The 57,671-nt window shown below is 61.4% G+C and carries 49 protein-coding genes (1 of these 49 running past the window's edge); 26 read left to right on the forward strand and 23 right to left on the reverse strand.

Features of this window, described 5'->3' with window-relative positions; genetic code table 11:
- Positions 1-306 precede the first annotated feature (306 nt).
- The 13 genes from BV106_RS33425 to BV106_RS33485 all read right to left on the reverse strand — a co-directional run bounded on the left by BV106_RS33425 (position 307) and on the right by BV106_RS33485 (position 15,462).
- A complete protein-coding gene (locus tag BV106_RS33425) occupies positions 307-630 on the reverse strand; it encodes a hypothetical protein (protein ID WP_038172300.1) in 324 nt (107 codons plus the stop codon).
- 117 nt (positions 631-747) lie between these two features.
- Entirely contained in the window at positions 748-1,782 is a 1,035-nt protein-coding gene (locus BV106_RS33430) for a peptidyl-prolyl cis-trans isomerase (RefSeq protein ID WP_038172301.1), read from the reverse strand.
- Between the two features lie 2 nt (positions 1,783-1,784).
- Positions 1,785-5,126: a transcription-repair coupling factor gene (mfd, locus tag BV106_RS33435; RefSeq protein ID WP_038172302.1), complete on the reverse strand. Its 3,342-nt coding sequence runs from the start codon at positions 5,124-5,126 to the stop codon at positions 1,785-1,787.
- Positions 5,127-5,242: 116 nt separating this feature from the next.
- Positions 5,243-6,724 carry a sigma-54 dependent transcriptional regulator gene (locus BV106_RS33440; protein ID WP_051946858.1) on the reverse strand — a complete coding sequence of 494 codons (1,482 nt, stop codon included), beginning with the start codon at positions 6,722-6,724 and terminating at the stop codon, positions 5,243-5,245.
- A gap of 133 nt (positions 6,725-6,857) precedes the next feature.
- Entirely contained in the window at positions 6,858-7,571 is a 714-nt protein-coding gene (locus BV106_RS33445) for an isoprenyl transferase (RefSeq protein WP_038172304.1), read from the reverse strand.
- A 144-nt stretch (positions 7,572-7,715) separates the two neighbouring features.
- Positions 7,716-8,990 (reverse strand): adenylosuccinate synthase, encoded by a 1,275-nt coding sequence (locus tag BV106_RS33450; RefSeq protein WP_038172306.1) that lies wholly within the window; start codon positions 8,988-8,990, stop codon positions 7,716-7,718.
- Between the two features lie 120 nt (positions 8,991-9,110).
- Entirely contained in the window at positions 9,111-9,692 is a 582-nt protein-coding gene (locus tag BV106_RS33455) for an FHA domain-containing protein (protein ID WP_038172308.1), read from the reverse strand.
- 160 nt (positions 9,693-9,852) lie between these two features.
- The gene (gene carA / locus BV106_RS33460) at positions 9,853-11,025 is read right to left on the reverse strand and encodes a glutamine-hydrolyzing carbamoyl-phosphate synthase small subunit (protein ID WP_038172309.1); all 1,173 of its coding nucleotides are present in this window, start codon (positions 11,023-11,025) and stop codon (positions 9,853-9,855) included.
- Between the two features lie 154 nt (positions 11,026-11,179).
- Entirely contained in the window at positions 11,180-11,650 is a 471-nt protein-coding gene (locus tag BV106_RS33465; RefSeq protein WP_038172315.1) for a thioredoxin family protein, read from the reverse strand.
- A gap of 81 nt (positions 11,651-11,731) precedes the next feature.
- The gene (locus BV106_RS33470; protein WP_038172318.1) at positions 11,732-12,049 is read right to left on the reverse strand and encodes a cation transporter; all 318 of its coding nucleotides are present in this window, start codon (positions 12,047-12,049) and stop codon (positions 11,732-11,734) included.
- 98 nt (positions 12,050-12,147) lie between these two features.
- Positions 12,148-12,531, reverse strand: coding sequence for a rhodanese-like domain-containing protein (locus BV106_RS33475; protein WP_038172320.1), 384 nt, complete (start codon positions 12,529-12,531; stop codon positions 12,148-12,150).
- A gap of 180 nt (positions 12,532-12,711) precedes the next feature.
- Positions 12,712-14,106 (reverse strand): sigma-54 dependent transcriptional regulator, encoded by a 1,395-nt coding sequence (locus BV106_RS33480; RefSeq protein ID WP_038172322.1) that lies wholly within the window; start codon positions 14,104-14,106, stop codon positions 12,712-12,714.
- A 24-nt stretch (positions 14,107-14,130) separates the two neighbouring features.
- Positions 14,131-15,462 carry a HAMP domain-containing sensor histidine kinase gene (locus BV106_RS33485; protein ID WP_038172324.1) on the reverse strand — a complete coding sequence of 444 codons (1,332 nt, stop codon included), beginning with the start codon at positions 15,460-15,462 and terminating at the stop codon, positions 14,131-14,133.
- A 946-nt stretch (positions 15,463-16,408) separates the two neighbouring features.
- On the opposite strand from BV106_RS33485, the gene BV106_RS33490 reads away from it, so the two are divergent.
- Positions 16,409-17,314, forward strand: a complete 906-nt coding sequence (locus BV106_RS33490) for a transporter (RefSeq protein WP_265596348.1) — start codon at positions 16,409-16,411, stop codon at positions 17,312-17,314.
- Positions 17,315-17,416: 102 nt separating this feature from the next.
- Here the strand turns inward: BV106_RS33490 and BV106_RS33495 are convergent, their stop codons facing one another.
- Positions 17,417-17,662: a hypothetical protein gene (locus tag BV106_RS33495; protein ID WP_051946861.1), complete on the reverse strand. Its 246-nt coding sequence runs from the start codon at positions 17,660-17,662 to the stop codon at positions 17,417-17,419.
- Positions 17,663-17,822: 160 nt separating this feature from the next.
- On the opposite strand from BV106_RS33495, the gene BV106_RS33500 reads away from it, so the two are divergent.
- The 6 genes from BV106_RS33500 (at position 17,823) to BV106_RS33525 (ending at position 23,211) form a co-directional block, all read left to right on the forward strand.
- Complete coding sequence (locus tag BV106_RS33500; RefSeq protein WP_038172326.1) at positions 17,823-18,782, forward strand: phosphoglycerate dehydrogenase; 960 nt, start codon at positions 17,823-17,825, stop codon at positions 18,780-18,782.
- A gap of 74 nt (positions 18,783-18,856) precedes the next feature.
- Entirely contained in the window at positions 18,857-19,975 is a 1,119-nt protein-coding gene (locus BV106_RS33505; protein WP_038172327.1) for an Ldh family oxidoreductase, read from the forward strand.
- 16 nt (positions 19,976-19,991) lie between these two features.
- Positions 19,992-20,486 carry a Uma2 family endonuclease gene (locus tag BV106_RS33510; RefSeq protein WP_038172329.1) on the forward strand — a complete coding sequence of 165 codons (495 nt, stop codon included), beginning with the start codon at positions 19,992-19,994 and terminating at the stop codon, positions 20,484-20,486.
- Between the two features lie 698 nt (positions 20,487-21,184).
- Positions 21,185-21,631, forward strand: coding sequence for a hypothetical protein (locus BV106_RS33515; protein WP_038172331.1), 447 nt, complete (start codon positions 21,185-21,187; stop codon positions 21,629-21,631).
- Positions 21,632-21,654: 23 nt separating this feature from the next.
- Positions 21,655-22,071, forward strand: coding sequence for a hypothetical protein (locus tag BV106_RS33520; RefSeq protein ID WP_038172333.1), 417 nt, complete (start codon positions 21,655-21,657; stop codon positions 22,069-22,071).
- A gap of 57 nt (positions 22,072-22,128) precedes the next feature.
- On the forward strand, positions 22,129-23,211 hold the full coding sequence (locus BV106_RS33525; protein ID WP_038172335.1) for a sugar kinase: 1,083 nt from the start codon (positions 22,129-22,131) through the stop codon (positions 23,209-23,211).
- Positions 23,212-23,245: 34 nt separating this feature from the next.
- Here BV106_RS33525 and BV106_RS33530 read toward each other — a convergent pair whose 3' ends face one another.
- The 3 genes from BV106_RS33530 to BV106_RS33540 form a co-directional block, all read right to left on the reverse strand.
- Positions 23,246-23,866 carry a hypothetical protein gene (locus BV106_RS33530; protein ID WP_038172336.1) on the reverse strand — a complete coding sequence of 207 codons (621 nt, stop codon included), beginning with the start codon at positions 23,864-23,866 and terminating at the stop codon, positions 23,246-23,248.
- Between the two features lie 208 nt (positions 23,867-24,074).
- Positions 24,075-24,668 carry a sigma-70 family RNA polymerase sigma factor gene (locus BV106_RS33535; protein WP_038172337.1) on the reverse strand — a complete coding sequence of 198 codons (594 nt, stop codon included), beginning with the start codon at positions 24,666-24,668 and terminating at the stop codon, positions 24,075-24,077.
- A gap of 8 nt (positions 24,669-24,676) precedes the next feature.
- Positions 24,677-26,482, reverse strand: coding sequence for an ATP-binding protein (locus BV106_RS33540; RefSeq protein WP_265596349.1), 1,806 nt, complete (start codon positions 26,480-26,482; stop codon positions 24,677-24,679).
- 402 nt (positions 26,483-26,884) lie between these two features.
- Between BV106_RS33540 and BV106_RS33545 the strand changes: the two genes are divergently transcribed.
- From BV106_RS33545 to queA, 9 genes are all read left to right on the forward strand, one after another.
- Complete coding sequence (locus BV106_RS33545) at positions 26,885-28,285, forward strand: DUF1254 domain-containing protein (protein WP_038172339.1); 1,401 nt, start codon at positions 26,885-26,887, stop codon at positions 28,283-28,285.
- Positions 28,286-28,299: 14 nt separating this feature from the next.
- Complete coding sequence (locus tag BV106_RS33550) at positions 28,300-29,322, forward strand: DUF1254 domain-containing protein (RefSeq protein WP_081892547.1); 1,023 nt, start codon at positions 28,300-28,302, stop codon at positions 29,320-29,322.
- 36 nt (positions 29,323-29,358) lie between these two features.
- Complete coding sequence (locus BV106_RS33555) at positions 29,359-30,162, forward strand: hypothetical protein (protein WP_038172340.1); 804 nt, start codon at positions 29,359-29,361, stop codon at positions 30,160-30,162.
- Positions 30,163-30,177: 15 nt separating this feature from the next.
- Positions 30,178-30,402, forward strand: coding sequence for a hypothetical protein (locus tag BV106_RS33560; protein ID WP_038172342.1), 225 nt, complete (start codon positions 30,178-30,180; stop codon positions 30,400-30,402).
- Positions 30,403-30,434: 32 nt separating this feature from the next.
- Positions 30,435-31,226 carry a hypothetical protein gene (locus BV106_RS36685; protein ID WP_051946864.1) on the forward strand — a complete coding sequence of 264 codons (792 nt, stop codon included), beginning with the start codon at positions 30,435-30,437 and terminating at the stop codon, positions 31,224-31,226.
- Between the two features lie 80 nt (positions 31,227-31,306).
- Complete coding sequence (locus tag BV106_RS33570) at positions 31,307-32,689, forward strand: nitrilase-related carbon-nitrogen hydrolase (RefSeq protein WP_038172344.1); 1,383 nt, start codon at positions 31,307-31,309, stop codon at positions 32,687-32,689.
- An 84-nt stretch (positions 32,690-32,773) separates the two neighbouring features.
- Positions 32,774-33,547, forward strand: coding sequence for an SDR family oxidoreductase (locus tag BV106_RS33575; protein WP_038172346.1), 774 nt, complete (start codon positions 32,774-32,776; stop codon positions 33,545-33,547).
- A gap of 42 nt (positions 33,548-33,589) precedes the next feature.
- The gene (locus tag BV106_RS33580) at positions 33,590-34,138 is read left to right on the forward strand and encodes a DUF3592 domain-containing protein (protein ID WP_038172347.1); all 549 of its coding nucleotides are present in this window, start codon (positions 33,590-33,592) and stop codon (positions 34,136-34,138) included.
- Between the two features lie 37 nt (positions 34,139-34,175).
- The gene (gene queA / locus BV106_RS33585; protein ID WP_038172348.1) at positions 34,176-35,150 is read left to right on the forward strand and encodes a tRNA preQ1(34) S-adenosylmethionine ribosyltransferase-isomerase QueA; all 975 of its coding nucleotides are present in this window, start codon (positions 34,176-34,178) and stop codon (positions 35,148-35,150) included.
- A 15-nt stretch (positions 35,151-35,165) separates the two neighbouring features.
- Here the strand turns inward: queA and pbpC are convergent, their stop codons facing one another.
- The 3 genes from pbpC to BV106_RS33600 form a co-directional block, all read right to left on the reverse strand.
- Positions 35,166-37,463 carry a penicillin-binding protein 1C gene (gene pbpC, locus BV106_RS33590; RefSeq protein WP_038172350.1) on the reverse strand — a complete coding sequence of 766 codons (2,298 nt, stop codon included), beginning with the start codon at positions 37,461-37,463 and terminating at the stop codon, positions 35,166-35,168.
- Positions 37,464-37,569: 106 nt separating this feature from the next.
- Positions 37,570-38,175, reverse strand: a complete 606-nt coding sequence (locus tag BV106_RS33595; RefSeq protein WP_265596350.1) for a hypothetical protein — start codon at positions 38,173-38,175, stop codon at positions 37,570-37,572.
- A 7-nt stretch (positions 38,176-38,182) separates the two neighbouring features.
- Positions 38,183-43,969 (reverse strand): alpha-2-macroglobulin, encoded by a 5,787-nt coding sequence (locus BV106_RS33600; protein ID WP_265596351.1) that lies wholly within the window; start codon positions 43,967-43,969, stop codon positions 38,183-38,185.
- A 325-nt stretch (positions 43,970-44,294) separates the two neighbouring features.
- On the opposite strand from BV106_RS33600, the gene BV106_RS33605 reads away from it, so the two are divergent.
- A complete protein-coding gene (locus BV106_RS33605) occupies positions 44,295-45,359 on the forward strand; it encodes a galactitol-1-phosphate 5-dehydrogenase (protein ID WP_038172354.1) in 1,065 nt (354 codons plus the stop codon).
- Between the two features lie 4 nt (positions 45,360-45,363).
- On the opposite strand, the gene BV106_RS33610 is transcribed toward BV106_RS33605, so the two are convergent.
- Positions 45,364-45,879, reverse strand: a complete 516-nt coding sequence (locus BV106_RS33610; protein WP_051946886.1) for an SgcJ/EcaC family oxidoreductase — start codon at positions 45,877-45,879, stop codon at positions 45,364-45,366.
- Between the two features lie 259 nt (positions 45,880-46,138).
- Between BV106_RS33610 and BV106_RS33615 the strand changes: the two genes are divergently transcribed.
- From BV106_RS33615 to BV106_RS33655, 9 genes are all read left to right on the forward strand, one after another.
- Entirely contained in the window at positions 46,139-48,460 is a 2,322-nt protein-coding gene (locus tag BV106_RS33615; RefSeq protein WP_051946867.1) for a PAS domain-containing protein, read from the forward strand.
- Positions 48,457-49,101 carry a response regulator transcription factor gene (locus tag BV106_RS33620; RefSeq protein WP_038172355.1) on the forward strand — a complete coding sequence of 215 codons (645 nt, stop codon included), beginning with the start codon at positions 48,457-48,459 and terminating at the stop codon, positions 49,099-49,101. The genes BV106_RS33615 and BV106_RS33620 overlap by 4 nt, the downstream gene beginning before the upstream one ends.
- 64 nt (positions 49,102-49,165) lie before the next feature.
- Positions 49,166-49,564, forward strand: a complete 399-nt coding sequence (locus tag BV106_RS33625; RefSeq protein ID WP_038172356.1) for a response regulator — start codon at positions 49,166-49,168, stop codon at positions 49,562-49,564.
- A gap of 120 nt (positions 49,565-49,684) precedes the next feature.
- The gene (locus tag BV106_RS36690; RefSeq protein ID WP_051946870.1) at positions 49,685-50,215 is read left to right on the forward strand and encodes a response regulator; all 531 of its coding nucleotides are present in this window, start codon (positions 49,685-49,687) and stop codon (positions 50,213-50,215) included.
- A gap of 167 nt (positions 50,216-50,382) precedes the next feature.
- Positions 50,383-51,147: an SDR family oxidoreductase gene (locus tag BV106_RS33635; protein WP_038172357.1), complete on the forward strand. Its 765-nt coding sequence runs from the start codon at positions 50,383-50,385 to the stop codon at positions 51,145-51,147.
- Positions 51,148-51,308: 161 nt separating this feature from the next.
- Positions 51,309-51,617: a cupin domain-containing protein gene (locus BV106_RS33640; RefSeq protein WP_343123389.1), complete on the forward strand. Its 309-nt coding sequence runs from the start codon at positions 51,309-51,311 to the stop codon at positions 51,615-51,617.
- Positions 51,618-51,656: 39 nt separating this feature from the next.
- The gene (locus tag BV106_RS33645) at positions 51,657-52,607 is read left to right on the forward strand and encodes an MBL fold metallo-hydrolase (RefSeq protein WP_051946873.1); all 951 of its coding nucleotides are present in this window, start codon (positions 51,657-51,659) and stop codon (positions 52,605-52,607) included.
- A 143-nt stretch (positions 52,608-52,750) separates the two neighbouring features.
- Entirely contained in the window at positions 52,751-53,734 is a 984-nt protein-coding gene (locus tag BV106_RS33650; protein WP_051946876.1) for an alpha/beta hydrolase, read from the forward strand.
- 51 nt (positions 53,735-53,785) lie between these two features.
- On the forward strand, positions 53,786-54,535 hold the full coding sequence (locus BV106_RS33655) for a glucose 1-dehydrogenase (protein ID WP_038172359.1): 750 nt from the start codon (positions 53,786-53,788) through the stop codon (positions 54,533-54,535).
- Positions 54,536-54,613: 78 nt separating this feature from the next.
- Here the strand turns inward: BV106_RS33655 and BV106_RS33660 are convergent, their stop codons facing one another.
- Together BV106_RS33660 and BV106_RS33665 are read right to left on the reverse strand one after the other, a co-directional pair.
- Complete coding sequence (locus BV106_RS33660; RefSeq protein WP_051946877.1) at positions 54,614-55,843, reverse strand: efflux RND transporter periplasmic adaptor subunit; 1,230 nt, start codon at positions 55,841-55,843, stop codon at positions 54,614-54,616.
- 53 nt (positions 55,844-55,896) lie between these two features.
- Positions 55,897-57,671, reverse strand: the 3' portion of a protein-coding gene (locus BV106_RS33665) for an efflux RND transporter permease subunit (RefSeq protein ID WP_038172360.1). 1,486 nt of this gene lie beyond the right edge of the window; the window shows 1,775 of its 3,261 coding nt (coding positions 1,487-3,261); its start codon lies beyond the right edge, outside the window — the gene reads right to left on this strand; it ends in the stop codon at positions 55,897-55,899.

The raw sequence follows: 57,671 nt of genomic DNA on the forward strand, positions 1-57,671 counted from the left end.
CCAACCATATGTATTCACCCTGGAGGGGTGACAGCAATGTGCGCCTGCGGATGGACGTCGCTGGCATCCACTCCGGGATGCAATACTGAATCTGATCTTCCGGAGGTGTCAGTCGCTACGCTCCTTCAACTTCCGGCTAATGGCTATGATGCCTCCGGCATCGGCTAGCCTGATTGGAACACGATCAGATCATCCGAAGCAACGCCTCGACTTTTCGATGAGATGCAAGTCAGGAGGAACTGGGCAGAGCGATGGACGTTTTGCTTTTCATCCCCCGCTGAAGCCCCCAGGTTGCAGGAGGCTCCTCTACTCATGTGGATAGAAACTCAGATGCAGCAAAAACTCCTCCTGTAGCAGGCTGGCGATGGTTTCCCCATCCGGCAACTGGCTCGCCATGCCAGCCCAATGTTCCGCCACATAGGCAGTCCAAGATTGAGGATCGATTTGTCTCACGGGAATCTGCGGACTGACCAGCACATAACCATCCGCCTCGAGGTCGTGCCGCAACCTCGCCTGCGCTTCCTGTTCAGATCCCGCTCCCACCAGGGCGAACACAGTTGCCACAGCATAGAAAGGATGGGCCCTCCCGGTGGCATCCACCTCGGCGCGAACTTCAAAGAGTTGTTTCATACAGTACTCTCGTGATCGCTCCGGCTCACGTACTCCACCACAAAAAAGAGCCTCGCTCCAAGCGGAACGAGGCTCTGAAAATCGAACTCTGCGCGAGTCGGTGACAGTTTCGTCAGCTTACGGCTGGACCAGATCCGACTGCTTGCTCAGCCAGGCCAGGAAGGCCTTGCGGACGGAGTCGGGCTGGATGATGGCCTTGTTCGCCAGGCCGGACAACCAGCGGTTAACGGCGTTGCGACCCTGCTCGGACTGGATGAATTTTTCGATCTGAGGGCGAACTTTTTCCAGCGGCTCCATGTTGCCGGGCTGTTTGGCTTCGCAGTAGATGATCATGTAGTTGCCACCGATCTCCACGACGCGGCTAACACCGCCGACCTTCAGCGCGAAGGCCACATCAGCGATCTCGCGGCTCAGCGTAGCGCGCTCCTGCAATCCCCAGTCACCACCGGACTCGGCGCGGCTGTCTTGGGAGTAGGTCTTGGCCAGGTTGGCAAAGTCCGAGCCGCCGGTCACCTTGCCACGAATCTCTTCAGCAAGAGTCTTCTGGGACTCAGGGGAGGCACCAACGTTACCGATCGGATACTTGGGGATCGTGATGGTGCTGAACTTGATGTAATCCTTGTCGCGGAACTTGTCGGCGTTCTTCCGGTAGAACTCCTCCACCTGGGCAGGTGTGGGAGGCGCCAGATCCTTGGTCTGGCGGGCCCGCAGCACGGAGACCACCATCATCTTCTGGCGCTGCTCGCGGAACTTCTTTAGCGTCATGCCGGTCTTGGCGAGCTCCACAAGGAACTTCTCGCGGTTGCCCTCAAAGTTGTCGCGCACAATGCCGTTGATGTCGTCATCGATGTACTGGGGCTTGATGGAGCCACCGAGTTTGTCGAATTCTGAGAGCACCAGCTGGCGCTCAATCAGCGCATAGAGCGCCCCTTCACGAAGCTGGGCGAGGCGGGCGGCCTGCTCATTGGGGTCGCGCACCGTCATGCGGATGAGCTGCTCTTGGGCCTCTACGGCCTCCTTCACTTCAGATTTTGTGACGACCTTGCCGTTCACCACCACCGCAATGCCGTTGGAGCTTTGGGCCACGGCGGAGCTCACGGCAGACAGGGAGAGCGCCAGGGTCAGGCTCAATAGGAGGGGACGGTACTTCATGATCAAAAACTTCTCAGCAGGTGGAAAGACTCGCGCAATTGTAGGGTTGGGTCATTCGCTGTCAAACGGGGAAACTTGCCGCTCAGCAGGACATATTGACCATTTCGGGTAAGCATGAGCTTGCCCTCTTTGACCTCCACTGCGGAAATGCTGGCATGCGCAGCAGCAAGCTTGATGCCAGCGCAGAGGAGGAGGTTTTCCACCGCAGGAGGTGGAGGGCCGTACTGGTCACGCCAGTTGCGCTCCAGAGCATCCAGCTCCTTGCGGGTCAGCACCTCCCCCAGCAGGCGATAGGCGGTGATGCGGGAACGGGCATCCTCAATGTAACTCTGGGGAATGAAGCAGGGAATACGCCACTCGTTAGCAGTGACCAGCTTCTGGCGATCAGGAGGACGGTGGGCCGTGGCGGCGGTCACCCGCTTCTGGGGAGCGCCATCTGCCTCCTGCAACCACTGCGCTTCACTCATGCACAGGAAGTCCACGCGCAGACTCACCTCCATGGGCGGAGGGGTGCGTCGGCCCTGCATGCGGGCGGTGGCGGACTTCAACATCTGGCAGTATAGATCAAAGCCGATCGCAAAAATGTGCCCACTTTGCTCAGTTCCGAGCAAGTTCCCCGCGCCGCGGATCTCCAGATCGCGCATGGCAATTTTGAAACCGCTGCCGAGTGCCGTGTACTGCTTGATGGCGGTCACCCGTTTTCGGGCGTCGCCCACGGTCATGAGGTCGCGGGGCAGCATGAGGTAGGCATGGGCCCGCTCGCCCCCACGGCCCACCCGGCCTCGAAGCTGGTAGAGATCTGCCAGTCCGAAACGGTCCGCGCGGTCAATGATGATGGTGTTCGCATTAGGGATGTCCACCCCGCTCTCGATGATGGTGGTACAGAGCAGAACATCCGCTTCCCCGGCGATGAAGCGGCGCATCACGTCCTCCAGCAGGGTTTCATCCATCTGGCCATGGCCGATGACCACGCGGGCCTTGGGTGACAGGGCCTCCAGCTTGGCCTTCATCTTCTCCATGTCCATCACCCGGTTGTGGAGGAAGAAGACCTGCCCCCCACGCTCGATCTCGTTGTTGATCGCATCCCGAATGATCCGCTCGTCATAGCCGCATACGCTCGTCTGCACGGCGTGCCGGTTGGGCGGCGGGGTGTCCAGGGTGGACATGTCCCGCATCCCCACCAGCCCAAGGTAGAGCGTCCGCGGGATGGGGGTTGCGCTAAGCGTGAGCACGTCCACGAGGCGGAACAGTTGCTTGAACCGCTCCTTGTGTTTCACCCCGAAGCGCTGCTCCTCATCGATGACGGCCAGCCCCAACTGCTTGAACTGCACGTCCTTGGAGATCACACGGTGAGTGCCCACCACGATGTCCACCGTGCCGTCCTTCACCCCCTTGAGAATCTCCTTCTCCCGTTTTGCCGGAGTCAGGCGGCTGAGCATCTCCACCGTGACCGGGTAGTCGGACATGCGCTCCTTGAAGGTGGCCAAATGCTGCTGGGCCAGCACGGTCGTGGGCACCAGCACAGCCACCTGCTTGCCTCCCATCACCGCCTTGAAGGCCGCCCGGATGGCCACCTCCGTCTTGCCGAACCCCACGTCCCCGCACAGCAGGCGGTCCATGGGTTTCTCCAGCTCCATGTCGCGTTTGATCTCGGCAATGGATTTCAGCTGGTCCGGCGTTTCCCGGTACAGGAAGGACTGCTCAAACTCCACCTGCCACTTGGTGTCGGGCGGGTGGGCGTGCCCCTTCAGAGTCTGGCGCTGCGCCGCGATGCTCAGCATGCCTGCGGCGAACTCCTCCACGCTCTTTTCCGCCTGAGCCCGGGTCTTGACCCAGCGGGCGTCTCCCAGCTTGTTGAGCGAGGGGGCCCTGCTCCCCACGCCGACATAGCGGGAAACCAGATGCGCCTGGGACACCGGGACGAAGACCTTGGCGTCCTCCGCATAACGGATGACCATCACCTCCTCACGGCGTGCTCCTTCACGAACCTCGATGCCGCCGTACTTCCCGATCCCGTAGTCCAGATGGACCACCAGGTCCCCTTCCCGCATCTCCCGCAGGTGATCCCGCGCCTGGCGCAGCACCTGCGCCTCATCCAGCTTGGAGCCGCGGAACCGACGTGTGTTCTGGTACCGGCCGAAGATCTCGGCTCCCGTCAAGACGGCCAGCTTCGCCGCGGGGATGGCGAATCCGCGATGCAGCAAGCCAAGCGCCAGCTCCATGTCATGCCTTTTCAGCCAGTCGTCCCCCACCAGTTCCTCAAAGCGCTCCCGCTCACCGGGATTGTGAAAGAACATGACCACCCGCCACTTTTGGTTGCGCCACTCCTCCACCTGCTTCGTGAACTGCTCCCGCCGGGCCTCCTGCACCACGAAGTCACCTGCATGAAAGACCCCCAGAGGATTCTCGAAGATGGCGGTGGAAAAATCTTCCTCCGCCAGGTCTGCACGGGCCCCTGAGGTGATCGTGACGGTCGCTGCCGGCTGGGTCTCCACCTCCAAGGCTATCACCGCATCCTGATCCTGAATGAATTGCCGCACCGTGGTGGTCTCGCCCCCAGCATCGGCAGCATGCACCAGCAACTGCATCCGCTGAAAGCGCTGCACGGACGTCTGGGTATGGATGTCGAAGCTTCTCAGCGACTCCAGCTCGTCATCAAAGAACTCCATGCGGAGAGGCTCCTCCGCCTGCCAGGAAAAAACATCCACAATGCCGCCACGCCGCGCCACCTGGCCACGCTCCGTCACGACCGGCACCCGCTCATACCCGGCGGCTCCCAGATCCTTCAGAAGGACCTCCACATCCAGCTTCATGCCCGTCTGCAGGGACACCTTGCCCGCCTCCAGCTCATTCAGCGCCGGCACTTCCTCATCCAAACTGTCCGCGCAGATCACCAGCACCCGGGGCTGGCCCTCATCGCCGCCACCCACCAGATCTCCACTTCCCGCCCGACCCTTGCCTTTGCCAGAGGCGGACTCAGAAAAACGGGTCAGCGCCGTGATGCGCTCTGCCAGCGCGTCGGGATCCGGCAGCCCCGCCGCGTCTCCCGACTGGGCGAGCCTGGGGAAGAACAGGGCTGGCAGCCCCCAGACCCGCAATTCCCCCTGGACCTGCTCCTGCACGCGAGCATCCGGGCAGACTACCCAGATGCGCCGCTTGGGCAGCGCCTGGGCCGCGAGCGCTGTGGCGAAGGGCCAGGCCTCTTTCGCCACATGGTCCAGAACGATGCCGCCTTTTTTCAGCGACTTCCAGACCGCCCCGAATTGTTTGGCCCCATGGGCCACCTTCACCAGGCTTTCCGCAAGGTGCTGTTCCTCCACTAGCAGCTCTTTTTCCTTGGCCATGAACACAATGGAGCAGAACCCGCTGACCAGGGAGGCCGCACGGGTTCTGCTGCTAAATCCTTAAAGGAGGCGCTACGGATCCAAGGTCCGGCTTGAGACCAGACACCTGTCACCGACTAGGAAGCCTTGCGGGCTTTGGCCGCCTTGACATCACCCGGCTTGACCTCCGGCTTCTTTTCGTCTCCCAACTTCACGTCAGACTTGGCCAGCGTGATCGCGGGGATGCCGAGAAGCTTGGCGGCCTCATCCAGATCCTGATGGCAGTTGCGCAGCGCCATCTTCTTCAACTCCCGGTCCAGCCAGGGCATGAGCTCGAAGTCCGGCAGCGCCTGGGCACCGTGCAGCAGGGACTGCAGAGCGTCCTGCATGCGCATCAACGTGTGAATGGGGGTGGCGATGCGCTGGGTATTGCTCCCCAGCGGGATGTCGCTAGGCAACAGCACATCGGTATTGCAGAGGGCGCAGGCGCGTTGGAGCGTGTTCTCCAGCTCACGGACATTGCCCGGCCAGTCATAGGCCTCCAGCAATGCGAGGGCGTCCTCACTGAACCGCATCTGGGGCAGGCGCTTGCGCGCGGCCATCTTCTGCAGGAAAAACTCTGCGAGGATCCGCACATCTTCACGGCGCTCACGAAGCGGCGGGATGTGGATGCGCACCACATTCAGGCGGTAGAACAAGTCCTCACGGAAGCTGCCCTCCGTGACTTCCTTTTCCAGATCCTTGTTGGTGGCCGCGAGCACGCGGACGTCGGTCTTGATCGTCGAATTGCCACCCACGCGGCTGAATTCCCCTTCCTGAAGCACGCGCAGCAGCTTGCTCTGCACGGTCAGGGGCATGTCGCCGATTTCATCCAGGAAAAGAGTGCCGCCGTCACATTGCTCAAAGCGCCCCATGCGCTGGGCCACCGCCCCGGTGAAGGAGCCTTTCTCATGGCCGAACAATTCGCTTTCCAGAAGGTTGTCCGGAATGGCGGTGACGTTGATCGCCACGAACTCCTTCTGCGTGCGCGGGCTGAACTTGTGCACGGCACGAGCCACGAGCTCCTTGCCGCAACCGCTTTCACCCGTGATCATCACGGCCGCATCCGAGCGGGACACACGGCCGATGAGCTTGAACACCTCCTGCATCGGGCCGCTGCGGCCGATGATAGTTTCCTGAATGCTCTCCGCCGCGACCGGGAGGGCGTTCGCCAGTGTCACCTTCCGGGCTTCCACCGCGCGCAGGGCGCTTTCCACGATGGAGCGGAGGTCGTAAGGCATCTGTTCCTTCCGCAAAAAATCGTAAGCGCCGAGACGCATCGATTCAATGACAGCACTCGTCCCGGCCAGGCCGCTGAAGAGAAGCACCATCGCGTTCGGATCCTGCTGGCGGAGACGCTTCAGCAGCTCCACGCCATTCATCTGCGGCAGACGGGCTTCGCTCAGCACCAAGTCAGCCCGCTGCTTCATATAAGCTGCCAGAGCCTCTTCCCCACGCTCGAAACTCTCGATGGTCACGTTGGGGGACTTGAGGTGAGATACAGCCCAAGCAAGGAAATCTGAGTCCGGATCCACGATGAAGAGCCGCGTGGATTCGGGAGGGGAGTCGTTGGTCAGCATCGGAAAGGCATTTTCACACAATTGCGGAGATGCGCAAAGGTTACGTTCCTTTCTGCAACGCAGACGCAGACTGTCAAGTGAAGGAGAAATGCCTCCCTCCTGATGACCACTAGCCGATTGGCTAGTCCACTTATCAGGCCACGCCCCCAAACCGGCGATGGCGACGCCCGAAGTCGCGCAGGGCCTCTACCAACTGCTCCCGCCGGAAGTCGGGCCAGAGCGTCTGGGTGATGTAAAACTCCGTGTAGCTGAGCTGCCACAGGAGGAAATTGGAAAGGCGCATTTCGCCGCTGGTCCGGATCAGCAGATCGGGATCAGGATAGTAGCGGGTGTACAGGTGCTTGCTAAAGACTTCGGCATCGATCATCCCCTTGTCGAGGTGACCTTTTTCCACGCTGTCGATCAGGCTCTTGATGCCATCTATGATCTCTTCGCGCGAGCCATAGCTGAGCGCAAAGATCAGGGTGAGGCCGGTGTTGCCGGAAGTAACCTCGATGGACTTGTGAAGCTGGTCCTGGCAGGACTGAGGCAGATCATGCAGCCGGCCGATGGCCTGGAGCCGCACATTTTTCTTCACCATGTCCGGAGTCTTCTGCTTCAGGAAGCGCTCCAGCATTTTCATGAGGGAGTCCACCTCACTCTTGGGCCGCTTCCAGTTCTCTGTGGAAAACGCGTAGAGCGTGAGAAACTCGATGCCCAGATCGCCGCAAGATTCGACGGCCGCCTGCACAGACTCCGCGCCGCGGCGATGCCCCTCCGTACGCGGCAGCCCCCGCTCTTTGGCCCAACGACCGTTGCCGTCCATGATGATGGCAACGTGGCGGGGGATGAGGAGATCTTCCGGCATGGGAGGAGAGCACTCTGATAGACGACCCCTAAAGTTCAAGCGATTTACAGAAGGCCGATCAGGCTCAAGGGACAAAAAACCGGGAAGGGAGACGCCCCTTCCCGGTGGAATGTGTCTTGGCAACGGTGCTGAAACGCGGGCGGATCAATCCACCACGAGGGTCTGCTCACGAGCCGGACCAATGCCGAGGAGGCTCACCCGGGCGCCAGCGAGTTCCGCCAGACGGTTGAGGTAAGTCTTGGCCAGAGGCGGCAGGTCTGCGGCATTGGTGAGGCCGCTGAGGTCCTGCTTCCAGCCCTGGTGTGTTTCATAAACCGGCACACAACGCTCCAGCTCAGGAATGGTTGCCGGAGGATGATTGATCTCCTTGCCGTCCAGAACGTACGCGCGGCAGATCTTGATCTCGTCCAGGCCGTCCAGACCATCGAGGTTCGTGATCGCTATTTCATCGCATCCATTCACCATGACGGCGTAGTTCAGCAGCACGGCATCCAGCCAGCCGCAGCGGCGGGCACGTCCAGTGGTTGCGCCATACTCACGCCCCATGTTGTGGAGCATGTCGGAAATGGCTTCATTCTCCGTGACGAACGGTCCCCCACCGACGCGGGTGGTGTAGGCCTTGGCCACACCGATGACCTTGTCAATCTTGCGCGGGGACACGCCAGAGCCAGTGCAGGCACCGCCGGCGGTGGTGTTGGAGGAGGTGACGAAGGGATAGGTACCGTGGTCGATGTCGAGATAGCTGCCCTGCGCCCCTTCAAACAAGACCATCTTGCCCTCGGCAAGAGCCTCATTCAGGTAAACCACGGTGTTGGCAATATGCGGGCGCAGCAACTCGGCCGCCGCCACGATCTGGGCCACCACTTCTTCCACATTCACCTTCTCAAAACCGGCGGATTCCAGCTCCTGATTGTGCAGGGCGGCGCGCCAGGTGATTTCATGGGTGAGCTTGTCCGGATCGCGAAGATCGGTCACGCGGAGCCCCTGCCGCTCGATCTTGTCGGCGTAGGTGGGGCCGATGCCACGACCGGTGGTGCCGATGGCATTCACACCACGGCGGGCTTCCCGGGCCTTGTCCAGGGAGCAGTGGTAGGGCATCGTGAGGTGAGCATGCTCACTGATGAGCAGGTTCTCCGGGGAAATGTGCACACCCTGGGAGCGGAGCTTCTCCATCTCCTTGAGCAGGCCCAGAGGATCGATGACCACGCCATTGCCGATCACGCACTTCTTCTCCGGCCAGAGGATGCCGCTGGGAATGAGGTGCAGGATGTACTTCGTGCCGCCGCTGATCACCGTGTGGCCGGCATTGCTGCCACCCTGGGCGCGTGCGACCACGTCGCTACGCTCCGTAAGATAGTCCACGATTTTTCCTTTGCCTTCGTCCCCCCACTGGAGGCCGACGATGATGGTATTGCTCATGAGATGAAAGTAAGTACTGACGGGAAGCGGCAAAAAGAAGGCTCAGCCCGTCCACCCCGAAGAGCGCACGTCTGAACCCCAATTGGCCAGCCTGATTCCCTTGACCGGGACGCGAAAAAATCAAGCTCCCATCTTCAGAATCATAAAAACAGCCGCGCCACAAGCGGCGAGACCCACGAAAGCGAGGGCCATCAAGCCGCCGCCGGCATTCTTTTCCTTCGCCTTGGGGCCGAAACCACGGCGCTGACCGCTCGGGCAGGGCGTGGAGCCCAGGCCGGTGACCACAGGTGCTCCAGATGAAGCTGGAGCCTGGGACCAGGAACGGGACGGTGCGGCGGGGGCCGCGGCTTCCACCACTTCCTCTTCATACTCAGGGGCTGCAGCCTCTTCGTACTCAGCGGGAGCTTCAGCAACTGCCTCACCCTCAACGTAGCCGGTCACATTACCCAGCCGGAAACTCTGCCCAGGGCCCACTTCGGCCTGCTCGACGCGAGCGCCGTCAAAGTGCGTGCCGTTCGTGGAGCCAAGGTCGCGCAGCTCGACGCCGTCACCTTTGTTGATGATCTCACCATGGTAGCTGGAAACGGATCCGTCCGCGATGACAAAGTCGTTGTCCTCGGCACGGCCGACACGGACACGTTCAGTCGTCAGGTCCAGTTCCAGCGTGCCGCCATCAGGCGTGGTGAATTGAATTTTCGGCATATCGCGAAGGTTTTAACAAACCACGAATTCCGAGGCAAGACCAATACCGTCAAAGACACCCGCTCCTGCAAAGAAGGCTGAGCCATGCACCTAAAGCAAAAACCTGCCCGGGGCAGCCAAAGCCGCCCGGACAGGCCAACAAACGCAGGAGCGCCCAGGATTACTTACCCTTCTTGGTCGCGTCGATCAAGCTGGCAAACTCACGGAAGAAGTAGCTGGCGTCATTCGGGCCAGGGGCTGCCTCTGGGTGATACTGCACACTGAACACCGGCCACTCCTTGTGGCGCAGGCCTTCGACCGTCTGGTCATTCAGGTTGAGGTGGGTCACTTCCACATTCGAGGGCAGAGACTCCCCATCCACCGCGAAGCCGTGGTTCTGACTGGTGATCGAGACCTTGCCGCTGCGGAGATCTTTGACCGGCTGATTGCCACCGCGGTGGCCAAACTTGAGTTTGAAAGTCTTGCCTCCAAACGCGTGCCCCAGGATCTGGTGCCCCAGGCAGATGGCGAAGATGGGCTGGTGTGGGATGAGCTTGCGGATCTCCTCGTGGATGTAATCCAGAGCTGCCGGATCCCCGGGGCCGTTGCTCAGGAAGACGCCGTCAGGCTTGAGCGCCAGCACGTCTTCCGCCTTGGCGGTGGAGGGCACGACCTGAACTTCAAAGCCTTCCTGCCGGAGGCGGCGCAGGATGTTGCGCTTGATGCCGAAATCATAGGCCACCACGCGGTGCCGGGTCTCGCTGAGAGGATGGAAGACTCCCGTGTCTCCGCCGAGCGTTCCCTGGCTGGGGTTCGGAATGTCCCAGCGGCAGCTGTCGGAATTGTCCGCATCCCAGTGGTAGGGCTTCACCGTGGAGACTTCTTTCACGTAGTCACTGCCTTCCATGGACGGGCTGGCCTGGGCCAGGGCCACAGCCTCCGCGACGGAGGAAACTTCGCTGGTGATGACGGCACGCATGGCACCCCGGGTGCGCAGGTGCTTGGTCAAGGCTCGGGTGTCGATCCCCTGAATGCCGGGAATTTCCCAGTGTTTGAGGTACTCGTCGAGCGACTGCTGGCTGCGCCAGTTGCTGGGCGTTTCGCAGAGTTCTTCAATGATGAAACCCCGCACGTGAGGCTGGTCGCTCTCGGTGTCGAGAGGGTTCACGCCGTAGTTGCCGATCAGCGGGTAGGTCATGGCCACCATCTGACCGCGGTAGGACGGGTCTGTCAGCACCTCCTGATATCCGGTCATCGAGGTGTTAAAGCAGATTTCCCCGGTGCGCGTGACCGGGGCACCAAAAGCTTCCCCTTCAAAGTAACGTCCGTCTTCCAGTGCAAGAATGGCTTTCATCTATTGTGCGATAGGGCGACTTACCCGCATTTCCCGGGCGATGCAAGATGGGATTCCCGGCGGGTGCCGCCCCACCACTCCCCGTATGTGAAAAAACCGTGACATCGCTCCTGCGAAGTCACGGTTTTGAGAAAAGGAAATCGACAGAGGTCGGTTACTTTTTGGTGCTGTCAGCGGAGGCGGTCGCCGGTGCCGCGGTGCCAGCCTTGGCCAGCACATCATTGAGCTTTTTGGCAAAGCTCTCCGGGGAGGAGCTGCCCACCTGCTTGCCGACGGATTCGCCAGCAGCGTTCAGAAATTCGATGTGGGGGATGCCGCTCACGCCGAACTTCTCCTTGTCCTTTGCGTTGCGCTTGTCGTCCGAATCCAGGTAGGCCCAGTTGAACTTGTCGTGAAGAGGCTTCACGGCATCGCTCGGGTAGACGTTATTTTTCATGGACTGGCAGGGTCCGCACCAGACGGCGGAGTACACGGCCACAATGGGCTTGCCGTTCTTCTTCGCGTCGTTCAGAGCGGAGCGGAGGCTGCTTTCAAACTTGGGGCTACCTTTCGGGAAGTCGCCTGCGTGAACCAGAGCTGCGGAGGCAAGGAGAACGAGGGCGAGCGATTTGATCAGTGTTTTCATGGAAGGCAGGGTTGTGAAGACGTGACCTTCACGGGTCACTGGAACTACGACTCCCGAAGCGTCGGGAATATTCCAAAAAAGTTACTTGGCCGTCTTTTCGAGACTCAGCACTTGGTACTGGCTGGCGCTCTCTCCGAGGGCATTCACGGCATCCTGTTTGGTCAGATTGTCGGCTTGAGCGGCAAAGGTGACCTTCTGGGTGTTGGCCTCAGCGCCCTTGGTCACTTCCACTGCGGTCACCCCAGGAAGCTTTTTCAGCGCTTCGGTCACGTGGGCTTTGCAGGAAGCGCAGACGATGCCGGACACGGTGGCCGTGTACTCAGTTCCTTTGGCGGCGGGATCCGCACCAAAGAGAGGCAGGGCGGCGACAGCGAGAAGTACGGAAAGAAGGCGCTTCATGACAGAGAACGAAACGAGAGAGACGTCAGACCTGGAAACAAAAAATGCAGCCTGGCAGGGAAAAATCCAAGCCAGACTGCATTTCAACTCAAGATGAATTACTTCTCAGTCTTCTCGCCAGCCTGGAGCCAGCCGGAGATGCCTGCGGAGAGGTGCTTCACGTTGGTGTAGCCGAGTTCCTTGGCGGCAGTAGCGGCCTTGGCGTAGGCGCTGCAGGTCGGGCCACCGCAATAGGCCACCACGAGGGCGCCCTTGTCAGCAGGAAGCTTGGAAGCAAGGGCTTCTTTGCTGGCGGTGTAGTCGATCGCCCCGGGGATGTGGCCTTTTTCGTAGGACTTGCTGCCATTCACGTCGATGACGGTCACCTTCTTCTCGGTGATTGCCTTCTTCAGGTCTTCGATGCTGATATCGGGATACTCACCAGCGAACACGGCGGGGATGGCGAGGAATGCTGCGGCAAGGAATGCGAGTGCTTTCTTCATGATATCTGATGCAGGTTATGTTTAGTTTTTTGACGGAATGTCCGGCAATCGGACCACAAAACGACGTCTTGTGCGACCTTTCCACCTACGAGGTGAAGAGATCCCACGAGACACCGGTACGACTACGCATCTGAAACGACTCGTAGCCGCCACTTCTTTGTTTCTTGATTAACTTTTTCGTTAGTTTTCCTCCATACTGCTTGGGTCGCGCAGTTTTTTGCGGAGCGTGGCTCGGTTCATATCCAATTCCCGGGCCAAAACGGTCGGTTTGTTCTCAAAACGGGGCAAGAGCGCGGCCAAAAGTCGTGATTCCAGCTCTTCATGCAGGGCATCGTATTTCAAACCTTCCCGAAGTCTGGCCTCGATCCACTCATGAAGTGCTGCATCCAGCCCGCTGATGAAGCCTGAGGTTTCGCCCGCTGGGGAGGTTGCCACATCCTTGGGAAGATGCGCGGGGAGGATGAGTGGGCCGGTGCACACGGCTGCAGCGTGCTCGATCACGTTGCGCAACTCGCGGACGTTCCCCGGCCAGTTGTGGCGGAGCAGCACACTGAGCGCCTCCTCCGAGACGGCCAGCTTCCGATCTCCCGCGACAGAAGCGAGAAGGTAGGAGCAGAGCCCCGGGATATCGCTCATGCGCTCCCGCAAGGGGGGCAGCTGCACCTCCAGCACACGCAGGCGATACAGGAGATCCTCCCGGAACCGCTTCTCCGCCGCTGCCTGCACGAGGTCCTGATTGGTGGCGGCGATGATACGGAGGTCCACCTTCAGGTCCTCCCGCCCGCCCACGCGGGAGAAGACCTTTTCTTCCACAAAGCGGAGCAGCTTGACCTGAAGCGCGGGTGAGAGCTCAGCGATTTCATCCAGGAACAAGGTACCGCCAGCGGCTCGCTCGATATGCCCCGTCTTGGTGGCCAGGGCTCCAGTGAAAGCGCCCTTCTCGTGACCGAAGACCTCGCTCTCCAGCAGATTCTCCGGGAGACTGGCGCAAGACAGTGTGACAAAAGGCCCGGCATGGCGGCGGCTGTGCAGGTGAATGACCCGGGCCGCCAGGGACTTGCCAATGCCCGTGGGCCCGGTGATCAGCACCGGCGCATCCGAGGTGGTGGCGTGAGCGATGGCGGCAAACGCGGGCTGCATGGCGGGCGCGCTCCCAATCAGCAACGCTGAATCTGCGGATGCGTCCTGAACGACGGCGGTCACTGCGCCCTCCCCTTGGGACTGAAGGAGCACTTGCACCGACTTTTCAAGATCGCGCAGGTCGAGGGGCTTTACCAAATAACCGGAAGCCCCCCGCTTCTTTGCCTCCACCGCATTCTGCAGATGCCCGTGGGCGGTGATGATAAGCACCGGCAAATCCGCATCCACCCCACGGATCTCCTGCAACACCTCCAGACCACTGCGGTCAGGGAGGCCAATGTCCAGCACCACCAGACTCGGACGCTGACGACGCAACTGCTCCAGCCCCAGTGCCGCCGAAGCAGCAAGCACTGGCTCGAACCCCATGCGTCGGGTCAACTGGCCGAGGGCGGAAGCAAGAGCGGCTTCATCTTCAATAATGAGTATGCGGGACATGGGACAGGGCGTTTGAAGGATGGTCTAATGGAGAGAGTGGGAAACAGACAAATGAGGAACCGGGGGAGCCAGTGGGAGGGTGACCGTCACCACCGCACCACGCGGCACGTTGGCCACGGAGAGGGTTCCGCCATGAGCTTTGATCACCTCACTGGCCACCGTGAGGCCGATGCCCATGCCCCCCTCCCGTTCTGAATAGAAAAATTCCGCGAACCGCTCCAGCGCCTCAGCAGTGAAACCTTTGCCCTCGTCGGCAAAGGCGATTTTTACGGAGCCCTGCTCCTCTACAGCGGTCACCACTGTGACTCCGCCCAGCGGCATCGCCTGGGTGGCATTGATGAGCAGGTTGCTGAAGACCTGCACCAAGCGTCTGCGGTCCGCCATGATCTGGATGACCTCCGGGACATGCAGCTCAACCACCACGCCAGCATGCCGCATCTGCGGACCATGCGTGACCACCACGGACTCGATCAAGGGCTTCAGCTCCACCAACTGGAGAGCGGGCGGCTCAGGACGGCTCAGGAACATCCACTGGTTCACCAGTCCCTCAATGCGGGCCGCCTCGCTGGCGATCACCTCTGCGATGGGAGAATTCCCATCCAGGGCCGCGAGCTGGGCATGCATCTTGATCGCGGAGACGGGATTCTGAATCTCGTGGGCCAGGGCAGCAGTCATCCGCCCCAACACGGCCAGCTTTTCTGCCTGCTCCCGTTTGATCCGCTCCTCCTGGAGCGCTTCCCGGGTCCGCACAAAGGCGCGCGCCACGTCCCCTATTTCATCGTTCCTTCTCGCCTCTGGCAGATCCAGCTCGCCTGGTTTCTCAATCTCAGGCAGACGTGAGGCGAGATTCCGGAGGGGCAAAACCAACCCCCGGGACACCAGCCAACCCACGCCTAGGGCCAGCAGCCAGAAAGCGCCGAGCACCGCGAACGTCAACGGCTGCCAGAGCCCCCTCCAGGCCGGACGTTGAGGCCGCACCAGCAGCAAGTCTCCCCCGGCAGGCAATTGCACCCCCACCGCCTCCCGCTCCCCCACGGCATGGCAACGCCCGTCAGCCGGAAGCTCCAGCAGCGCCCCCACCGGCAGTTCGGGCAGGGATTCAGGAATCAACTTCCCCTGCCGGCGGAAGGCCACATCCACATCCAGCACCTCACCCAGCTGCCGAGCCATGCGCTCTGTGGGCGGAAAGCCCGCCTCCCCCATAAAGCCGGCATTCGTGCGGGCGAGGGATTCGAAGCGCGAGCGATCCTCACGCCCCACCATCAACACCATCCAGACCAGCAGGGCCACGGACCCCGCCAGCACCAGCCCGGCAAACGGGAGGACGATGCGCCAGGGGAGACGTTGTGCGGGCATGGAAACGGTTCAGATAAACCGAAAACTGACGCAGGGAATCACAATTGAAAAGGAGCAAACTCATCGAGATTTTGTGAGGATAAATTGCACCCGTTGACGCGCAGAAATGGACAACAATTATCCATTTAACCCCTGCTTGCCAAACTTGCTCGCAACTGCAATCCCTTGTCCTATCAGGGTTCCAGACATTTTCATCCAACTGGCATGTAAATTGCCAAGGGGGGAGACGCCCGCGAATGCACATCTTCATCCGAGCCCTCCGACACACCCTCTTTTCTGCTACCACTGGCCTGTGCCTGGCGGCAGGAGGGGCGGAGCCACCTCCTGAAGAGACTGACCGGCAATCCCATGCCCCCAAGCGACCAAAGGTCATGCTTGGGATCCGGGACCAAGGGGAAAGCCCACCCCAACAGACCGCCACGGACTGCTGCTCTGACCCGAGTTCCGCCTTGCATGCTGAAGGCAGCTCAGAGAGTCGAGCCACATTCAGTGCCGCAGGTTGTATGGGCAATGAAGATACGAGGAACACCCTGGTTGAAACCGGGGGCGCCGCTCTGGACCCCACGAGCAGAGAAGTGCTGCTGGCGGACCCGCCGCCCCCTGCATCCGCGATCCCACCACGTTCAAGGGTGGGAATCCCGCCGAGCCATCAGAGCTGGCGGACAGTATTCGCCCCACGCCTGCGTCCCGGAGATTCGGCCCACGGGACCTCCTCTCATTTCAATTTCACCTTCACTTTCATCACCCACTTCAAGAGTCCCTTTTTTCCTCCTTCTCATCGAACGGCCCGCGATCACGCGCCGCAACGGATGGAGGAACAAATCGGACTTGGGTGTCACCCCTTTGGTGGACGGCGCAGCTGAGCTGAGCCGCCTGCCGAACCGTTTCCCGGACGCACTCCCCCCGCCCCGGAAACGTGCCACAACCAGACAACAACCAAGTCCAAATGAAACTCACATCCTCACTGGCCTCACTCCTTGCCGTCTTCACGGCTGGAACTGCCCTGGCCGCACAGCCCTCCGCCACGCTCCCCACCGTGGTGGTGAATGCCCCGCCCACTCAAACCTCCACCGGCTCCTCCCTTGCTGAGGAAGCCCTGGTGGGCCCATACAATCAACCCGAGTGGACCGGTCACCGCCGGTTCAGCACCACGCGCGTTTACCTCCAGCGCCAGCCGTGGGAAGTCGGGTTTGAGCAGTGGTGGCGCGTCCGCCAGTATGACGACGCCCCCGAGAAGCATCTCTTCATCGAAGAGATCGAAATCGGCCTGCCTTATCGCATGCAGCTCGACCTCTACTATGACTGGGTGCATGAAGAGGGCGAGACCCTGAACAAGGACTTCGCCGTCGAACTCCGCTGGGCGCTCGCCGACTGGGGTGTCATTCCCTTGAACCCCACCCTCTACGGGGAGTACAAGTTCACGGATGACGACTACGGCAGCGATGTCTATGAGTTCAAACTGCTCCTCGGCGATGACTTCGGACCCCGCCTCCACTGGGGCTTGAACCTCGTCTATGAGCGCGAAACCAGCGGCGAAGAGGCTCAGGAGTTCGCAGTCACCCAGGGTATCAGCTACACAATCATCGACCAGATCCTCTCCGCTGGCGTCGAAATGCAGTTCAAGTACGAAAACGTGGCCGGTGATCGCGACAACGGCGAGCACAAGTTCCAGATCGGGCCTTCGGTCCAATGGCGCCCCACCCACAACACCCACCTGGACATCGTCGGCCTCTTTGGTTGCACCGATGAGTCTCCGGACTTCGAGGGCTTTGTGGTATTTGGCTTCGACTTCGGCTCCCTCAAGGGTGGTGAAGACCACCACTACAAGCCGGTCTCCGGCATGCGGAACTGATCAGCGGATTTCCCGGTAGGGCAAACCACATGCAGTAGTGCGCGCCGCATCCCATGCAGGGGGTGCGGCGTTTTTTGCGCCCGCCTCTCCCCCGGACCGAACTCAATACGTAAAGAGCTGCTTCAAGGCAAACTGGCGATCCAGGGTGCGGTCACGCAGGAGGCCGTTGAGGGCTTCCGTGATGCGGACCTTCATTTTGGGTGTGAGGCGGCGGCCTTTCCGAGCGCGTTGCACCGCCTTGTGAGTCAGGGGCTCGGAGCAGGCGGCCACGAGGTCATGATTGCTGACTGCCAGTTCCGTAAGGACGGCGTCCAGCGGCTGGGGGCCATTGTCGAGCTGCTTTTCCATATGAATTTGTTAGAACTTCAGGATTCCAGGAAGGTGGAAGGGGGTGGAGAACTTACCCGTTTTCCCGCCGTTGTCCATCGACTGATCCCAGCGCTGCCATCTTGCTGGACTCTCGCGGAGCTTCTGCTATGTCCCCCTCTCCGCCTTTTTTGCCCAGCCCATGACCCGAGTCCTCCTCACCACCACCTCGTACCAGGACACTCCTGGCGACCACCACGCCCTCCTCGAATCCCAGGGTTTTGAAGTCCACCGTGAGCGAGGCCCTCTCCCAGAGAGCCGCATGCTGGAGCTCGCGGGCGACTTCGACGCCTTCCTCTGTGGCGATGACGAGATCACTCAGGCGGTCCTCGACAAGTCCCTGCCCCGCCTCAAGGTCATCAGCAAATACGGCATCGGCCTGGACAAGATCGACGTTACCGCCTGCACCGCCGCCAAGCTCCCGGTGCTCTTCACCCCGGGCGTGAACCACACCACCGTGGCGGAGCACACCTTCTGCCTCCTGCTGGCCCTGGTGCGCAACCTCGTGGACTCCGCCAACGCGGTGCGCAACGGCCAGTGGAAACGCGTCACCGGTCATGAGATCTGGAACAAGTCCATCGGCATTGTTGGACTGGGCAGAATCGGACAAGAAGTGGCCAAACGCGCCATCGCCTTCGGTATGAAGGTGCACGCTCTGGACCCCTACTGGCCCGAGGCGTTTGCCACCGAAAACGGCGTGACCCGGCATGAGACGATCGAGACCATGCTGCCGGAGATCGACGTCCTGAGCCTGCACGCCAACCTCAGCGAATCCACCCGCCATCTGGTCAGTGCCGAGCGCATCAAACTCTGCCGCAAAGACCTGCTGGTGGTGAACACCTCCCGCGCCGAGTTGGTGAACATGCCCGACATCATCGCCGCGTTGGATGCCGGCACCGTGGGCGGCTACGCCACCGATGTGCTCGACGAAGAGCCCCCGCCGGCCGACCACCCGCTGCTCAAGCATTCCAAGGCCCTGATTACCCCGCACATCGGCTCCCGCACCTACGAGAGCGTGCCCCGCCAGGCCATGCGCGCCACCCTCAACCTCGTGAACTACCTCAAGGGGGAGAAAGACGTCATCCAGGCCAACAAGTTCTGAGTTGGCTGGAGAAGTGGAGCACTGGAGTATTGGATTACTGAATCACTGGATTTCCGAGTTACCGAATTACTGACATGCCAACGTATCGCATTCTTCCCACCGCTGCGCACAACGATCTGGTGCGCAAAGCCTACACCCACCGCGGCTACACCGCTGCTGAGGCAGAAGATGCCGCCCGCTTCTGCGAGATGGCTTCCGTCCACGGCATTCGCACGCACAATGCCATCAAGGCCCTCCACCTGGACCACCTCTTTGGTTCGGCTGTAGGCGGTTGCAAACCCGGTGCGGAGATCAAGGTCATCGACAAGCCCTTCGCCGCCAGCCAGGTCTGGGACGCCCAGCTCAAGCTGGGCCAGAGCGTGGCGTTCGAGGCCATGGAGACCTGCATGAAGCTTGCCGACCAGTACGGCATCGGCCAGGTGAGCGTGGACAACGCCTTCCATTATCTTTGGGGCGGCGGTTACGTCATGGATGCGGCCAAGAAGGGCTACATCGCCTACACGAACTGCACCTCCACCCTCGGTGAGGTGGTTCCCTTCGGCGGCAAGTTCCCTGTGCTGGGCACCAACCCGCATTCCTGGGGCCTCCCGACCACCGATGCCTGCGGTTTCCCGATCGTGATCGACTGGGCCACTTCCACCGTGGCCATGGGCCGCGTGCAGCAACTCCGCCGCGAGAACAAGCCGCTGCCTCCCGGCGCGGCCGTGGATGCCGAGGGCAATCCGACCGACGATCCGCACAAGGCCCAGTGGCTGCTGCCCTTCGGTGCCCACAAGGGCTACGGTCTCTCCCTCTTGATCGAAGTGATGGGGGCACTCATCGGCGGCTCCCTGCCGACCATTCGTGGCGGCGGCGGCCATCCTGACTTCAAGGACAAGCCCCTTGAAGCAGGCGAGAAGCGCACGAGCAGCTTCTACTTCCAGGTGATTCATCCTGACGCGATCGGCTCCGGCCTCTTCGCGAAGGGCCGCAACCAGTCCCAGAACGTGAAAGCCGTGCTGCAGGACATCCTGGGCCACGGCAACGAGAAGTGCATGCTGCCCGGCCAGCCCGAGGCAGACAATGCCAGCCACACCGCCAAGGCGGGCGGACTGCTCTTCACAGATGCTGAAGTGGAGGCGCTCAACGAGATCGCCGAAGAATGCGGCCTGCCGAAGTTCGACGTGGCAGCGTTGCCAAGCTACGAGGTGTAGGGTATTCTGCTTGACTATGCCAGGACTCACTTGGGATGAAGTTTGCGCAGATCGGTCTCTGGCCGATCTGCCTTACAAAATTGAGACCAATCGCTACGGGCAGATTGTCATGAGTCCTACGAAACACTGGCACAGCCAGCAGCAGTCAGACATCCATCTCCGCCTGTCCCGGCTGACCAGATCTGGGTACCTGCTGCTGGAAGCGGCCATTGAGACACCCGAAGGTGTGAAAGTGGCAGACGTGGCCTGGGGATCCGCAGCCTTTCAGAAGGCTCACGCGAAAGACGACACCTTGACCGCCGCGCCTGACCTCTGCGTGGAGATCCTTTCTCCGTCGAATTCCAAGGCAGAAATGCAGGAGAAGCTGACGCTCTATTTTGCTTATGGTGCCAAGGAGGTCTGGCTTTGTGATGTGAAGGGCAAGATGACCTTTCACACCTCTCCGTCTGCGACTGTCGCGACTTCAGTACTGTTTCCGAAGTTCCCTACGAAGGTGATTGGGAAGCCGTAGAGCATCTCTTGGGTACTCGGAAGCAGCTTGGAGAGCGCACGCATCTTGCGTGCTGTTCGCGGCATCTTGCCGCGAACGTCAGGCAGCGCACGACATCACCTCCGATTGACCTGGAGGTGTTGAGAGCGGTGGGAAGAGAGCGGATGTTGCAGCCTCCCCACCTGATCACCATCTGCGGAGATACCCAGGGTCTCCGTCCACTTCGTGGCCTTTGCCCCTGGGCTGGGCTCTATGGGCCTTTCAGGCCCCAATCCTCACGAGCATTGTGAACTGAGGCCTGATCAGCCAAAGCACCTGCTCAGTGAAGCTCTTCCTCGAAGAGGATGCGGCCACAAGCCCAACGTTGACGAGCTTCCAGCGAGTCTACATTGGGTAAGGGTTACAGGAAATTCCTACTCCGAAGGAGTTGTGGCGGTCTGGGGGCGCTCTGCGCGTTGATGTCACCACATTCCAACAAGTTCAAAGCTCTGCGAGCCCCCCGGCGCGAAGTCCGCGGATTCTGCGACACCATCGACACCCTATTTCCAAGTTACGCCAAAAAAACACCCCCCCCCTACTTCGGTGAACTTACAAAAAGGGTGTCGATGGTGTCGCAGAGCTGGATGTGACAGACCTCACGCGCCTCAACCGTCCCGTTTTCTCCTTGCTTGCAAGGACTCGATTGTCAGCTCCATTGCCGCGACAACCCTTCTCAAATCATGGCACACGGACGCAAACGATGCTTCATCGGCGGAGTTCTTCTTGGCGGCATTGCCGCCGTTGGTGGACTCGTGATTCTGGCACTGGGTGTCGGCATCACACCCGGGCCGCCCGACTACCCTTATTTCACAGAACCCAGCGCCCGTGCTGCGACCCTGGAATGGGCCCGCCTGAGCCCTTTCCCCACGGACGTGGAAGGCTTCACCATCACCACCGGCGGCAACATGTTCACCCGCGGCTTCAGGGTGACGTTCTTCGGGAATCCATCTGACATCTCCAAGTGGGTGCAAAGCTGCCCTGGGGTCATCGATCCCAAGACCGAGAAGATGACGGCCGGAGATGGAACGATAACCTACGACATACCCGGCGGAGGCGGTGCGGTGTTTGCTGAAATCATTCATCATCCAGACCGGGGCACGGTCATCATCCGGACCTACTGGAGCTAGGCGACCACATTCCCAACACCCCGATGACACCACCCAGCCCCGTTCGTCGCAGACTGGCCACTCACTCGCATGAGGGGCTGATCGCCTCTCTGATCCTCGGAATCGGCACCTTCCAGCAGCTTGTGTTCAATTTCACATGGTCGTGGGCAGAAGCCCTCGGAGTGGCTCTGGCGGTGGCAACTGGGGTGTGGCTGCTCTACCGTCCTCGCCGCCGATCCATCGTGATTGAGAGCGAATCTCTGATCCTCACGGACCGAGTCCAGACGATTACCCTTCAAGCGCAAGACATCGAGAACTACTCGATCGACAGCCGGGCCAGCCACGAACTCGTCCTGCATCTCCGAGGAGATAAATCTCCAGTCACCTTCCCGATCCACGGCTTCTACAGCCAGCGCAAGATCGAGCGTCTTCTGAAGGCCCTCTCGCTCACGCAGCGCTAACGCGTGATTCACTGCCCACTTGCACCCCGTTCCCGGCTCGCTTAGCTGACCGGGCTCATGTCCGCTCCGTCCACCGCCTCTCTCGATCTCCTCGCCCTGGGTGAAGTCCTTCTGCGTCTCGACCCGGGCGAGTCCCGCGTTCGCACGTCCCGCCAGTTCACCGCCTGGGAAGGTGGCGGGGAATACAATGTGGCCCGCGGGTTGCGTCGCTGCTTCGGCCTTCGCACGGGGGTGCTGACGGCGTTTGCTGACAATGAGATCGGCCGCCTTCTGGAAGACTTCATCCTGCAAGGCGGGGTGGACACCACGCACGTGAAGTGGGTGCCGTACGACGGCATCGGTCGCGCCGTGCGCAATCCCATCAACTTCACCGAGCGCGGTTTTGGCATTCGCGGAGCCAAGGGCTGCGTGGATCGTGGCCATAGCGCTGCCTCCCAGCTCAAGCCCGGCGACTACAATTGGGATGCGATCTTTGCCAACGGCGGTGTGCGCTGGCTACACACGGGTGGCATCTTCGCCGGCCTTTCTGAGACCACGGCCCAGCTCACCATCGAGGCCTGCGAAGCGGCCAAGCGCCACGGCGTGACGGTCTCCTACGACCTCAACTACCGCCCCTCCCTCTGGCAGTCCCGGGGCGGATTCCCCACGGCCCAGGCCCTGAACCACCGCCTGGCTCCGTATGTGGATGTCATGTTCGGCGTGCTGACGGACGACGAACCGGCGGCGATTGCGGGCAATGACGATCCCAACGACATCTTCGCGGCCCAATCCGCCGCCTTGCAAAAGGGCATCACCGGCATGTTGGAGCGCTACCCGAACATCAAAGTGGCCGCAGCAACGCTCCGCCGCGTGCACACTGCCTCCCGCAACGACTGGGGCGCGCTGGCTTGGATCGACGGAGCCTTCCACCGGTCCAAGAATTACCCCAACCTCGATCTGATGGATCGCATTGGCGGGGGCGACGGCTTTGTGGCAGGTCTCGTCTATGGCATGCTCACCGGCCAGACGCCACAGCTCAGCCTCGATCTGGGGGCAGCCCACGGCGCTCTCGCCATGAGCACGCCGGGAGACACCAGCATGGCCACGCTGGCCGAGGTGCTGAAGCTGGCTCAAGGCGGCGATGCCAAGGTGCAGCGATAAGCTGCAGCAGCCATTCTTTGAAACGGGGAGTCGCCTACGGGTGCTCCCCGTTTTCCATTTTCAGCAGGCCCGGTGCCGTGCCCTTGGTCATGACCCGGCCGCTGTAGAGCTCCACGGCGCGACGCGCCACAATGTCCACAATGGCAGGCTGCAGGGTACGGGCGGCCACGTTCGAGACCGCCATGGAGGCCCAGGTCAGGGGGCTGTTCCAGCGCAGGACCTGCCACACGGGCAGCAGCCGCTTGTACCACTTGTTGAGCTTCTGCACGGTCTCGTGCTGCATCACTTCCTTCCCCTTTTCCCAGGTCTTGTAGGCGGTGTGTGCGCTGACATCCACCAGCTTGCCCACCGTGCGGGTTTGCAGGAAGTCCGTCACATCCGTGGCTGCAAGCTGAATGGCGCGGGTGAAGTGGCTCAACCCCGGTGCCAGCAGCGGGTGCGGCGAGTTCGGGTGATACACCAGCGCGATCTCCCGAACCAGCCGGGGAATCTCGTCCACCAGCGGGGGGAACCACTCGGGATTGGGGTTGGTGTGCCAGCGCATGCGGTTCTTGCACGCCTCCACCACTGCCAGGGCTGCCCGGTCCCGCTCGCCCGGCTCATGGGTGAAAAGCTCCGCGGCCGAGGCGTGGCGGGCCGTCTTGAGATCCGACATGAAACGGAGGCCATACCATATAAACAGGCCACCCATCCCGCAGACGAGGCCCGCCAAAAATATGAGTATCTCTTTCCACATTGCCGTTGATGCAACCTTGGTCGGACATGCGGGTCCGGTCAAGGGACAGGCAACGACCCCACAGTCTCCAAAAGGAATACGGGGCCTCCTACCATGGAGGTCGTGAAATGAGCACACGGACACCCCGCTAGACCATGAGCGCCCGGGAGACATGCAGGAGCTCCACCACGGACTGGGCCCCCAGCTTGTCCATCAGATGCGCGCGATGAAATTTGACGGTGCGTTGGGCGATTCCCAGACGATCCGCAATTTCCTTGTTCATCAACCCCTCCACGACCAGTTGGAGAACCTCCCGCTCTCTGGGCGTGAGCGACTCAAACACCTTCCGGAAACGCTGCGCCTCCCGGTCTTTTCTCAAGGCCTGCCTCACCGTCTCGATCAGCTCCGTCCCCTTGAGCGGCTTCATCAGAAAGTCGAACGCCCCCGCTTTCATGGCCACAACCGAGTCGGGCACGGTCGCTTGTCCCGTCAGGAAGATGACAGGCCGGGTGGCGCAGCGGCGGACCAGTTCCTCCTGCAACTGGAGACCGTCCATCTCCGTCATCGCCAGGTCGAGCACCACGCAGCCCGGCCGCTGCGGTTCATATGCTTCCAGGAAATCACGAGGGGAGGCGAAGGGTGCCACCTTGAACCCGGCCGTGCGAAGGAGGGATGCCGCTGCCTCAAGGAAATCCGGCTCGTCGTCGACGAGATAAATCAGAGCGTCGCGATCATCGGTCATGCAGCGGGTCAGGGGGTCAGAGGCAGGACGAGCCGGATGGTGGCACCTCCCCTCTCAGCGTTCAAGGCCTGAATGGAGCCGCCATGATCTTCGGCGATCTGTTTGCAGATGGACATCCCAATGCCCAGGCCCGTCTTCTTGGTGGTGAAAAAGGGCTCAAACAACTTCTCCCGCACTTCCGGGGTGAAACCCGGGCCTTGGTCCGTCACTACCAGAGAGGCGCTGCCATTGCCCAAGGAGGTTGTTTCCACCTCCAGCCGCCGCTGACCAGCCGGGCTTGCCGCCATGGCCTCGACACCATTGAGCATGAGGTTCACCAGCACCTGCTGGATCTGCACGGGATCGCCCTGGATCGCGAGGGGTGCCTCAGACAGGTTGGGGATCAGCGTCACCTTGCGGGTCGAGAACTCTCCACGCATCAGTGCCAGCACCTCCCGGACAGACTCATTGAAGTCAAAGCTCCTTCTGGATGGAGGCTCCCGCCTGATCATGCTTCTCACCCGTTCGAGCAAACCACAGGCGCGGTCATTGGCCCGGGCGATGTTCTGCAACAGCCGACCCGTTTCCCCACCCTCTCCCTGAAGGCCGACATGCATCTGGGCTGCCTCCACCCCGAGCTTGATGGCCGCCAGGGGCTGGCTCAACTCATGACTCAAGGTGCCCGAGATTTCACCGAACAGGGATACCCGGGTGAGGTGCGCCAATTCATCCCGCTTCACCGCGAGCTGTTCCTCCGCCCGTTGACGCCGCCGCCACTGGATGAGCAGAGCGGTGATGAACGCGCTCTGCACCAAAATGATGACAACGGCTGTCAGCGCCCGGCCCCAGTAGGCTTCTAGAAAGGTCGGCACCCGGTTCACGATCACACTCTGTGGGGGAAGCTGACTTTCCTGAATCCTCCAACGCTTGAGCTGGGGCCAGTTGAACCAGGCGCGTGAGGGTGCCGTTTCTCCGGACAGAGGCACAGGCTGCCCGGCTGCAGCCAGCGCCAGAAGGCGGGCGGCACGAGTTCCCATCTGACTGTAGTCAGGCCCGATGCCACCAAACGCCCCTACCTCCACGGCTCGCTGGGCAAAGACGGAGTACACAGGCCGGGGGCTCACCTCCGCTATCTTTTCGAGCGCCTCCCCGCCGATCATCCATTCCCCAGCACCGTCGCTGAGCAGGCTGGGTGATAGCACCACCGCATCCTCCCCCAACCCAGCAAGACGCTGGCGGATCTCCGCCATGGACAAACCCGCCCAGAAATCGAACTGCACACGGCCCTCCAGTTGCCCAGCCCGCATCCTGATGTAGCCCTCCCAAAGCCGGTCAAAAGGAGCTGTTCCCGTGATGACGACCACACGCTTCAAACCGGGATGCACCTCGAGGGCAAATTTGATCGTCGGTACAGGATCGTAGTCCACCGCCTCGCCGTAGATGCCGGGCATCTTGTTCCAGCGGGTGGCCTCGCTCTCACGCACGGCCACATGCACAACCGGAGTTCCGGGAAACAGCCGCTCGCGATGCGCAGCGGCAAACCGCAGTGACATCTCCGTCACGGCCACCACCCCGGCAAGACTCTGCCCGTTATACTTACGGGCCAAGAACTCGACAAGCTGGCCCTCGTACTCCTTGGAATGGAAGCGGCTGAGATCAAGCCATTCCACGAAGACCTCTGTGTCACGGCCAAATTCTGTCTTGATCGCCTCTACCACATCGCGGTTGAGTTGGGAGATCAAGGGGAGCAGTGAGCCCTCACTGTTCAGCACCAGAATCTGGCGTTGCTTCAACGAGCGATGGCTCTCAGAAACCCTGGCAGGGGCAGACGGCAAGGAAAGCGGTGCAAGGTCCGACTCTCCGGCAGCCCTGCATAGAGAGAGGAGACAAGCTAGGCAGACGAATCCCAACACCGGCTTCGACCACCTCAATGGTTTTTGTTGCGAGTGAACGACCACGCGCCCCATCGTCGAGAGGATGCCCCGTTCGTCAAGGCTCGCGACCCGCAAGCATGCCACTGACCTGCACCCAGGGACAGGTTGTTCCACATGCGACTGGCTGCTATTCAAATAACGCATCCAGCAATTTGTCTTACTCGTCCAACGGCCCCCGGTCACTCCAGGCCCGACAGGCCACCATTTTGGCAACACATCATCCGCGCGGCGTTTCCAGCCTGCCTCACTTCATGTGAGGCAGGCTTCCCGCCCCTCCTCCGTCTCCTTCAAAAGCAAACTGCCATGAAATCAGTCCTTCCGCTCATTTGCTCAGCCGTGGCCCTGCACAGCAGCGTGTTCGCTCAGTCGGATCTCGAACCCTCGAAGGTGCAGAGCATGGCCCGCGAAGCCTACCACTACGCCTATCCGCTCGTCCTCATGGACGTCACCCTGAAGCAGACGACCAACGTGCCCAACGCCACCTCCGTGGAAGGGCGGGCACCCATCAACCAGTTCGCCCTGTTCAGGAAGTACCCGGATGCGAATGCGAAGGATGTCGTGCGATTCAACTTCGACACCTTGTACTCGTTCGCATGGCTGGATCTCTCCAAGGGGCCCATCATCCTGACCGTCCCTGACAGCGGAGGGAGATACTACCTCATTCCGTCACTGGACATGTGGTCAGACATCTTCTCTTCGCTTGGCTCACGCACCACCGGAACGAAGGCAGGCCATTATGCCTATGTTCCTCCCGGCTGGAAGGGCAGCCTTCCTGCGAACGTGGAAAGGCTGGAGTCCCCCACGCCGATTGTCTGGGTGATGGGCCGCACACAGACGAACGGCCCATCTGACTATGCGAATGTCCACAAGTTCCAAGACGGCTTGAAGCTGACTCCTTTGGATCAGTGGGGCAAGGGGGACTACACGCCAGCAGCATCGCCCGTCGATCCGGCAATCGACAATACAACGCCCCCTCTGGTGCAAGTAGGCAAGATGAATGGCGTCCAGTTTTTTACGCTGTTTTCCCAATTGTTAAAGGTTCATCCCCCGCACCTCACTGACTACCCCATCCTGCAGCGCATGCGAGCCCTGGGGTTGCAGCCTGGCAAAGACTGGGACTCCAGCAAGCTCAACGCCGCCACAGTCGATGCGATCAACGCCGGGGCCAAACAAGCGATGGACGACATGGTCACCCGCATCAAAAACATGGGCAAACGAATCGATGGCTGGAACAACCTCTCCGAGTTCATGGGCGTGTACGGTTCATCCTACCTGCACCGTGCAGCAGTCGCTCTGGGCGGTTTAGGGGCCAACCTGCAAGAGGATGCCATTTACCCGACCGCTTTTTCAGACGCTGAAGGCAAGCCGCTCATGGCCACGAACCACTACGTGCTGCATTTTGCCAAAGGCAACACGCCGCCCGCAAATGCCTTCTGGTCCCTCACCATGTACGATGAGGAGGGCTTTCAAGTCCCCAATCCCATCAATAGATTCGCCATCGGCGACCGCGATCCGCTGAAGTTCAACCCGGACGGATCTCTCGACATCTACATCCAGTCCGAATCCCCGGGTTCTGAGAAAGAACCCAACTGGCTGCCTGCTCCCAAGAGCGGTGGCATCCAGCCCACCTTGCGCATCTACTCGCCACGACCAGAAGCCCTGGACGGAAGCTGGACCCCTCCTGCCGTCAACCGTGTGAAATAGAACCTCCCCTTAGCATGAAGCCTTGTCTTTTCCTCGCTGTCGTTCTCTTCCACTCTGCACTGGTCGCCCAACCGTCGGAGAAAGAAAAGCCTCTCACCGTCTCGGTGGACAACTTCGGTCGTGCCGAGTCAGACCTGTACTTTGCCTCCATGGTGAAACTGGGCGGCTTTGCCAAGTTCAACCACAACCGTGCCGTGACCCCGATCACGGAACAGAACATCGTACGGATGAACCGGGACACGCTCTACTCTGCCGCCGTGTTCGATCTGGATGCCGGCCCTGTCACCGTGACGCTGCCGGAGCCGTCCGGACGCTTCATCTCCATGCAGGTCTTTGACCAGGACCAGTACACACACGGCGTCATCTACTCTCCAGGTGAATACACGTTTACCCGCGAGAAGATCGGCACCCGCTACGTCGCACTGGCATTGCGCATCCTGGTGGACCCGGCAAATCCATCAGACTTGAAAGCAGTGCACGCCCTGCAGGACCGCGTGAAAGCACAGCAGGAGAAGCCTGGGACATTCGAGGTCCCGGCGTGGGATGCGGCAAGCCAGAAGAAGGTGCGCGATGCCCTCTGCGTGCTGGCAGACACCCTGCCGGACAAGAACAAGATGTTCGGCACGAAGGCAGAAGTGGAGCCGGTGCGTCGCCTGCTGGGCGTGGCCTCAGGCTGGGGAGGCAATCCCGAGCAGGACGCCACCTACCTCAATATCGTGCCCTCCCAGAATGATGGCGTCACCCCCTATGTCCTGAAGATCAAAGACGTGCCAGTGGACGGGTTCTGGTCCATCAGCGTGTACAACGGAGAAGGCTTCTTCGAGGCCAACAAAGAGGATGCCTACACGGTCAACAATCTTACCGCGGTAAAAGCCACAGACGGCACCATCACGGTTCAGTTCGGCGGGACAAAAGCTCCCGGCGCAAACTACCTGCCCATCGTGAAGGGCTGGAACTACATGGTGCGGCTCTACCGGCCGCGCCCGGAGATCCTCAACGGCACCTGGTCTTTCCCCGAGGCCCAAGCAGCCAGGTAATTTCCAACATCCCCACCTCAACCTCAATCATCTGCCGTGGCTGTGTTTACCAGTCCCTTCCCCTCATTGTGCCTGTGCGCCGCGCTCGGCCTGCTTGCTCCCGCCCATCTGCAGGCTGCTGATGCCGATCTGGCAAAACAACTGGCCAATCCCGTGGCCAGCCTGATCTCCGTGCCTCTCCAGGCCAACTGGGACACCGGCATCGGCGTGAACGATGCCGCCCGCTTCACCCTCAATGTGCAGCCGGTCATCCCGTTTGACCTGAATGAGGACTGGAACCTCATCGTCCGCACGATTCTGCCGGTGATCGATGCCGATTCCCCGGCTCCCGGGATCGACGATGCCACCGGGCTGGGCGACACGCTCCAGAGCTTTTTCTTCTCCCCCAAACAACCGGTGGGCGGGTGGACTCTGGCGGCGGGACCGGCCTTGCTCTGGCCCACAGGCACAGATGACCTCCTGGGCTCCGGCAAATGGGGAGCGGGACCGACGGCGCTGGCATTGAAACAATCTGGTCCGTGGACCTGGGGTGTGCTTGCGAACCATGTCTGGTCCTATGCTGGCGAAGATGACCGCGGCGAAGTCAATGCCACCTTCATTCAGCCCTTTGCTGCCTACGTGACGAAGACCGGCACCACCCTCTCACTGAGTGCCGAGTCCACCTACGACTGGGGGGCACACCAGTGGACGGTGCCACTGAACGTCGTGCTGTCCCAGCTCTTCAAGGTTGGCTCACAGCCCGTGCAAGCCTTTGTCGGTGGCCGCTGGTACGCCGAGGGGCCCACCGGAGGCCCCGAGTGGGGCCTGCGCGCTGGTTTCACTTTTTTATTTCCTCGATAACCACCCACCCATCCCATGACAAAACTCAACCTTCCCACCTTTGCCTCTGCCACCATCCTGGTCCTGCTCTCCTCCTGCGCCGTCGGCCATGTTGACCGCGTCGAAGACCGCGTGGACCGCCGTGAAGATCGGCATGACCGCCGGCACTACCACGGCCCGGGAGACCGGGCGGAGGACTACTGGGACAAACGGGAAAACGTGAATGACAAAGTTCGCGGCCGCCGCGGCCTTCTCTACTGAACCGACATCACCCCTGATAGCCCAATCGATCTATGAAATTGATTCCGCTCTTACTGACACTCGGCTTCACCAGCACCACCTACACCGTGCTCGGAGGTACCGTTGACGCCAAATCAATCACCCCACTGCAAACTCAAGATGCGGTGGAGGGCGACGAGTGGTGGTTCCGAATCGCCCCGTACAGCTGGCTCGCCGCCATGGAGGGAGACGTCAGCATTGGCCGGCTCTCCACCCCGGTGGACATCAGCATGGGAGATACGCTCGACAGCCTCGACATGGCCTACATGGGCGTGGTGGAGGCCGGAGTGGGACGATGGTCCGCAGGGCTGGATGTCGTCTATGCCAAGACCTCCCAAGACTTCACTGGCGGCGGATTCCTCTTTAACAGTTTCCGGTTCGAGCAGAAGCAATGGCTGCTGACGCCGTTCGTCGCCTTTCGCGCCATTGCCACGGACAGGTGTTACCTCGACCTTCTGGCCGGAGCCCGTGTCACCCTGCTGGAGTCAGGACTGACCGGACGGCTTGTCGGCGGCGGCGAGGTGTCCGCAGAACAAGAGGTGGATTTTGCGGATCCCATCATCGGATTGCGGGGGCAGGTCTCGCTGACGGACAAGCTCTTCATTCGCTACAGCGGTGACATCGGAGGATTCGGGGCCAGTTCCCGTCTTGTCTGGCAGGGATTCTGCGGCCTCGGCGTTCGAGTCAGCGAGAACGTGAGCGTGGCCGCCGGGTATCGGGGGCTGGGCATGGACTACAGCAAGGGAGGCTTCACTCTGGACACGGTGTCCCACGGACCGGTGCTGGGCCTCGAAGCCCGCTTCTGACGCGCTGCCAGTAAAATTTGCGGACGGGTTCCGCTTCGGGAACCTCTTGCCCGAAGCGGGGACATCCTTCAGGGTGCGGTGTGTCGTTCGCACAAAAAACTCCCACTCCCGCAGCTTCCACCGCCCGTCCGCATCACTGGCTGCAAGTGATCCTTGCCGGAGGATGTTTCTCCCTGGCATTCGCCCCTTTGACCTGGCGCTGGGCTGTCGTCCCGGCGCTTTTCCTTTTGCTGCACGCACTGCGCGGGCAGTCGCCAAAGGCGGGCGCCCGGCTCGGCTTTGTTTTCGGATTCTCGGCCTATGCCTGCACACTGACATGGCTGTGGCAGGTGTTTGGAGCCTTCAGTCTGGCCTTGTTTGCCATCCTGGCGCTCTTCACGGGGGGCTTCGGCTGGCTTCACGGGATTGTGGAATCCCGCATTGCCAGCTTTGGAAAGCGAAATCTGGCCATCGCGGCAAGCTGGCTGGCGTGTGAGTACATCCGCTCAGAACACTTCTGGCTGGAGTTTTCCTGGGCGACGCCAGGACTGGCGATGGGACCGCATCAAATGCTCCAGATAATCGGGGTTTATGGGGCCAGCTTTGGAGTCGTGCTGGGGACCGCCTTCCTGCAGAAAAGCTCCACCGTCTATGGCGGGATCGTCATTCTGTCCCCATTCCTCTACGGAGTCTGGGTCACCCAGTCCCAGAAACCTGCTGCCCCCAGGTCGCCCGTAAAAGTGATGCTCGTGCAGAACGAGTCCTCGGACTTTGAGGAGCACCTGGCGGCCAGCCAAAAGGCCGAAGCGGACGTCCAGCTCGTGGTGTGGCCGGAAATCAGCGCGTCCAGGGATCCGCGACGAGTGCCGGATCAATGGGCCCGGTTGAAAGAAGAGGCGCAACACCATCAGCGAATCTTCACCTTGGGCACTTACACCCCCTCTCCAGACGAGCGAGGCTGGTACAACACCGCCCTCACGCTGGATGCCACCGGTGCGCTCGGCACGCACGTGAAACACCACCTTGTACACTTCTTCAACGAAGGCATTCCTGGGCAGAGCTTCGTGCCCATCCCCACGGCTCTCGGCCAGATCGGCACCTCCATCTGCTTCGACAACGATTTCGAGGACGTCCCTCGCCGCATGACGCTGGCGGGGGCCGAGTTCTTCGCCGTCCCGAGCATGGACCCCGCCCGCTGGGGCGCGCGTCAGCATGAGCAGCACTCCGAGTTGGTCCGCATCCGCGCTGCGGAAAACTACCGCTGGTTCGCCGTGGCCTCGTCTTCTGGAGTGACCCAGATCGTCGATCCCAAAGGCCGAATCGTGTCCCGTCTCCCGCCGCTGACCGAAGGCACGCTCACTGGCATCGTGGGCCGGGAACAGTACCTCACCTTCTACACCCGATGGGGCTGGCTGTTCCCCGGGGCTGTGACGGGCGCCCTGGCGATCTGGCTCGTCGCCCCCTTCTTCAGACGAAGAAGCTGACACTTGGGGTTGCTCTCCCGGGCCATCCCGCCATGTTTGACCGCCCTTCGAGGCTCAATTCCATCCCTCCCAACGATCCGTTCCATGTCCACTTCCCTCTTCGATCTGTCTGGCAAAACCGCTGTTGTGATTGGCGGCACCGGCGAACTCTGCGGTGCCATTTCTGAAGGTTTTGCTGCTGCCGGGGCGCATGTGGTGCTGGTGGGCCGGGATGCAGCCAAGGCGGAAAAGCGCCTGGCCGCGATCGCGGAAGCCGGTGGCAAAGGCAGCTTCATCGCTGCGGACGCCTCCAAGCGCTCTGAGCTGGAAGGCTTGCTGGCCCAAGTGGTGGCCGAGCAAGGCAAAGTGGACATCCTCGTCAACGGCGCCGGCGTGAACTCCCCCACCCCGTTCCTCGACATCCCGGAGGAGGAGTATGACCGCATCATGAACATCAACACCAAGGCCGTCGTGATTGCCTGCCAGGTGTTCGGCCGCTACTTCGTGGACAACAAAGTGGAAGCCTCCATCATCAACCTGGGCTCCATGTCCGGCCTCCTGCCTCTGAGCCGCGTGTTCACGTACTCCATGAGCAAGGCGGCGGTGCACAACCTGAGCAAGAACCTCGCCCGTGAGTGGGCCCCTCTTGGTATCCGGGTCAACACCCTCGTGCCGGGCTTCTTCCCCGCAGAGCAGAACAAGAAGGTGCTGGTGCCAGAGCGCATCGCCAAGATCATGTCTCACACCCCAGCCGCCCGCTTCGGCGAGGCCAGGGAACTCGTGGGTGCCGCCCTGCTGCTGGCCAGCAATGCAGCCGGTTCCTTCATCACCGGTCATGAGATGGTCGTGGACGGCGGCTACTCGTCCATGACGATCTAGTCCAGTCATCTCACGCGCGCATCAACCGCACCCTCCCACCGCATGCTCAAGCACACCGTCAACTCAACGAGGCCCAGCGCACCCATGGGGCCGGGCATGCGGTTTTTCTTCACCATCATCTTCCCCTGGATCTTCATCCTGATGGGAGGCGGCATCATGTATGCCGGGATCACGAACCTCCGAAACGCGTCAGCCAGCAAAAACTGGCCGACCGTGCCTGGCAAGGTGGTGGTGTCAGAAGTGGACCGCCACCGCAGCGACAAGGGCTCCTCCACCTATAGTGCCAATGTCGTGTATGACTACAAGGTGGAGAGCACGACCTACTCGGCCAAGCGAGTCTCCTTTGGTGACAGCAGGTCGAGCAATCCCGCGGGAGCGCGCACCATCCAGAACAAGTACAAACTCGGCATGGAGGTGCCGGTGCACTACTCCCCGAAGGAGCCATCACTGGCCGTACTGGAGCCCGGCGTGACGGGTGCCACCATGCTGCTGCCTGGCATTGGGGGTGTGTTTTTCCTTGTCGGCTGCGCCATGGCCTTCTTCCTGCCGGCAGCCCTGCGAAAACAAGAATCCCAATCCGTTAACGCCTAGAACCAGACGCCGGTTCTGCAACTGGCGTCCCGTCCGCATGCTGACCTCAGACTTCGACTATCAGCTCCCCGAGGAGCTCATCGCCAGTGAACCCCTGGCAGACCGCTCCGCCTCACGGATGCTGGTGGTGCATCGCGAATCCGGGACGATTGAACATCGCTCCTTCACGGATCTGCCGAAGTATCTGCGGCCGGACGACCTCCTGGTGCTCAACGACACCCGGGTGCTTCCAGCCCGGTACTTCTCCAACGACGGTTCGAAGGAACTCCTCAGGCTCACCTTTGCCACGCCCACCTTGTGGCGCTGTATGGTGAAGCCCGGCAAGAAGCTGCGCGTGGGACACACCATCGCTATCGGCTCCGCCACCGGCACAGTGAAGGAGATTTACGAGAACGGTGACCGCCTCATCGAGTTCGACCAAGTCGTCGATGAGACCGCCTTCGGGCACCTGGCCCTGCCTCCGTACATGGAGCGTGAGGAGCGCACCGAGGACAAGGAGCGCTATCAGACCGTCTTTGCCAAACACGAGGGCTCCATCGCCGCCCCCACCGCGGGATTGCATTTCACGCCTGAGCTGCTGGCCACGCTGCCACACACCTTTGTGACGCTGCATGTGGGCGTGGGCACCTTCCAGCCGGTGAAGGCGGACCGCATCACCGACCATGTGATGCATTCCGAACGTTATTTCCTAAATGAAGAGTCTGCCCGGCGCATCAACGCAGCCGGCCGGGTCATTGCCGTCGGCACCACCGCCACCCGCGTTCTGGAATCCATCGCGCAGAAGCACGGCGAACTGAAGGCGGCTGACGGGGAGACCAGCATCTTCATCTATCCCCCTTACGAGTTCAAAGTGGTGGACGCCCTGGTGACGAACTTCCACCTGCCCAAGTCCACCCTCATGATGCTGGTGAGCGCCCTGGCAGGGAAGGACCTCATCTTCCGTGCCTATGAGGAGGCGATCCGCGAGCGCTACCGCTTCTACAGCTATGGCGACTGCATGCTGATCCTGTAGGACTCTCCGGAAGGACTACTCCACCATCTCAACCCGGATCTGACAGGAAGATGACTGGCCCCGGTCGTCCATGACCTGGACCGTCCACTTTCCAGCCCGAGGCTCCCAAGACAGGGGCTTGGCAGGCTCTGAGGCACCAAGAAACTGCTGACCCGCAAACCAGAAGACCTTGCGCACGCCGGCCGACGTCTCCGCGAGCAACGAGATGGTGCGATGGCTGGGATCACTGGCGCGGATGGTGTACACCAGCGCCGTGCGGGGTGAGACGATGCGGGGCGCAGCCCGGCTGTCTCCCCCTGCCAAGGAGGGGGCCGATCCCGGCTCCAGGGCAGGTGCTTCCCGCCGGGGAACGCCCGCCTGTCGGAACAACTCGAGAAGGTCAGGCGTCCAGAATTCATGCACCTCTCTTTGCAGTTCCCGGGTTCCATCATCCCGCAGTACCCGCAGATGCGTCAGAGGATCCACCAGGATCTCGCGATGGATATCGCACGGCGTGACCGGTGAGACGCCGGGGATGAACCACCCGTGCAGGCGGTGCTGGCAATGGGGCGTGGGCATCTGGCCCGATACGGCACACAGCTCGATGCGCTCCACTCCAGCGGGCGCGGGCGATTCCTTCAAGGGCAGACGCAGGCGGCGATAGGTCTCAAACAAGAGGGGCGCGGCACACTCCCTGGCCACGAAGGCGGGATTGGCCCGGCCGTCAAAGTTGCCGATCCAGACCACCAGCACGTAGTCGCCCCGCATGCCCGCCGCCCAGGCATCGCGAAAGCGATGAGACGTCCCGGTCTTCCAGTGCACGTTGGGATCATCGAACGCAGCATCGTCCCCCTCCCGCAGGGTCAGCATGTCGCGGACGAGGAAACAAGCTTCCGGAGTGAGCAGCGGCTCTGAGTCTTGTTGCGGAGCACCCTCCTTCACATTTTCGTGCAGATACTGGAGAGGACGCGGGCGGCCATCGTCGAGCAGCAGTGAGTACAGGCCTGCCAGCTCCTCCATGGTCACCTCTCCCCCTCCCAGCGGCAGCGAGAGGCCGTAGTGATCCGCCGACTTCGGCAGGGCCACACCCGCTTGTTTCATGAAGCCATACAGCCCTGGAGCAGCCAATCGCTGGGTCAGCGACACTGCCGGGATGTTCCGGCTCCGATAGAGCGCCTCCGAGGCAGAAATGGGACCGGCAAATCCGCGGTCAAAGTTTTCCGGATTGTACTCGCCAAAGCTGGCCTTCGAGTCCCGCAGCAAGGTGCGCGGATGAATCAATCCCTGGTCGAGAGCGAGGCCGTAGATGAAGGGTTTGAGCGCAGAACCGGGTGAGCGACGCGCCACCACGCCGTCCACCTGACCTTGGATGGCATCATTGAGAAATCCGCCCGAGCCCACATAGGCCAGCACTTCCCGTGAGGGGGCATGCACGAGGATCGCGCACGCGTTGCGGATACCCAGCTCCCGCTTGCGACCGAGGTAGTCGGCCAGAGCCGCCTCCACGGTGCTTTGCTTGTCGGCGTCGAGCGTGCTCTGCACCAGGTCGTTGCGGGTCTCCTCCAGCAATCGCCGCGACAGGTGTGGGGCATCGCGGGGCACGGTGCGGTCTGGCCGCAGGGTGAAGGTGCCATCCAGCGGATCTGCCCGGAGTCCGCGAGCGGTCTGCACCTTTTGGAACAGGCGGTACTGGGCCGCCGCCAGCTTTGCGTTGTCCTCCTTGGTCTTGGGCGTGCGGCGGGAGGGGCTCTGCGGAATGACGCTCAGCGCCACCGCCTCGCGCAGGGAAATTTCATGAACCGGCTTACCACACCAGAGCAAGCTGGCCGCACCCGCGCCTTCCACATTGCCGCCATAAGGCGCAAGATTGAGGTACGCCTCAAGGAGTTGGGGCTTGGAATAATGGCGCTCCAGTTGAAGCGCGCGGAAGACCTGGACGAGCTTGCCGCTGATGGAGCGGGTTTCCAGATCATAGCGCAGGCGCGCGAACTGCATGGTGATAGTGGATCCGCCGCCGCGGGGCGTGCGTGACACCATGCCCCAGAGGCCCCGAAGGAGGGATACCGGGTTCACGCCAGGGTGCGTGTAGAAGTGCCGGTCCTCGTGTTGCAGCGTGGCCGCGATGAGATCCGGGCTGAAGTCGTCGAGCCCGAGGCGAACGCGGTATTTGCCTTCCGCCGTGAGCGTGAGGTTCAGGAGTTGACCATGGCGGTCATAGACCTGGCGGGAGAAGGTGGTGTTGGGTGGGTAGAGCTCGGGCTTGGGGAGGAGGAAGTAGAGGAGGGCGAGGGTGAGGATGGTGATGAGCCCCGCACGGAGTATCCGCCTCGCCACTGAGCCGACTAAAGTCGGTACTCCAACCCGGCTTCCGAACCTCCCAAACATGCTCAACCTCGACAGCATTGTTGGAGTACCGACTTTAGTCGGCGGTATTTGACGATCATTCATCCCATCCCCTTCCATATTCATTGATGGGATAGTTCTTCCAGATTCGTGAAGCTTCGGGTTCGCCCATCTGGCCAATGTATTCTTCGGCGCTGCTGTAGGGCCAATCCATCCACTTGTCCACGTATCCGTGCTTGACGGGATTGTGGTGGACATAATTCAGGGTAGCCCAAAAATGGCTCTCACTCTTCATGATCGTTTCGGCACATCGAAACCATACCTGACGCCCTCGCTGGTCCTCCTCACCATTCCATCGATGCGCCGTTCTACCGTGGATTCTTCCCACGACAGACAAGGCCGCGCGAATGTCAGGGGTTTGTACGACGACATGATAATGATTGGGCAGAATGACCCAGGCGACGACTTCATCGCAGCAACCTCTTAGGGATTGAACCAGCTCTTGCTCGAAGGTTTCCATTCGTTCCAGGCTGGCGCCAATCCAGGGCTGATGCTCAAAACAAGCGCCAGTGAGCATCCATTGCCCGGGGCCGTAACTCCTGCGATGGGGAGGCCCGTGCCGGGGCTGCTGTTGCAACCGTCGGCGACGCAAGGCCTCGCCACGCTGAATTTCACTCATCTGGCGCCAGTTGTACATCGCCATCCCCCCCTCACTCCACCACCACCTTCCCCGACGCCCCGCGTCCTTTCAAACCGCGGTCATACATGGCTTCGGCGAAGACGGGAGGCACGGTGTAGGAACCGGCGGCGACGGGCTTGATGCGGTAGGCAAAGGTCTTGACCGCCCCCTTGTCCAGGGAGCAGAAGAACACATTGCGATCCTCGCGGACATCCACGTACACGGCACCGGGAACGGTGCCCAGACCGGGGCGGAGGGCGTTGGGTTCCACCTCGAACCCACCTGGCATGAGGTCCAGCACGGCGATGTTCTCCAGGTTGCCTTCGCTCACGTTGCGCACGCGCACGCGGACCGACGCACCTTCACCCACTTTCAGCTTCGTCACCGGGTTTCCGTCCTTGTCCACGAACTCCCGATAGACTTCCAGGCCGTCTGTGATCGCGGCTTTCGCCTCACCGGCATCAAAGCCCTCCTCGACGACCTGATAGAAGGCTCCCAGGTCCGACTTGCCCCCTTGGTCCAGTTGGAAGCGCACCGTTCCGGCATCCGGTGAGAACGGAGTGGAAAGCAGCCCTGTCGAACCAGGAATGAGCATCTTCAAGGCACCGCCACTGCGGGCCAGTTCCGCGATGGAGACCTGCACCTCTGCCTTCTGGGCGAGCTGTGAATAGGCCTTGAGCGCCAGGATGGTGCTGGCTGCGCTGATGGTGTTGAAACGGCCTTTCACGATGGGATCCGTGATCACTGCGAGATCATCGTAGCCAATCTCACCCGCGAGTTCCGGGAAGTGCCGGCAGACCAGGGCGAATACGAGGGCGTTGTTCACCTGCGGATCATCATAGTACAGCCCCAGCCAGCGTGCCGAAGGCGTCTTGGCCTTAGCCAGCTTGCGGTACTGGGTGATGAGAGCGAGGCCTTCCTTGGGCTGCTTGAGCAGCGCATACGTGGCGGCAAGGTAGGGAGCGGTGAGGTCTCTGCCCCACTGATCCTTGTACTTGCTCTCCAGCGTGTCGCGCAGGTTCAGGACATAATTCGTCGTCACCTCCCCCTGGCGGGTCAGCAGATAAATGGCAGCCGCCTGGAGATAGGTCTCGCTCAGGCCGGAGGGTTTCCCCTTGGCCATCTGCAAGAGACGCTTCTTGGCACCGTCGAGCAGGTCTGCTGGCACGGCGAATCCGGCGTCCTTGGCCTCGGTGAGGAACTGGCTCACGTAGATGGTGAGGAAGTCGAACCCGCCTGAGCAGGCGTCACTCCAGTAGCCAAAGCCACCGTTGTTGTTCTGCCGGGCCTGGAGCAGGCCAAAGGCGCTGTCGAGCTGCTTCACGGCCTCTGCCTTGTCGAAGCCAAAGTCGGCTTCGGTGGATACCAGCAAGCGTGAGACCGCCTTGCTGGTGATCTGCTCCGAGCATCCATGCGGATAGCCGGAGAGGTAGGCCTCCAGACCGCGGGCCAGCCCCATGGGCACAGCGCTGGCCGTGGCCTGATGCTTCTGGAACTGCGGGTACATGACGCGTTCCACCGGCACATCCTGCTTGGCGAGGCGGAAATAACCGCTCTGCACATGCGTGAGGAACGGAGCCGCCGGGCGCACACTCAGGGTGGCACGGCGCTCCATGAGCTCCCCGCCGCCGCTTGCCTTGAAGACCAGCTCAGCGCCCCCCAGATTGTTCTTCACCCGCACGCGGAACCTCGCGGTCCCCTCCGTGCCCACTGCCACCTCAAGGTCGCGGTCGGCACCGTCCACGATCTCCACGCGGTCATCGCCAGCGGCAGAGATCTTGATGGCCGGACCAGCCTGGGCCCCTTCCAGGTTGTTCGCCACCGTGAGGCTGGCGGTGAACTCATCACCCGGCGCAGCAAAGACCGGCACATTCGGGCTGAGGACAAACGGGCCACGCACCGTGCAGGCCGTTTCCGCCGTGCCCACGGCATCGGGAGCCACGGCCACGGCCATGATCTTGAGACGACCGGCAAAGTAATCCGGCACGGTATAGGAAACTTCCTTCCGCTCCGGACCGGCCTCCACCAGCCCGCTCCAGAACACCACCGGCGGCTCTTTCTTCCGCTTGAAGGGGTTCAGGTGCATCTTGATCTTCGTGCCGTCGTCACCGCCGAAGGCGCTGGACTGCGTGAGCAGGGAGAACTCTGGCAGGATGAGGTCCATCAACTGGGAGGACTCCACCTCCAGGGAGCGCTTGCGCATGAAGTGCGGCAGCGGCTGGGGCAGCTTGTACCCGGTGATCTGGTGGATGCCTTCATCCACTGCGTACACCACCAGACGGCAGGGTTTGGATGCCTTGAAGCCGATCTTCAACTCCTGGTTGGGCTTCACCAGAGCAGGTGCATCCAGCTCCACCGCCATCTTGCGTTGGTCGGTGTTCACCGCGAACGACTGCACGGCGTAGCTCAGCGGAGACATGAAGATCTCCTTCGAGTCCAGAGCGCGCACGAATGAGACATTCACATACGCATTCCCTTCAATGCCCGCAGGCACAGGGATCTGCTGGGTGCTCCCTGTGGTGGGGGATTTGAACCACTGCCAGCCCAGCACCTTCTCACGCTCCACCGTGATCAGCCCGGCCCCAGTGTAGGGGGCATTCACGCTGAGTTCGAGGTTGTCACCACTGTTCCAGGTGCCCTTGGCCAGCTTCAGATTCAGCTCGGCATTGCGGTCAAGACTGCGATTGCTCTCGCCCTTGCCCACCACCGTAAAGAGGCAGACACAAACCACCTGGTTGTCACCATCCAGGAGCTCATAGCGGAACTCGCCGGGCTGTTGGGAAGGCAGCGCCACCGTCAAGCCATCGGCTGGCAGGCTGAAGTCCACCTCTGACACGGTCTTGTCGCGCTCCGTCGATTCATACGCATAGCTGCCGTTGGGCTGCTTCGTGAGGACGGACACATGCCGCACCTCCACGATGCGTTGTTTGAGCCCCGCCTGCGCCACCTGGGCCAGGTTGGGGGCCAGGGAGATCAGGTGCAGGTTGCGCTGGCTGTCCTTCGAGATGTAGGACAAGTCGCCATCTGCCTTGTACCCCACCACAAAAGGCTGGGGCGAAACCAGCATGGACTGGGCTGTGCGGACACTGCGACCGCCGTCCTTCTCAAACCCTTCGGCAAGGAAGTTCAGGAAGAAGCTGCCCTCTGCAAAACGCTCCAGCGCCAGATTGAAGGAGGCCTCACCGCGGGCGTCCGTCACCTGCTCACCCAGATCCACCGTCTTGGCCGCATCTGAACCCTCTTCCGCATCCTCTTCATTGAGGTTGCTCTTGGCCCAGGTGTGGAAGGTGTAGTCAGGGAACTTGTCGAAGGCGAACCACGCGGGATTGAGCTCCAGTCGCGCCTTGATGGTGCGGTCCGCAGCGGGGAAGCCAAACAGCGATTGCAACGAGAGGGAGGCCTTCACCTCACGCGGTTGCACCCAGCCAGCTCCGACGTCCGAGTTGAAATTCACCGCCAGCTTCATGCGATCGGGCTGGAAGTCCTCCAGACGGAACGTGGTGCGACCGAGGAGGATCTTGCGATCCTCATCCTCACCCTGCATGAGATAGAGGCGGGCCTGGAAGGTGCCGGTGGGATCGGCTTCATCCGTGGGCAACTCCATGTCAAAGAAGCCGTCTTCCGGCAGAGCCACTTCCTCCGAGCCAGTCTGGTTGCCCTTGGCATCGTAGAATAGCATCTTCACCGGAAGCCCATCCAGCTCACCGCCCCAGTCCCGACGACGCACCACGCCGCTGACGTGCACGGTATCCCCCGGACGATAGACGCCACGCTCTGTGAAGAGGAAGGCATCCAGTGCCTCATTCTGCGAGGCCTGCACCCCGCCCGTGTCGAACCGGGAGAAGTCCACCAGCCGGTCCGGCCGGTTAAAGGGAATAAACGACACGTCGTTCCCCAGGCGGGCAATGATGGCCACGGGGGTCTTCTCACGCTTCAAGTGCTCCACAGCATCCGCATGCCAGTGGCCATCTGCGGTGGTGACGCCTTCACTGATGAACTCGCCATTCTTGGCCAGCACGACGATTTTCACGCCCTCCACCGGCTCACCCTTCTGGATGCTCTGCACGAAAACATCACGCGAACCATCGGCATTGCGTTTCACCAGCAGGCCGAGGTCTGTCACCAGGATGAAGCGTCGGGCATGGCAGTCCTCCTCCACACGCACCCAGGCGTCCTCAGGATCACTCCCCTGCTCTTCGTCATCGGCTTCCGCCTTCTCGTCATCGGCACGCTGGCGCACACCTTCCACATCCAGGAAGAAGAGACCACGGGAGGCATCGGGATCGGCCGGATCCGCGGCAGCCAGGGCTTCTGCGAAATCATAGGTCAGGTAGTTGGCCTGGTACTCGTTGCGCATCGCCGTGGGTTTGATCTCCCGCTTGATGCGGGCGATGTTCTCCTCATCCACGTCTCCCGACCAGTAGGGATCCTGGAAGTCGCCTTTGGCAAAGCGGGCCACGTGATTCACCTGGCTGAAGGGAACGCGCGCCAGCGTGTAGCGCACATGCCCCACGCCGCGGGACTTGATGGAGATCTTGCGCTCTCCATTGAGCGCCAGGAGTCCCCCCTCACCCAGGATGTCCACCTCATTCGGGAACTCGGGCACATCCGCCACGGCGGCGAAGTCTTTGCCCAGCTTGAAGCCCCCCAGGGCCTCCACGCCTTTTGTCACCTTCACGTAGAGACGGCCAGCCTCTTCCACCAGGAGCTTGAAGGCATGCGAAGTGCTCAGGGGCTCGCCCTCCTCCACTTCCGTCTCCACCCGGGTGAGTTTCACCGGCTTGGCCAGCTTCAGCACCTCCGGCGTCACTTCGCCGGTGTTCGGCCACTCATAGTCTTCCACGACCTTGCCGTCCTTGTCCGCAGGTTTGTCCTTGGGAAGCAGCCAGGCCTGGATGTGCTTCTCCATCTCCTCCCCGCGGGCATAGCCGCTGGCCTCGACAAAGAGGTACTGCTCGGGCTCGCCTTCGTCCGTCCGGATGATCCGGGTGTCGGCGCTTTCCACGTTGAAGCCGCTATAGGTATCGGGAACGCGAACGTTCGATCCCACCGGCTTGCTGGTGCCCTCACCTCCGTTGGTGGTCTTCAGCCCGGGTTCGAGGGTCAACTTGATGAAGTCCTCCTTCTCCGGGATGCTGATCCGGCTGGTGCGCACCCAGAACTGCCGCTGATGGGCGCCTTCCACCACGGTGAAGAGAGGCGCAGAAGCATCCCGTTTGCCGAAAAGGGGCGTCTTGCCCAGCACTTCCACCTTCAAGAGCTTCTCCAGATCCGTGCGCTCCACGGGATGGGTGAACTTCAGCTCCATCACCGCCTGATGCAGCGCGGGATCCTTGGGGTCCGTGTAGAACTCAGACTTCACCACCGCAGGTTGCAGGGGCACGGTGGTAAACTTGAAGACGGACTCCTTGAGCTTTGCCTCCTTGGCAAAACTCGCCGCGTCCAGCTTCACCTGATATTCCACGCCAGCGGGCCAGTCGCGTCCCGGTTCAAAGATGAGACGCCTGTCGTCCAGCCATTTCCAGGTGCCGGGGAGGGGCGGGTCCATAACAATCCCCTTGGCCCCCGCTTTGTCGAGCTCCGCCAGTTGCGCCAGGGATTGATCAAAGTCCAGCCGCAGGGGTTCTGGTTGGGCTTTGCCCTTCACCACGGGTGTCAACGCCGGTGCCTTCAGCCTGCCGATGACCTCCCGCTGGACGGTGAGCACGGTGGGACGCGGCTTGTGAGCCTCCCACCAGTGGTAGCCATGCCAGCCGCCGATGCTCAGCAGACCGGCAGCGACAATGGTGCCCGCCCAGGTACCTGGCCGTCGGGACATGCTCTCAAACGTGGCTTCAAACGCCGCAACACCCCAGGCAGGGGGACGGTATTTAAACTCTCCAAAGACCGCACGGGGCAGTTTCCCCCAATTGCGCGGCACCAAAATTCCTGACCAGCGGGACATATAGGTGTGCTTCGCACTATGTTAAAGATTGTGACGCGGAATTACAAGACAGTGCGGAGTAAGAACTGTTGGGCGATATTTTTGAATCCTCGCAGATTCTCCAAGACTGTTTGACTCCCCCTTTGAAAAGTCCTTTCCTGACCGGCGTTTCTTCCTTTCCCCGGATTTGAGCCGGGGCTGATTTTTTCCTCCTCCCTCCATGAAAGCACTGACCCTTGTCGCCCCCTCTACTTTTGAATTTGGTGATGCTCCTGCCCCCCAGCCCCAGCAGGGCGAGGTGCTGGTGGACATCAAGGCCTGCGGCATCTGCGGCAGCGACCTGCACGGCATGGACGGTCGCAGCGGCCGCCGCATCCCTCCCATCATCATGGGCCACGAAGCCGCTGGCGAAATCTCGGCCGTGGGCGAAGGCGTGACCGACTGGAAAGTGGGCGACCGCGTGACCTTCGACTCCACGGAGTACTGCGGGAACTGCCCGGACTGCGCGGCAGGCAACGTGAACCTGTGCAAGAACCGCAAGGTGCTCGGGGTCTCCTGCGGTGACTACCGCCGCCACGGCTGCTTCGCCGACCAGGTGGCCCTGCCCCAGCACATCCTCTACCGCCTGCCAGATGGCCTCGCCTATGAGAAGGCCGCTTTCGCAGAGCCGGTGAGCATCGCCCTGCACGCGGTGAACCTGGCCCCCAAGCCGAATGCTCACTCCCCCGCCCTGACGACCCGTCAGGAGGTGGCCGTCGTGGTGGGCGCAGGCCTCATTGGTCTGCTGGTGCTACAGGCGCTGAAGGCTCGCGGCTGGAACAAGGTGTACGCCGTGGATCTGGACGACTCCCGTCTGGCCCTGGCCAAGCAACTGGGCGCGGACGATGCCTTTAACGCCAAAGAAGAAGGCCTGGCGGCCAAGCTGCGCGAACTGGGTGGCGGCGATGGTGTGGACGCCAGCTTCGAGGTCGTGGGTGCCGCCGCTCCGGTGGACCTCGCCATCCGCAGTGTGCGCAAGGGCGGCACGGTGGTGCTGGTGGGCAATCTCCAGCCGAACGTGCCCTTCCCGCTCCAGGAGGTGGTGACCCGCCAGATCACGCTGCGTGGCTCCTGCGCCTGCGCTGGGGAGTATCCCGAGGCGATCGAGCGCATCGAAGACGGCACCATCCAGGTGCTGCCGCTCCTGAGCGTGGTGGCCCCCCTCAGCGAGGGCGGCGACTGGTTCCACAAGGGCGTGCAGCCCGGCAACGGTCTGCTCAAGGTGGTGCTGACGCCGGAAGGCTGATCCGTCAGCTCGCCGTATACGGCTGGGAGTGCGCGTGCGGGTTTGAGTGCAGCCTCTGCACCTCCGCACGCAGCTCTTCCGTCAGTTTCTCACTCAACTCCGGCCGACCGTGATAGGCGGCCGGAGTGTTCTGAAATAGCGCGATCCTCCACACGCCTGATGGCAAGCGCACCGCCACCAGACTCTGGATGGCATTCAGCGCCGGATTGATGTCCGTCAGATCCCGCGGCACCATCCCCGCCCCGGCGCTCAGCAGCACCCCCTCTGTGCCAAGGGAACGAATCTCCCGGATCAGTCCCACAAACGCGGCGGTGGGATACTTGGCAAAGATGTCTCCCAGCTCCGCTGAAATCGCAGCCCGTCCATTCATCTGGCTGCCGTCGAAGCCAACCACGCTGCCATCATCGTGGAAGAGTGCCGCCATCCCGCTCGCGTCCCGGGCGTTCCATGCTGCCAGGAGGTGATGGTAGAGATCCGTGATTTCCCTGACCTCTTCGATGTTGGAGGGATCGGTAGCCATGCCCTCCATCGAAGCAGGTTTGCCGCGAAGTGGCAAGCTGGCTTGCGCTGGACCCTCTGCGGGCCCCCACGGAAGGGGCTCATCACGTTATGACATCGCACCCATAGGGGAGCCCCATCTCCCAGTACCCCTCCACATCATACCAACGTATAATTGAGTCGCCGGACGATCACGAGCACGCTACGATCATGCGATCGATCCAAAACAGGGCAGCCCCGCCTCGAAGGAGGCAGGACTAGGAACACAGTCGAAGTCCAAGATGAGTGCCTCTACCCAGAATCGCGATCTGCCGCCGCGCATCGCTGAGACACCTCCAGATGAATGCGCGGACGCCCGCGCACGCCGGCACAGCGAGGCCTACCTCGCTGCGGCTCAGAAGCTCAGCCGCACGGGCAGCTTTGGCTGGAAGATCCCCTCAGGCGAGGTCTACTGGTCTGAGGAGACTTTCCGTATCTACGAATACGCGACCACCACGCGCCCCACCCTTGATCTCATCCTCCAGCGCGTGCATCCGGACGACGCAGAGATGCTGAGGCAAACCATCGAGCGCATCACGCAGAACCGGACGGATTTCGATTTTGAGTTCCGGCTGCTCATGCCGGATGGGGCCGTCAAATATCTCCGCGCCGTGGCGCATCCCGAGTCTGAGGTAGGTGGAGGCGTTGAATTCGTCGGTGCCATCATGGACGTGACGGAGGCAAAAGAGGCGGAAGAAAGGATCCGACTGATCATCAACACCGTCCCAGCACAGATCTGGACGGCGGATGCCGACGGCCAAATCAACTTCATCAGCCAGCGTCTGCTGGATTACTTTGGATCGAGCCTGGAAGAGGCAGGCAGGCAGGAGCCGGGGCTCTATGCCCACCCCGAAGAGGCCGCCGACTTCCTCACCCTCTGGCACACCAAGATCGCCGAAGAGAAACCCTTCGAATGGGAAATGCGGCTCCGAAGCTCCAGTGGGGACTACCGCTGGTTTTTGAGCCGGGCCTCCCCGCTCTTTGACCGAAACGGCAACATCTCCGGCTGGTATGGGAACAACGTGGACATCCACGAAAGAAAACTGGCAGAAGAGAAACTGCGGGAGACCCAGGCCTATCTGACGGAAGCGCAGAGGCTGAGCGGTACGGGCAGCTTCGCCTGGAACCCTCACACAGGCAAAGTCCTCTACTGGTCTCATGAGTGCTACTTCATGCTGGGATTCGACGAGCGGGAGGGCATCCCGCCCTTTGAATCCTTTTTGAACCGCATTCACCCCGATGATCGGGCTGGCATGGTAGGCCCGCTCGAAAGGGCCATCCGGGATCAGTCAGATTTCAATCACAGCTACCGCGTCATCCTGCCCAATGGCGAATGCCGGGACATCCAGGGTATCGGTCATCCCGTGTTCAACACCTCCGGAGAGCTTGTGAAGTTCGTGGGCAGCGTGGTGGACAACACCGAGAGGAACCGCTCTCAGGCAGCGATCCGTTCGAGCGAGGAGAGGTTCCGCCTGATCGTCGATAACATTCCTGGTCTGCTGTGTACGCACACCGCAGAAGGAGCCCTCGAGTTCGCCAATCAGCGTCTCCTCGACTACACTGGAAGAACGCAGGCAGCCATCCAGCAGTGGGACTGGGTATCGCTCATTCATCCTGACGATCTGCCCGAGACGCTCCAGCTCTGGGCACACTCTTGCGCGACGGGGGATCCCTACTCCGTGGAACACCGCACCCGGGGTGCCGACGGCGTTTATCGGTGGTTTCACGTCTGCGGGCTTCCCCTGCGTGGCGAAGGCGGGCGCATTGTGCGCTGGTACATCCTCCTCACTGCCATTGATGACCGGAAGAAGTCTGAGGAGGCGCTGAGCAAGGCCCAGATGGAACTGGCGCACATCACGCGCCTCACCACCATGGGTGAACTGACAGCCTCCATCGCCCATGAGGTCAATCAACCGCTCGCCGCAGTGGTGAACAACGCCAATGCCTGCCTGAATCTCCTGCAGGCGGGTGCCCCCGATCTGGGTGAGGCACGGGTCGCTCTGGCTGAAATCGTGGAGGATGCGGACCGCGCGGGAGCCGTGCTTTCCCGGATCCGGCAGATGGTCAAGAGATCGCCACTGGCGAAGACCTCGCTGGACATGCGGACAGTCATTGCAGACGTGTTGCTGCTGGCTCGCGGCCAGTCGGTTGCCCGCTCGGTCGCGATTCGCACAGAACTGCCCGATGAAACCCTTCCCGTCCTGGGAGATCGGGTGCAGCTCCAGCAGGTGCTGCTCAACCTCGTGGTCAACGCCATGGACGCAATGAAGGCGGTGGAGATTCCCGAGCGAAGCCTGCTGATCCGGGCACGCCGCGAGGACCGTCGAGGAAATTACGAAACCTGGGTCAGCGTCCAGGATTCCGGCACGGGCTTCGCCTCGGAAGACATGGACAGCCTCTTCAACGCCTTTTACACCACCAAACCGCAAGGCATGGGCATGGGCCTGTCCATCAGCCGATCCATCGTCGAGGCCCACGGCGGCCGATTGTGGGCGGAACAGAATGAGCGGGCGGGCGCAACCTTCACCTTCAACCTGCCCGGCGCAGGCACCAACCAGCCATGAGCCAGGTCACCGAAGCAGAGCCCATCGTATTTGTAGTCGACGACGATGAGTCAGTTCGACGCTCCACCGAGCGCCTGATCCGCTCGGCTGGATTCAAAGTCCTGACATTCGCCTCCGGCCGGGACTTTCTCAAGCAACCTCGTCCGGAGAGCCCAGCCTGCCTGGTGCTCGACGTCCGCATGCCGGGACTGAGTGGCATGGATCTTCAGCAGGAGTTGGGGAACTCCGGGCTCAACATCCCCATCATCTTCATGTCTGCCCATGGCGACATTCCCATGACCGTGCGAGCGATCAAGGCGGGGGCGGTGGAGTTTCTCCCCAAACCCGTCCGCAGCAGTGTCCTGCTGGACGCCGTGCGCACTGCCATCGAGCAAGACCGCGCCGCCAGTGAGGAGCGGGCTGTCACGGGGCAGTTGCGTGAGCGTTACGAGCAACTCACCCCTCGCGAGCGTCAAGTGATGGGCCTCGTCGTTCAGGGCCTGCTGAACAAGCAGGTGGCCAGCGAACTCGGTACAAGTGAGATCACCGTGAAAGTCCAGCGAGGCCGGGTGATGCAGAAAATGAAAGCGGAGTCTCTCGCGGATCTGGTGAGGATTGCCGAGCGGCTACGCCCCCTTCTCCAAACGAACCTGCTCCAGTAAAGATCACCTCATCATACGAAGGTATAATGGAGAGATTTACGGTGAAGCCGATAGTTGTAACAGAATGAATTTGACCCACGAGGTGGCCCCCGCATCGCCACTTGTCTCCATCGTTGACGATGACCCCTCGGTCAGAAGCTCAGCCCGGCGCCTCCTCCGCAGCTCCGGTCTGCAAGCAGAGGCTTTTGCCTCGGGCGATGACTTTCTCCGGTCTGAATTCATTGAGAGGACTGACTGCCTGCTGCTCGATGTGTACATGCCAGGAATGAACGGCCTGGAATTGCAGCAACGTCTCACAGAGATGGGCCGACGCATTCCGATTGTATTCCTCAGCGCCAAGGCAAGCGAGGAGGAGGAACGTCAGGCGTTGCAAGGCGGGGCCGCGGCATTCCTGCACAAACCGGCACGCCAGGAAGCGCTGCTGCAGGCCATCCGCGCTGCCATCTCGAACGCCTCTCTCTGAGAGAGGTTCGCGGTTTTAACAATTTAGTCAGCCGCCTCCAGCGACTGATCCAGGCGTGCACGCCGGTGCATACCTAGGTATCATTGAGATGCCCGCCCATTGGGTGTTCGATTTTCAACCATGAAAACGACACCCACAGACAGGGACACAGCATTGTTGATTTCGATTGTGGACGATGAGCCATGCATCCGCGGCTCGCTCAGCAGACACATTCGATCCGCAGGCTACAGGACGAAAGAATATGATTCCGCTGAGGCTTACCTTACATGGGGCTGGTGGGATGAAGCAGCGTGCTTGATCGTCGATGTCCACCTGCCCGCCATGAGCGGACTGGAGTTGCAACGCTACCTGGCAGACCGACACCCCGGCCAGCCCATCATCCTCATTTCTGGAAGGGCGAGCGAAAATGAGCAGACCTGGGGAATGATGAAAGGCGCAGTCGCCTTTCTCACCAAGCCCTTCAGCAACGAGGCATTGATGCGCGCCGTGCGCAAGGCAGTGGCGCAGCGACCGTCCGTTGTCGATCCAGCACCGTCGCCTCATGAAATCTGCCAGATGTGCAGCGGGTGCCCGAGAGCGATGGCGACACACCCCGACACCTCTCACAACGCCACGGCGGAAGTGAGATGCTCCCGCTGCCGCAAGGCGTGACCGCTTCACGCACTTACATCGAACCCTTCGCACCTCCAGGCGCCAGGCCGCACCCCGGCTGCACAGGATACCTAAGTATAAGGCACCTAGGTATAATTGAGGACACGGCGGCGGGAAGTTAGTCTTTTGGAGTGAAAGGCAAGCAAACCCAATCACACCCAAAATATATGAAAATCGTCGTTATCGGAGGCAGCGGGCTGATCGGCTCCAAAGTCGTGAAGCATCTCACCCAACAAGGTCACGAGGTCGTGGCCGCATCTCCTTCCACAGGGGTCAACACCATCACCGGTGAAGGCCTGACGGGAGCGCTCACAGGCGCACAGGTCGTCATTGATGTCGCCAACGCTCCTGCGTGGGATGACCAGGCCGTGCTAAACTTCTTTGAGACCTCGGGACGCAACCTTCTCACCGCGGAGGCTGCTGCCGGGGTCAAGCATCACGTGGCACTGTCCGTCGTGGGCACCGAGCGCCTGCTCTCCAGCGGTTATTTCCGCGCGAAGATGGCTCAGGAAAGCCTCATCAAAGCTTCGTCCATTCCCTACACCATCGTCCGGGCCACGCAGTTCTTCGAGTTCGTGGAAGGCATTGCCAAAGCCGCGACCGAAGGTCAGACCGTTCGGGTTCCGGCGGCACTGATGCAGCCTATCGTCTCGGACGACGTCGCCTGCTTCGTCGCGGACATCGCCCTTGAGAAACCCACTAATGCCATGATCGAGGTGGCTGGCCCGGAGCCGATCCGTCAGGACGAACTGGTGCGCCAGTACCTCGATGCAACGGACGATCCGCGCACCGTGGTCACCGATCCCTCCGCGCGTTATTGGGGCATCGCGTTGAACGACCAGAGCCTGACTCCCGGCAGCGCACCCCGACTCGGCCGGACACGTTTCTCGGACTGGCTCAATCACACCGTGGCTCAAACGGTCGCCCACTGACAGGAAAACGGCATTCAGGAAAGAACAAGACCATGAAAACCAAATTGTCCTCCCCAAGTCAGCCCCTCGCCCGCAGGGTCTCCACGATCCTCGGAATCGCGCTCCTTTCGTCCGCATTGGCTGGCATCTGGGCGGCGGAACCGGTTCAGGTCACGGACCTGATGACGAAGGAGCTCGCCAACGTCCCCGGCAAAGAGGTGACGATGCTCTCGGTGCAATACGCTCCAGGCGCAGCGGACCCTGTCCACCGCCACAACGCGGCGGCCTTTGTCTATGTGCTCGAGGGCTCAATCGTGATGCAGATGAAGGGCGGCAAAAAGATGACGCTGCATCCGGGGCAGACCTTCTATGAAGATCCCCACGGCGTTCATCTCGTGGGTAAAAACGCCAGCGACACGGTGCCGGCAAAGTTCCTGGTGTTCCTCATCAAGGAGAAGGACGCGCCAGTTCTTGTGCCCGTCACGGAATGACAGGCATCCAGCAAAGAAAACAAAACACTCAGTTAACTTATGAAAACACAAGTGAGACCATCAAACGGAACCAAAACGGAGGGCAACTCCTCGAACTCCCGCAAACGCGAGCCTGAGGAATTGGTCCCCTCGCGCTACGCGCTGCAGATCGGTGAAATTGAGGTACTGGTCATCAGCGACGGCGTGCTGCCGCTCCCCACTGCCATGCTGGGACACAATGCTGAGCCAGCCGTCCGGGCGGCCTGGATGAGCGACCACTTCCTGCCACCGGACGCTTTCGACTGGGCGTTGAACGTGGTCATGGCACGCAGCGGCGGGCAGACCATCCTCATCGATGCCGGCCTGGGCCTGGATCCGGACCTGCACCTGCCTCGCGCCGGACAGTCCATCAAACGTCTGGAAGCCGCTGGCATCGATCTTTCCTCGGTGACTGATCTCGTGCTCACGCACATGCACATGGATCACATCGGCGGACTGCTCGTGGCGGGGGTAAAGGAGCGGCTCCGTCCTGACCTGCGGATTCATGTGGCGGCCTCTGAGGTCAAGTTCTGGGAGTCCCCTGACTTCTCCCACACCTCCATGCCGCCGGGCTTTCCTGATGCACTTCGTGCGACCGCGAAGCGGTTCATCAATGAATACCGCGATCATGTGCAGACGTTTGAGGACGAGTCTGAAATCGCACCGGGCATCATCGCCCGCCGCACCGGTGGCCACACCCCTGGGCATTGCGTGGTTCGCCTGGCATCCGGCGGTGAAGCGCTGACCTTCGCGGGTGACGCGGTGTTCGCCGTCGGGTTCGACCAACCCGACTGGTACAATGGCTTCGAGCACGACCCTGAAGAGGCCGCCCGCGTTCGCACCCGACTCCTCACGGAGATTTCGGCGAGCGGTGAGCTACTAGTAGCCACGCACCTGCCTTTCCCTTCCTTGGGGCGGGTGGCTGTCGATGGCGACGCCTTCCGCTGGGTGCCGATCTTCTGGGACTATTGATCCCTTGTTGGCCTGGCCCAGCGCTCACCTCACAACACATCGAACCGGGGCTGGAAAGCCAGCCCCGGCATGACACGAAGCGAATCACGAGACCCGTTTTGGTTAATTTCATAAAACCCATCTGCATCAGAACCCAAAATTTCATGTCCACGACGATGAATGCCATCAACCCCGCCGAAAACCCGAAGGTCGAACACCGCACACGTGAGTTCCTCAGAGCTCTCAATTCCGGCGGCGGCCCACCGATGGAAACCCTGACCCCAGCCCAGGCACGGAAGATCCTGGTGGACGCTCAGGCTTCGGTGTCTCTCGATCTGCCTGAGTGCTACATCGAAGCAAAGACCATCACTCAGGATGGGCTCAATGTGAGTCTGACCATTGTCCGTCCCGCAGGCAGCAGCGAAGTGCTGCCTGCTTTCATCTTCGTGCATGGCGGTGGCTGGGTTCTCGGCGACTTCCCCACCCACGAGCGCTTCGTCCGCGACCTGGTGGCCGACAGCGGCTGCACGGCGGTGTTTGTCAACTACACGCCTTCACCAGAGGCTCACTACCCCACCGCGATCAATGAGATCTATGCCGCGACCAAATGGGTCGCCGACCACGGCGAGGAAATCCGCGTTGACGGTCGCCGGTTGGCGATCGTGGGCAACAGTGTCGGCGGGAACATGACTGCGGCCATCGCTCTGAAGGCCAAGCTGGAAGGTGGACCGGAACTCAAGTGCCAGGTGATTCTCTGGCCGGTCACCGATGCAAACTTCGACACCGCATCGTACCACGAGTATGCAGAGGGCTACTTTCTCTCGCGGGCGATGATGCAGTGGTTCTGGGACGCTTACATCCCCGATCCCGCACAGCGTCGTGAAATCTACGCCTCACCTCTCCAGGCGACGATTGAGCAACTGGCGGGGCTGCCTCCGACTCTGCTCCAGGTGGCTGGCAACGATGTGCTGCGTGATGAGGGGCTCGCCTACGCACAGAAGCTCGACGCTGCCCGTGTGGATGTCACCACGGTACGCTACGAGAACCTGATTCACGATTACGGGCTGCTTAATGTGGTCAGCCAGGTGCCCGCCGTGCGCCAGGCCCTGCATCAGGTGGCAGAGATGCTGAGGCAGCACTTGAAATAAGCGCCAGCATCGAAGCCACATGTTCAGTCATTCAATCCTAACAATATTTCCATGAATCTTCTGACAGGAAAAGTCGCCATCGTCACCGGTGCCTCCAAAGGCATCGGCGCGGGCATTGCCAAAGCACTCGCTGCCGCAGGTGCCTCCGTGGTCGTCAACTACGCCTCCAGCCGGGCCGGGGCCGAGCGCGTGCTGGCGGAGCTCGCCGTTGCTGACTGCAAGGCCATCGCGGTCCAAGCCAGCGTCTCCGATCCCAAAGACGTCGAACGGCTCTTTGCGGAAACCAAGGCTGCCTTTGGCCGGCTCGACATCCTTGTGAACAACGCGGGTGTCTTCAGGTTTGAGCCCTTCGAAGACATCTCGGTGGATGAGTTCCATCGAGAATTCTCCACCAACGTGCTGGGGCCAATTCTGACCCTTCAAGAGGCCATCAAGCAGTTCGGATTCGAAGGCGGGAGTGTGATCAATCTGAGCTCACTGGCGGGCAGTCACTCCCTGCCGAATGGCATCCTGTACTCAGCCACAAAAGCAGCCGTGGAAAGCCTCACGCAGGGATTGTCAGCCGAGCTAGGAGCACGCGGCATCCGGGTCAATGCCATCGCGCCAGGCTACACTCGGAGCGAGGGAACGGAGGCCGAAGGGCTGCTCGGTGAGGAGAACATCAAACACTACATTTCCCTGACGCCTCTCGGACGCTTGGGGGAACCGGAGGACATCGCCGCCGCCGCCGTTTTCCTGGCTTCCGATGCTTCTGCCTGGATCACGGGAGAGACCATCCGGGTTGGCGGCGGAGCCCGATAAATGGCGTCGAAGGTTGGCAAAAAAAGAGCGTTGCGCCCAGTGAGGGCCGCAACGCTCTTGCTTTCTTGGGGGACAGAATTACCGCGCTGCAGTGGTTACTTCCGGCTTGGCGGGCGTCGCGGGCCGCACCGTGGCGCCCTGCAACAGGGAGTCAGGCGGGTTCAAGATCACACGGTCAGCGACCGTCACGCCGTCGAGGATCTCCACATTAGGACCGAAGTCACGCCCCAACTTGAGCGTGCGGAGTTCCACCTTGTTGTTTGCATCAATGACGCCGGCCTGAATACCCTCAGCACGGAACAGCAGGGTGTTCGCAGGCAGCGTCAGCGCCACATTCTCCTGAGCGTGAGCCAGACGCACCCTGGCATAGCTGCCAGCGAGAATCTCGCCCTTGGAATTGTCGATCTCCAGCTCGGTCAGTAGCGTGCGGGAGGCCGCATCGATCGCACCAGCGGTGCGCACGACTTTGGCTTCAAAGGTCCGCCCCTGGGCCTCAGGGAGAGCGATCTCCGCAATCTGCCCCAGCTTCACTGCGCGAGACTGGCTCTGGGGAACACGGATGTAAGCACGGAGGCGGTCCGTGCGAGCGAGACGGAACAGCTCATGGCTGCTGCCTGCACTTACGAGCTGGCCCACATCCACCTGCCGGGCGGTGATCGTCCCGGCGAACGGTGCCGTGATCTTGGAGAAGTCCACGAGCTGCTCCAGGCGCTGCACGCGGGCACGCTCGGCATTCACCGCCGCTGTCTTCAAGGTGAGGTCGGCGCGCTTCTCATCCACCTCCTGGATGCTCACCAAACGGGTTTCTGCCAGGGTGGCCCAGCGCTTGGCCGTGGTGTCGGCCAAGGCACGAGCAGCTTCAGCCTGCTGCAGCGTGGCGTGCGCCTCCGCCACCTCACGATCCAGTTCCGGCGTTTCCAGCTCTGCCAGCGGGTCACCGGCCTTCACCACTGCGCCCAGGTCCACGGACCACTTCCGTACATAGCCGCTGGCGCGGGCATACACCGGTGTTTCGATCACGGGCTTGAGCTCTGCCGACAGGGTCAGAGAGTCCGGCACTTTGCCCGGGCCCGGAGCCACAGTATCGAAGGTGGGTGTGGCCAGTTCCTCAGTCTCAGCCGCCACGAGGGCGCGCTGCTGGAGGCGCGGCACCATGCCGAAATAGACACCGGCCCCCACGAGGACGATGGTGCCAAGGAAATAAACTCCCAGGCGGGGTCGCCGGCCACCGGGCACGACGAGGATTTGAGGTTGAGGCGGGCTGGTCGCCGTGGGAACGCCTGGGGTGGCGGGAATGTCAGCATTCATGGTCTGAAAAGAGAAACGGGGGTTTGATGAAAATACCTTACGATTGAAAGGGATCAGGAAGCCGCGGTTTTCATGGCCGCCGCGGGAAGGGCCACATCGTCCTCATCCATCAGGAGCGGATCCAGCACCGCCACCTTCGGGCGATGCAGGAGGGAAAACACCGCTGGCACGAAGAACAGCGTGGCCAGGGTGGCCAGCGTCAGACCGCCGATCACCGCACGGGCGAGCGGGGCGTTTTGCTCACCGCCCTCTCCGATGCCCAAGCTCATAGGCACCATGCCGATGACCATGGCCAGGGCCGTCATGAGCACGGCACGGATACGGGTGCTGCCAGCATTGAAGGCAGCCTGGAGCGGCGAATTGCCCTGCAACACGTTGTCACGGGCGAAGCTCACAATGAGCACGGAGTTGGCCGTAGCCACCCCCAGACTCATGATGGCCCCCATGAGGGCGGGCACGTTCAGCGTGGTCTGTGTGAGGAAAAGACCCCACACCACCCCTGCTATGGCGCCCACCAGGGCGGTGATGATGATGAAGGGGTCCACCCAGCTCTGGAAGTTCACCACCAGCAGCATGTAGATGAGCGCAATGGCCATGATCATGCCCATGCCCAGCCCGTGGAAACTGCTGCGCATCGTCTCGGCCTGGCCGCGCATCATGATGTAGCTCCCCTTGGGAAGCTCATGTTGCATGCTGTCCACCAGCTTCTGCACATCCGCCACCACGCCGCCCAGGTCACGACCGCTCACGCCACCGAAGATGTCGATCACTGGCTGCACGTTGTAGTGCGAGATCACACCCGGGCCTTGACCGCGCTTCAGGGTGGCGAGGTTGGACAGGAGCTGCCCGTCCCCCTCACCTGCCTGGCTGCGGCTTACAGGAATGGCTTCCAGATTGGCCAGGGAGTCCATCTCACGCTCCGGCGTTCTGGCATTGATGAGGTACTGGATTCCGTTCGTGGGGTTCAGCCAGTAAAGGGGCTGCACCTGACCGCTGCCGCTCAAGCTGAGCAGCACTGAGTTGGCCACATCGCGCTCCGTCAGGCCGATCTCCGCGGCCTTGTCGCGATCCACATCCACGGTGAACTGCGGCTGGTCAGCCGCCTGCTGCACACGCACATCCACCGCACCGGGAATGGCGCGAATCTTCTCCGCCAGACGGGCTGCGATCTCGCGATTCGCCGTCTGGTTCCGGCCGTAGATCTGCACGTCAAACGGGGCTGGCAGACCGAAGTTCAGCGTCTGGCTCACGATGTCTGCTGGCAAGAAGTAGAAAGTCGTTCCAGGAAACTCCTTATTCAAACGCAGGCGCAGGCGGCGCACATGCTCCTCCGTGGGCTGGTGCCCGGGGTTGAGGGACACGAGAACGTCCGCATCCCCCGTGCCATAAAGGCCGTTGTTGGAGTACGAAAGGCTGATGCCGGAGTTGGGAATGCCGATGTTGTCCAGGACGCCAGCAATCTCATGGGAAGGGATCTCCTTCCGGATCGTCTGCTCCACCGCATCCACCAGACGGGCGGTTTCCTCGATTCGCGTACCACTTCGGGCGCGCAGGTGCAGCTTGATCTGGCCGGCATCCACCTGCGGGAAGAAGTCCTGCCCGAGTTGCGGCACCAGGGTCAGCGAGCCTGCGGCCAGGGCGAGGAAGAGCATCACAAACACCACACGCTTCTCCAGTACTGCCCCCAGCAGGCGCTGGTATCCGGCATGGAAACTGGAGAAAGCCCGCTCGAACCCGCGCTGAAATGCCACAAAGGGACGCACCAGCAGGAAGGGCTTTTTGCCACCGGTGGCGGGTGCGTGACCATGGCTGCCGTCTTCCGGACCGT

It is taken from the genome of Verrucomicrobium sp. BvORR106 (genome assembly GCF_000739655.1).
Classification (GTDB): Bacteria; Verrucomicrobiota; Verrucomicrobiia; order Verrucomicrobiales; family Verrucomicrobiaceae; genus Verrucomicrobium.

Excerpts from the sequence above, each read along its gene's own strand:
- BV106_RS33425 (WP_038172300.1), bottom strand. The coding sequence starts at position 630 with ATGAAACAACTCTTTGAAGTTCGCGCCGAGGTGGATGCCACCGGGAGG.
- BV106_RS33430 (WP_038172301.1), bottom strand. The coding sequence starts at position 1,782 with ATGAAGTACCGTCCCCTCCTATTGAGCCTGACCCTGGCGCTCTCCCTG.
- mfd (WP_038172302.1), bottom strand. The coding sequence starts at position 5,126 with ATGGCCAAGGAAAAAGAGCTGCTAGTGGAGGAACAGCACCTTGCGGAA.
- BV106_RS33440 (WP_051946858.1), bottom strand. The coding sequence starts at position 6,724 with ATGCTGACCAACGACTCCCCTCCCGAATCCACGCGGCTCTTCATCGTG.
- BV106_RS33445 (WP_038172304.1), bottom strand. The coding sequence starts at position 7,571 with ATGCCGGAAGATCTCCTCATCCCCCGCCACGTTGCCATCATCATGGAC.
- BV106_RS33450 (WP_038172306.1), bottom strand. The coding sequence starts at position 8,990 with ATGAGCAATACCATCATCGTCGGCCTCCAGTGGGGGGACGAAGGCAAA.
- BV106_RS33455 (WP_038172308.1), bottom strand. The coding sequence starts at position 9,692 with ATGCCGAAAATTCAATTCACCACGCCTGATGGCGGCACGCTGGAACTG.
- carA (WP_038172309.1), bottom strand. The coding sequence starts at position 11,025 with ATGAAAGCCATTCTTGCACTGGAAGACGGACGTTACTTTGAAGGGGAA.
- BV106_RS33465 (WP_038172315.1), bottom strand. The coding sequence starts at position 11,650 with ATGAAAACACTGATCAAATCGCTCGCCCTCGTTCTCCTTGCCTCCGCA.
- BV106_RS33470 (WP_038172318.1), bottom strand. The coding sequence starts at position 12,049 with ATGAAGCGCCTTCTTTCCGTACTTCTCGCTGTCGCCGCCCTGCCTCTC.
- BV106_RS33475 (WP_038172320.1), bottom strand. The coding sequence starts at position 12,531 with ATGAAGAAAGCACTCGCATTCCTTGCCGCAGCATTCCTCGCCATCCCC.
- BV106_RS33480 (WP_038172322.1), bottom strand. The coding sequence starts at position 14,106 with ATGTCCCGCATACTCATTATTGAAGATGAAGCCGCTCTTGCTTCCGCC.
- BV106_RS33485 (WP_038172324.1), bottom strand. The coding sequence starts at position 15,462 with ATGCCCGCACAACGTCTCCCCTGGCGCATCGTCCTCCCGTTTGCCGGG.
- BV106_RS33490 (WP_265596348.1), top strand. The coding sequence starts at position 16,409 with ATGAAACTCACATCCTCACTGGCCTCACTCCTTGCCGTCTTCACGGCT.
- BV106_RS33495 (WP_051946861.1), bottom strand. The coding sequence starts at position 17,662 with ATGGAAAAGCAGCTCGACAATGGCCCCCAGCCGCTGGACGCCGTCCTT.
- BV106_RS33500 (WP_038172326.1), top strand. The coding sequence starts at position 17,823 with ATGACCCGAGTCCTCCTCACCACCACCTCGTACCAGGACACTCCTGGC.
- BV106_RS33505 (WP_038172327.1), top strand. The coding sequence starts at position 18,857 with ATGCCAACGTATCGCATTCTTCCCACCGCTGCGCACAACGATCTGGTG.
- BV106_RS33510 (WP_038172329.1), top strand. The coding sequence starts at position 19,992 with ATGCCAGGACTCACTTGGGATGAAGTTTGCGCAGATCGGTCTCTGGCC.
- BV106_RS33515 (WP_038172331.1), top strand. The coding sequence starts at position 21,185 with ATGGCACACGGACGCAAACGATGCTTCATCGGCGGAGTTCTTCTTGGC.
- BV106_RS33520 (WP_038172333.1), top strand. The coding sequence starts at position 21,655 with ATGACACCACCCAGCCCCGTTCGTCGCAGACTGGCCACTCACTCGCAT.
- BV106_RS33525 (WP_038172335.1), top strand. The coding sequence starts at position 22,129 with ATGTCCGCTCCGTCCACCGCCTCTCTCGATCTCCTCGCCCTGGGTGAA.
- BV106_RS33530 (WP_038172336.1), bottom strand. The coding sequence starts at position 23,866 with ATGTCGGATCTCAAGACGGCCCGCCACGCCTCGGCCGCGGAGCTTTTC.
- BV106_RS33535 (WP_038172337.1), bottom strand. The coding sequence starts at position 24,668 with ATGACCGATGATCGCGACGCTCTGATTTATCTCGTCGACGACGAGCCG.
- BV106_RS33545 (WP_038172339.1), top strand. The coding sequence starts at position 26,885 with ATGAAATCAGTCCTTCCGCTCATTTGCTCAGCCGTGGCCCTGCACAGC.
- BV106_RS33550 (WP_081892547.1), top strand. The coding sequence starts at position 28,300 with ATGAAGCCTTGTCTTTTCCTCGCTGTCGTTCTCTTCCACTCTGCACTG.
- BV106_RS33560 (WP_038172342.1), top strand. The coding sequence starts at position 30,178 with ATGACAAAACTCAACCTTCCCACCTTTGCCTCTGCCACCATCCTGGTC.
- BV106_RS36685 (WP_051946864.1), top strand. The coding sequence starts at position 30,435 with ATGAAATTGATTCCGCTCTTACTGACACTCGGCTTCACCAGCACCACC.
- BV106_RS33575 (WP_038172346.1), top strand. The coding sequence starts at position 32,774 with ATGTCCACTTCCCTCTTCGATCTGTCTGGCAAAACCGCTGTTGTGATT.
- BV106_RS33580 (WP_038172347.1), top strand. The coding sequence starts at position 33,590 with ATGCTCAAGCACACCGTCAACTCAACGAGGCCCAGCGCACCCATGGGG.
- queA (WP_038172348.1), top strand. The coding sequence starts at position 34,176 with ATGCTGACCTCAGACTTCGACTATCAGCTCCCCGAGGAGCTCATCGCC.
- BV106_RS33595 (WP_265596350.1), bottom strand. The coding sequence starts at position 38,175 with ATGGCGATGTACAACTGGCGCCAGATGAGTGAAATTCAGCGTGGCGAG.
- BV106_RS33600 (WP_265596351.1), bottom strand. The coding sequence starts at position 43,969 with ATGTCCCGACGGCCAGGTACCTGGGCGGGCACCATTGTCGCTGCCGGT.
- BV106_RS33605 (WP_038172354.1), top strand. The coding sequence starts at position 44,295 with ATGAAAGCACTGACCCTTGTCGCCCCCTCTACTTTTGAATTTGGTGAT.
- BV106_RS33610 (WP_051946886.1), bottom strand. The coding sequence starts at position 45,879 with ATGGCTACCGATCCCTCCAACATCGAAGAGGTCAGGGAAATCACGGAT.
- BV106_RS33615 (WP_051946867.1), top strand. The coding sequence starts at position 46,139 with ATGAGTGCCTCTACCCAGAATCGCGATCTGCCGCCGCGCATCGCTGAG.
- BV106_RS33620 (WP_038172355.1), top strand. The coding sequence starts at position 48,457 with ATGAGCCAGGTCACCGAAGCAGAGCCCATCGTATTTGTAGTCGACGAC.
- BV106_RS33625 (WP_038172356.1), top strand. The coding sequence starts at position 49,166 with ATGAATTTGACCCACGAGGTGGCCCCCGCATCGCCACTTGTCTCCATC.
- BV106_RS36690 (WP_051946870.1), top strand. The coding sequence starts at position 49,685 with ATGAAAACGACACCCACAGACAGGGACACAGCATTGTTGATTTCGATT.
- BV106_RS33635 (WP_038172357.1), top strand. The coding sequence starts at position 50,383 with ATGAAAATCGTCGTTATCGGAGGCAGCGGGCTGATCGGCTCCAAAGTC.
- BV106_RS33640 (WP_343123389.1), top strand. The coding sequence starts at position 51,309 with ATGACGAAGGAGCTCGCCAACGTCCCCGGCAAAGAGGTGACGATGCTC.
- BV106_RS33645 (WP_051946873.1), top strand. The coding sequence starts at position 51,657 with ATGAAAACACAAGTGAGACCATCAAACGGAACCAAAACGGAGGGCAAC.
- BV106_RS33650 (WP_051946876.1), top strand. The coding sequence starts at position 52,751 with ATGTCCACGACGATGAATGCCATCAACCCCGCCGAAAACCCGAAGGTC.
- BV106_RS33655 (WP_038172359.1), top strand. The coding sequence starts at position 53,786 with ATGAATCTTCTGACAGGAAAAGTCGCCATCGTCACCGGTGCCTCCAAA.
- BV106_RS33660 (WP_051946877.1), bottom strand. The coding sequence starts at position 55,843 with ATGAATGCTGACATTCCCGCCACCCCAGGCGTTCCCACGGCGACCAGC.